Annotated in this window: 42 protein-coding genes and 3 tRNA genes; 13 read left to right on the forward strand and 32 right to left on the reverse strand. The window is 60.6% G+C overall.

Annotated features, from left to right (window positions below; all coding sequences use genetic code 11):
* The 4 genes from C0V97_RS15965 to C0V97_RS15980 all read left to right on the forward strand — a co-directional run.
* The coding region (locus tag C0V97_RS15965; RefSeq protein ID WP_148114948.1) for an HlyD family efflux transporter periplasmic adaptor subunit at positions 1–465 on the forward strand (465 nt) is incomplete at its 5' end.
* A gap of 51 nt (positions 466–516) precedes the next feature.
* The gene (locus C0V97_RS15970; RefSeq protein WP_127103537.1) at positions 517–1,092 is read left to right on the forward strand and encodes a nicotinamidase; all 576 of its coding nucleotides are present in this window, start codon (positions 517–519) and stop codon (positions 1,090–1,092) included.
* Between the two features lie 373 nt (positions 1,093–1,465).
* Positions 1,466–2,944 (forward strand): PepSY domain-containing protein, encoded by a 1,479-nt coding sequence (locus tag C0V97_RS15975; RefSeq protein ID WP_158625452.1) that lies wholly within the window; start codon positions 1,466–1,468, stop codon positions 2,942–2,944.
* Positions 2,945–2,954: 10 nt separating this feature from the next.
* Positions 2,955–3,935: a DMT family transporter gene (locus tag C0V97_RS15980; protein ID WP_127103552.1), complete on the forward strand. Its 981-nt coding sequence runs from the start codon at positions 2,955–2,957 to the stop codon at positions 3,933–3,935.
* A 26-nt stretch (positions 3,936–3,961) separates the two neighbouring features.
* Here C0V97_RS15980 and C0V97_RS15985 read toward each other — a convergent pair whose 3' ends face one another.
* The 9 genes from C0V97_RS15985 to C0V97_RS16025 form a co-directional block, all read right to left on the reverse strand.
* A complete protein-coding gene (locus tag C0V97_RS15985; protein ID WP_127103553.1) occupies positions 3,962–4,345 on the reverse strand; it encodes a response regulator in 384 nt (127 codons plus the stop codon).
* Complete coding sequence (locus C0V97_RS15990; RefSeq protein ID WP_127103554.1) at positions 4,345–6,279, reverse strand: GAF domain-containing protein; 1,935 nt, start codon at positions 6,277–6,279, stop codon at positions 4,345–4,347. Before C0V97_RS15990 ends, C0V97_RS15985 begins: the two co-directional genes overlap by 1 nt.
* 268 nt (positions 6,280–6,547) lie before the next feature.
* A complete protein-coding gene (locus tag C0V97_RS15995; protein WP_127103555.1) occupies positions 6,548–7,045 on the reverse strand; it encodes a lysozyme in 498 nt (165 codons plus the stop codon).
* The gene (locus tag C0V97_RS16000) at positions 7,042–7,347 is read right to left on the reverse strand and encodes a hypothetical protein (RefSeq protein ID WP_127103556.1); all 306 of its coding nucleotides are present in this window, start codon (positions 7,345–7,347) and stop codon (positions 7,042–7,044) included. Before C0V97_RS16000 ends, C0V97_RS15995 begins: the two co-directional genes overlap by 4 nt.
* A gap of 319 nt (positions 7,348–7,666) precedes the next feature.
* Positions 7,667–8,191, reverse strand: a complete 525-nt coding sequence (locus tag C0V97_RS16005; protein ID WP_127103557.1) for a hypothetical protein — start codon at positions 8,189–8,191, stop codon at positions 7,667–7,669.
* Positions 8,192–8,938: 747 nt separating this feature from the next.
* Positions 8,939–9,015 (reverse strand) — tRNA-Arg (locus C0V97_RS16010).
* A 21-nt stretch (positions 9,016–9,036) separates the two neighbouring features.
* Positions 9,037–9,113, reverse strand: a tRNA-Pro gene (locus C0V97_RS16015).
* Positions 9,114–9,178: 65 nt separating this feature from the next.
* Positions 9,179–9,661 (reverse strand): xanthine phosphoribosyltransferase, encoded by a 483-nt coding sequence (gpt, locus tag C0V97_RS16020; protein WP_127103558.1) that lies wholly within the window; start codon positions 9,659–9,661, stop codon positions 9,179–9,181.
* The gene (locus C0V97_RS16025) at positions 9,661–10,014 is read right to left on the reverse strand and encodes a tRNA-binding protein (RefSeq protein ID WP_127103559.1); all 354 of its coding nucleotides are present in this window, start codon (positions 10,012–10,014) and stop codon (positions 9,661–9,663) included. Before C0V97_RS16025 ends, gpt begins: the two co-directional genes overlap by 1 nt.
* Before the next feature lie 241 nt (positions 10,015–10,255).
* On the opposite strand from C0V97_RS16025, the gene C0V97_RS16030 reads away from it, so the two are divergent.
* The gene (locus tag C0V97_RS16030) at positions 10,256–11,518 is read left to right on the forward strand and encodes an MFS transporter (RefSeq protein ID WP_127103560.1); all 1,263 of its coding nucleotides are present in this window, start codon (positions 10,256–10,258) and stop codon (positions 11,516–11,518) included.
* A 19-nt stretch (positions 11,519–11,537) separates the two neighbouring features.
* Here C0V97_RS16030 and C0V97_RS16035 read toward each other — a convergent pair.
* Positions 11,538–11,613, reverse strand: a tRNA-Asn gene (locus tag C0V97_RS16035).
* A gap of 83 nt (positions 11,614–11,696) precedes the next feature.
* On the opposite strand from C0V97_RS16035, the gene C0V97_RS16040 reads away from it, so the two are divergent.
* The gene (locus C0V97_RS16040) at positions 11,697–12,704 is read left to right on the forward strand and encodes an ABC transporter substrate-binding protein (protein ID WP_127103561.1); all 1,008 of its coding nucleotides are present in this window, start codon (positions 11,697–11,699) and stop codon (positions 12,702–12,704) included.
* A gap of 44 nt (positions 12,705–12,748) precedes the next feature.
* On the opposite strand, the gene rnhA is transcribed toward C0V97_RS16040, so the two are convergent.
* From rnhA to ispH, 3 genes are read right to left on the reverse strand one after another with little or no spacing between them, the layout of a single operon-like run.
* Positions 12,749–13,225, reverse strand: a complete 477-nt coding sequence (gene rnhA, locus C0V97_RS16045; RefSeq protein WP_127103562.1) for a ribonuclease HI — start codon at positions 13,223–13,225, stop codon at positions 12,749–12,751.
* Entirely contained in the window at positions 13,218–14,180 is a 963-nt protein-coding gene (locus tag C0V97_RS16050; RefSeq protein ID WP_127103563.1) for a homoserine kinase, read from the reverse strand. Before C0V97_RS16050 ends, rnhA begins: the two co-directional genes overlap by 8 nt.
* A gap of 45 nt (positions 14,181–14,225) precedes the next feature.
* Entirely contained in the window at positions 14,226–15,239 is a 1,014-nt protein-coding gene (ispH, locus tag C0V97_RS16055) for a 4-hydroxy-3-methylbut-2-enyl diphosphate reductase (RefSeq protein WP_127103564.1), read from the reverse strand.
* A gap of 221 nt (positions 15,240–15,460) precedes the next feature.
* Between ispH and C0V97_RS16060 the strand changes: the two genes are divergently transcribed.
* The 3 genes from C0V97_RS16060 (at position 15,461) to C0V97_RS16070 (ending at position 19,824) form a co-directional block, all read left to right on the forward strand.
* Positions 15,461–16,027, forward strand: a complete 567-nt coding sequence (locus C0V97_RS16060; protein WP_127103565.1) for a hypothetical protein — start codon at positions 15,461–15,463, stop codon at positions 16,025–16,027.
* A gap of 93 nt (positions 16,028–16,120) precedes the next feature.
* Entirely contained in the window at positions 16,121–17,833 is a 1,713-nt protein-coding gene (locus C0V97_RS16065) for an alginate export family protein (protein WP_127103566.1), read from the forward strand.
* 50 nt (positions 17,834–17,883) lie between these two features.
* Positions 17,884–19,824 carry an OPT family oligopeptide transporter gene (locus C0V97_RS16070; protein ID WP_127103567.1) on the forward strand — a complete coding sequence of 647 codons (1,941 nt, stop codon included), beginning with the start codon at positions 17,884–17,886 and terminating at the stop codon, positions 19,822–19,824.
* Between the two features lie 161 nt (positions 19,825–19,985).
* Here the strand turns inward: C0V97_RS16070 and C0V97_RS16075 are convergent, their stop codons facing one another.
* The 3 genes from C0V97_RS16075 to C0V97_RS16085 form a co-directional block, all read right to left on the reverse strand.
* Positions 19,986–20,537 (reverse strand): hypothetical protein, encoded by a 552-nt coding sequence (locus C0V97_RS16075; protein ID WP_127103568.1) that lies wholly within the window; start codon positions 20,535–20,537, stop codon positions 19,986–19,988.
* Positions 20,538–21,045: 508 nt separating this feature from the next.
* The gene (locus C0V97_RS16080) at positions 21,046–21,591 is read right to left on the reverse strand and encodes a cob(I)yrinic acid a,c-diamide adenosyltransferase (RefSeq protein ID WP_127103569.1); all 546 of its coding nucleotides are present in this window, start codon (positions 21,589–21,591) and stop codon (positions 21,046–21,048) included.
* Positions 21,592–21,679: 88 nt separating this feature from the next.
* Positions 21,680–22,243 (reverse strand): DUF4142 domain-containing protein, encoded by a 564-nt coding sequence (locus C0V97_RS16085; protein WP_158625453.1) that lies wholly within the window; start codon positions 22,241–22,243, stop codon positions 21,680–21,682.
* Positions 22,244–22,336: 93 nt separating this feature from the next.
* On the opposite strand from C0V97_RS16085, the gene C0V97_RS18435 reads away from it, so the two are divergent.
* On the forward strand, positions 22,337–22,732 hold the full coding sequence (locus C0V97_RS18435) for a DUF423 domain-containing protein (RefSeq protein WP_158625454.1): 396 nt from the start codon (positions 22,337–22,339) through the stop codon (positions 22,730–22,732).
* Here C0V97_RS18435 and C0V97_RS16095 read toward each other — a convergent pair.
* Positions 22,712–23,041, reverse strand: a complete 330-nt coding sequence (locus tag C0V97_RS16095; protein ID WP_127103571.1) for a hypothetical protein — start codon at positions 23,039–23,041, stop codon at positions 22,712–22,714. The genes C0V97_RS18435 and C0V97_RS16095 overlap by 21 nt on opposite strands.
* Positions 23,042–23,187: 146 nt before the next feature.
* Here C0V97_RS16095 and C0V97_RS16100 point away from each other — a divergent pair, with 146 nt between their 5' ends.
* A complete protein-coding gene (locus tag C0V97_RS16100; protein WP_127103572.1) occupies positions 23,188–23,736 on the forward strand; it encodes a co-chaperone YbbN in 549 nt (182 codons plus the stop codon).
* A 48-nt stretch (positions 23,737–23,784) separates the two neighbouring features.
* Here C0V97_RS16100 and C0V97_RS16105 read toward each other — a convergent pair whose 3' ends face one another.
* From C0V97_RS16105 to C0V97_RS16160, 12 genes are all read right to left on the reverse strand, one after another.
* On the reverse strand, positions 23,785–25,467 hold the full coding sequence (locus C0V97_RS16105; protein ID WP_127103573.1) for a M3 family oligoendopeptidase: 1,683 nt from the start codon (positions 25,465–25,467) through the stop codon (positions 23,785–23,787).
* Positions 25,468–25,502: 35 nt separating this feature from the next.
* The gene (locus C0V97_RS16110) at positions 25,503–26,708 is read right to left on the reverse strand and encodes a pyridoxal phosphate-dependent aminotransferase (protein ID WP_127103574.1); all 1,206 of its coding nucleotides are present in this window, start codon (positions 26,706–26,708) and stop codon (positions 25,503–25,505) included.
* Between the two features lie 4 nt (positions 26,709–26,712).
* Positions 26,713–27,915 (reverse strand): pyridoxal phosphate-dependent aminotransferase, encoded by a 1,203-nt coding sequence (locus C0V97_RS16115; protein WP_127103575.1) that lies wholly within the window; start codon positions 27,913–27,915, stop codon positions 26,713–26,715.
* A 19-nt stretch (positions 27,916–27,934) separates the two neighbouring features.
* Positions 27,935–28,987, reverse strand: a complete 1,053-nt coding sequence (gene leuB, locus C0V97_RS16120) for a 3-isopropylmalate dehydrogenase (protein WP_370265847.1) — start codon at positions 28,985–28,987, stop codon at positions 27,935–27,937.
* Between the two features lie 53 nt (positions 28,988–29,040).
* The gene (gene leuD, locus C0V97_RS16125) at positions 29,041–29,673 is read right to left on the reverse strand and encodes a 3-isopropylmalate dehydratase small subunit (RefSeq protein WP_127103589.1); all 633 of its coding nucleotides are present in this window, start codon (positions 29,671–29,673) and stop codon (positions 29,041–29,043) included.
* A complete protein-coding gene (leuC, locus tag C0V97_RS16130; protein ID WP_127103577.1) occupies positions 29,673–31,091 on the reverse strand; it encodes a 3-isopropylmalate dehydratase large subunit in 1,419 nt (472 codons plus the stop codon). Before leuC ends, leuD begins: the two co-directional genes overlap by 1 nt.
* Before the next feature lie 23 nt (positions 31,092–31,114).
* Positions 31,115–31,495: a 50S ribosomal protein L19 gene (rplS, locus tag C0V97_RS16135; protein ID WP_023978624.1), complete on the reverse strand. Its 381-nt coding sequence runs from the start codon at positions 31,493–31,495 to the stop codon at positions 31,115–31,117.
* Positions 31,496–31,520: 25 nt separating this feature from the next.
* Positions 31,521–32,222: a tRNA (guanosine(37)-N1)-methyltransferase TrmD gene (gene trmD / locus C0V97_RS16140; RefSeq protein ID WP_127103578.1), complete on the reverse strand. Its 702-nt coding sequence runs from the start codon at positions 32,220–32,222 to the stop codon at positions 31,521–31,523.
* Entirely contained in the window at positions 32,219–32,803 is a 585-nt protein-coding gene (gene rimM, locus C0V97_RS16145) for a ribosome maturation factor RimM (protein ID WP_127103579.1), read from the reverse strand. Before rimM ends, trmD begins: the two co-directional genes overlap by 4 nt.
* 31 nt (positions 32,804–32,834) lie before the next feature.
* Positions 32,835–33,170, reverse strand: a complete 336-nt coding sequence (gene rpsP, locus C0V97_RS16150) for a 30S ribosomal protein S16 (protein WP_127103580.1) — start codon at positions 33,168–33,170, stop codon at positions 32,835–32,837.
* A gap of 50 nt (positions 33,171–33,220) precedes the next feature.
* On the reverse strand, positions 33,221–34,618 hold the full coding sequence (gene ffh, locus C0V97_RS16155) for a signal recognition particle protein (RefSeq protein ID WP_127103581.1): 1,398 nt from the start codon (positions 34,616–34,618) through the stop codon (positions 33,221–33,223).
* 329 nt (positions 34,619–34,947) lie between these two features.
* Positions 34,948–35,493 (reverse strand): Spy/CpxP family protein refolding chaperone, encoded by a 546-nt coding sequence (locus C0V97_RS16160; protein WP_127103582.1) that lies wholly within the window; start codon positions 35,491–35,493, stop codon positions 34,948–34,950.
* Positions 35,494–36,045: 552 nt separating this feature from the next.
* Between C0V97_RS16160 and C0V97_RS16165 the strand changes: the two genes are divergently transcribed.
* On the forward strand, positions 36,046–37,359 hold the full coding sequence (locus tag C0V97_RS16165; RefSeq protein WP_127103583.1) for a sugar ABC transporter substrate-binding protein: 1,314 nt from the start codon (positions 36,046–36,048) through the stop codon (positions 37,357–37,359).
* Between the two features lie 212 nt (positions 37,360–37,571).
* Entirely contained in the window at positions 37,572–39,233 is a 1,662-nt protein-coding gene (locus tag C0V97_RS16170) for a glycoside hydrolase family 13 protein (RefSeq protein ID WP_233582226.1), read from the forward strand.
* A gap of 159 nt (positions 39,234–39,392) precedes the next feature.
* Here C0V97_RS16170 and C0V97_RS16175 read toward each other — a convergent pair whose 3' ends face one another.
* The 3 genes from C0V97_RS16175 to C0V97_RS16185 form a co-directional block, all read right to left on the reverse strand.
* Positions 39,393–40,901: a UdgX family uracil-DNA binding protein gene (locus C0V97_RS16175; protein ID WP_127103585.1), complete on the reverse strand. Its 1,509-nt coding sequence runs from the start codon at positions 40,899–40,901 to the stop codon at positions 39,393–39,395.
* Entirely contained in the window at positions 40,898–42,130 is a 1,233-nt protein-coding gene (locus C0V97_RS16180) for a putative DNA modification/repair radical SAM protein (RefSeq protein WP_127103586.1), read from the reverse strand. The genes C0V97_RS16175 and C0V97_RS16180 overlap by 4 nt, the downstream gene beginning before the upstream one ends.
* Before the next feature lie 530 nt (positions 42,131–42,660).
* Positions 42,661–43,473, reverse strand: an 813-nt coding sequence (locus tag C0V97_RS16185) for a response regulator (RefSeq protein WP_158625455.1), incomplete at its 5' end; no start/stop codon positions are given.

Here is a 43,473-nt window from a genome sequence, read left to right on the forward strand (position 1 = left end):
GACGGCTACGTGACCAATCTCCTGATGCGCCCCGGTGATTTTGCCACGGCTGGCCATGTGAATATCCAGATCATCGATTCCGCCTCCTATTGGGTGGACGGATATTTCGAGGAAACCAAGGTCCACAACATCGAGATCGGCGATCCGGTGCGCATGGATCTCATGGGGGCGCATCATCCGGTATTCGGCCATGTGGAGAGCATCACGCGTGGTATTTCCAGCATGAACGCCAGCACGGCCACACAGGGCCTACCCTCTGTCGATCCGGTCTATACCTGGGTGCGTCTCGCCCAACGCATTCCGGTGCGCGTGCATATCGACCAGTTGCCACCCGATCTGCATCTGGCGGCTGGCATGACGGCAACCGTGACCATCGTCGCCGAGAATGGGCATAGGCGCCATATGTCGGCCAAGGACGCTCTGAATCATTTCGGCGATGACATGCGCCACGTTATCGGTCACTGATGGACGGGAATTGTCCCGGCGCCCGCGTGGTGCACCCCATGGAGCCTGTCAATGGTGCCCGCCTTGCAGAACCCGGCCAGAACGGCCCTGATCATCGTTGACGTCCAGAATGATTTCCTGCCGGGCGGCGCCTTGGCCGTACCAGAGGGGGATCTGATCCTCCCACCGATGAATCAGCTCGTGCGACAGGAGTTTGCAGCGATCATTGCGACACGGGACTGGCATCCGGCCGCACATGTCTCTTTCATTTCCGAAGGGGGACCATGGCCGGTCCATTGCGTCGCAGGCACTCCCGGGGCAGATTTTCCGAGTGGGCTCGATCAGAGCCGCATAAGTCATATCATCCATAAGGGTCTCGACCCGGCCTGTGACTCCTATTCGGGGTTTTTCGATAATGAACGACGCCACTCGACTGGCTTGGACGCGTTGCTGCATGGGCTCGATATCGAGCATGTGCTTCTGGCCGGACTGGCGCTCGATTTCTGCGTGAGGGCAACGGCGCAAGACGCGAGCCAGCTCGGTTTCAATACGACCCTGGCGCTGTCAGCCAGCCGTGGCATAGCCGCCGATCCTTGCCCCTGTCTGGAAGAATTGCGGAAGATCGGCGTGACGATCGCCACTGATTGAAACGCGCTTCGACTGTAACCGGCATTCAGAAACGTGTACGGCGCCGACTGCCGGGCGGTCAGTGCCCGATCCGCAAACCCGGCATGCGCAAGCAACGATTTCGCGTCCCGATCCCCCTCATGGTCCTTTCCAGGCCCGAAGAAGAAGAGCTTCTCACCGCCTGTCCCCGGGAGCTGTTTTTATTCCAACCCGTGATGAAAACGAGATTGAAACCGGTGCGCCACGCCTTACGCCCTGACCGTTTCAGAACCGCGCAAGGAGGACTCATGCTCGCCCATGACGCCGCCCTCGGTTTGCGCGCGCGGTGGCATCAGATCGGAGGATGGAAGCGCGACTCTCCCAGCATAGGGCGTCTGGGCCGAGCGTGTCTTTCATGAGCCAGATGCGTAAACTGGGACTGCGTTACGCGTTCCTGCTTCATCGCTGGCTGGGCATTACGCTGGGGCTGATGATGGGTCTCTGGTGCCTCTCGGGCATGGTCATGCTCTGGAAAACATGGCCAGCGCCGGAGGCCGAACGCGTTGGTCTTACCCATGAGATCCTGACTTTTAGAAATCCACCGGTAATACCCCGGCTCGAGGATCGCTATCGCAGCCTGCGCCTCACCATGGCTGGTGGGATCCCGGTTCTCGAAGCCCAGGCACTCTCGGGCGCGAGCAGACATTATGATCTGAGGAACGGCCGACCCCTCACCCTGTCTCCATTCGCCCTGCGAGCCGATGCCGAACGCTATGCAGCTTTGTCCGGCACACCGGGCGCGGCCCATTTCGAGGGACTGCGCCGAAATGATCAGTGGATACTGAACACAAAAGATCATGTGCAGGGCTTCTATCGCTACGCCATTGACGGGTCGGCGCGGCGACTGCTGTACCTTTCACCGGACAACGGCGATGTGGTGCAGGACACGACGGGCCGAACGCGCTTCTGGTCCTGGCTGGGGCCTATCCCTCACTGGCTCTACCCATCCTTACTCAAACGCCATCAGAGGCTTTGGGCCAATGTGCTCATTGACCTGTCCTGCCTTGGCGTAATCCTCACCGCGCTCGGGCTCTGGATCGGTGTACGGCGTGTGCATACTGGACATCGGGTCTCGCCCTATCGCGGACTGCATCTGTGGCATCATCTCTGCGGTCTCGTTTTCGGCGGGATGCTTCTGTCGTGGATCACGACAGGGCTGCTGACGATGAACCCCGCAGGGTTGCTCGCCCGTCAGCCTAATCCGGGCTGGGTGGATCGCTTTGAGGGAAGCGTCGACATGGCGGAGCTGCGAACGGCGATAGCGGCACTAATTGCCCACCCTGAGAGACATTTCCGCGATGTCGTCCTGACGGGGCAAGGTGGCAGCCCTGCCTTGTCTGTCATGACTGAAACAGGCGCTTCGACTCGCCTATCCCTCTCCCTCGAAGCCGCGACACCTTCGGTAATCGCTTTGAAGGAAAGAGCGCTGACCAGTGGCCTTGATGCGCGTGTCGACCAGATCACCCAGGATGACTCCTACTATTTTTCGACCCGTCATCGCCTTCGGCACTTTCCCGCCTATCGCGTTATCGGGCCCGATGAAACCCGGCTCTATCTGGATTCGAGAACCGGAAACACGGTCCTCGTTGCCGAGAGCAACGCCAAGGCCACGCGCTGGGTCGTTTACGGGCCTCATGACCTGGATTTTTTTGCCTGGCTTCGGCGCCCTTTCGCAAGGCTCTTTCTCATCACGCCCCTTCTTGTCGGGGTGAGCTCGCTCTCCCTGCTAGGTGTCGCAATCGGACTTACCCGGCTGAGTCATCGGGCGAGGCGAGGGCGCGCGCAGCGAAAATCGCGAAACGCCCCTCGAGACAGGACAAGTTCATCCCGCTAGATAGTCAGGCATGATCACACCCCCATCAGCCCCCCGCCATAATCTGCCCCTCGGTGTGCTTTGCGGCGCTGGTGCAGGCGCGCTCTGGGGGCTGGTCTTTCTAGCGCCGGAGCTTGTGCGCGATTTTCCGCCGCTTGATCTCGCAGCGGGCCGCTATCTCTTTTACGGGCTTATCGCGCTCATGCTCGTAAGCCCTCGCCTGAAGCGCCTGGGCCATACCCTGCGCCGACGAGACTGGATCGTGCTTTTTTGGCTCTCTTTTTTTGGCAACAGCTTCTACTACATCATGCTCTCGACGGCGGTGCAGCAGGGCGGTATCGCGCTGACCTCGCTCGTTATCGGCTTCATGCCGGTTGCCGTTACGATCATTGGCAGTCGCGACCGCGACTCCCCGCGTTTCGTGCATCTCGCGCCGTCGCTGTTTTTCTGCATGGTCGGTGCGTTTTGCATCGGATGGCAGGCACTTTTCCAGCCAGGCTCAGCTGCGGCGTCTGGCGGGACCGCACGATTGATCGGCCTCGGCTGTGCCTGCGCGGCGCTTGCCTCATGGACCGGCTTTGCCGTGGGGAATAGTCGCGCCCTGGATCGTTTGAACGGCGTAAGCGCACATGACTGGAACCTGCTTACCGGTCTGGTCACAGGCGCACAATCATTGCTGCTGCTTCCCATCGCCCTGATCCTCGACCCCGCCCGCCACACAAGCATGGCCTGGATGGAGTTTACCGGAGTCTCCCTTGGCGTTGCGGTCATCGCATCGCTTTGCGGCAATGCCCTGTGGAACAAGATGAGCCGTCTGCTACCGCTGACGCTCACCGGGCAGATGATCCTTTTCGAAACCCTGTTTGCTCTGCTCTACGGCTTTGTTTGGGATCAGCGTGTGCCGCACCCACTCGAAATCGCCTCGTTCGGATCGATCGTTCTCAGTGTGCTCTGCTGCCTGGCAGCGCATCGCAAACCGATGTCACGATCAATGGAGACCCAAGCCTCCTGATGCACTGCTCGCCAAAGAGGCGCTCGTCAGGTGAAGAGGTGCAGGGCGTCCCGAACACGCTCCTCATTGAGCGGTTTCGGCAAAAACATCGCCCGCGCCGGAATGGTGGTGAGTTGCGGAACACCGCGACCGCTAGTCACAATGATTTCGATGGGCGGCCAGCGATCGCGAACCAGAGCGGCAAGACGCAGCCCGTCCATACTGCCGGGCATATCAACATCGGCAAGAATGATCCGGATATCGGGTCGGCTCTCGAGGATGATCAAGGCCTGATCCGCATCGGACGCCTCGGCGACCTCGTATCCCGCCTCCTCGACCAGATCCATAAGGCTCATGCGCTGTAATGGTTCGTCCTCGACAACGAGAACGGTCGGTGCCCCTGGACGGGCAAAAGCAAGCGAATGGGCCATTACGTCCTCTTGATCTTTTCTGCGTCGGCCCGGAAGCTTGCCGACAGACCTTCTGGACCATAATGCAGAGACACGCCTCCCGTTCCAATCAGACCAAAGGATATCAGGCGCGAACCAAATCCGCCCCGCAACGGGGGGGAAGCCGGAGGGCCATTCCGCTCCCGCCAAAGCAGAACAAGCTCGTTGCCTGTCTCCGTCGTTTCGACCTCCCAGACGATTTCGACGGTCCCGTCCCCCGCCGAAAGCGCCCCATGCTTGCACGCATTGGTCGTCATCTCATGAATGAGCAGGGCCGTGGACATGGCGGCGCGTGAGCCGAGCCTGATGACCGGCCCCGAAAGACGGCATCGTTCGCCCATCCCGGCATCCCCGACGATACTCGCGATCAATTCACCCAGAATGGCCGCACGCTGATCGTCGCAATGCAGCAAATCATGGGCCCGTCCGAGAGATTGGAGCCGCGCATAGAAACGGTTTGCCTCCTCCTTGGATAGGGCATCGCGCAACGTCATGCGCGCAACCGCCTGAACCATGGCAAGCGTATTGCGCAGACGGTGGGCAATCTCGCCATTGATGACGTTCTGCAGTTCCTCGGCGCGCCGGCGTGCAATGGCAAGTTCCAGCCTGTCTGCCGCATTATGGAGCCAGTGAATCTCGTCACTGGTCCAGTCATGCGGCAGAGAGAAATGCACCAGCATGAGCGCTACGTTGCGTCCATCCTCCCTGACGGGCACATTGATGACACCGCGCGCCTTAAGCGCCAACCATCCGGCGCTCTCAGCGCGCGTGCGCGGGTCGGCCATGACATCGGCAATGACCAGCGCCCTTCCCGCCAGCAGGGTTTCGCGCAGATGGCCATAATCATCGAAGCGGTAGATACCCTTGATCGGGGGCATTCCTGCGACCGACCAGCCCTCGGCGACGTTGATCGTCTCGATATCATGGTCCAGTTCGCCATAAGTGGCGCGATCGGCGCAAAGGGCTTCACCGATCACCTCCATGGCCCGACTGGTCATGATCGCAACATCACGCTCGTCACGCAGCACATCCCCCAGACGAACGAGCCCGGTCTGACGCCGCTCAGCCGAGATCTGCCCGGTTACCTCGCGGAATGTGGCAGAGAAGAAGTCCTGCCCGACGGGATGGAAGTTGCCGCAATACCAGCGCCCTGTGACCTGTACGCGCTGCAGGAACGGCACGGCCTTGTTATCGGCCACTGCCCGTGACGCCAGGCCGAGCCAGTCGGCCTCGGTCTGGTGAAACAACTCACCATAACGCTTGCCGATCACGTCAATCGCGCGGATACCGACATGGTGTTCCCAGGCCGGATTGACCTCGTGATATTCCCAATCCCTTACCTGCCCAGCATGATCGCGCACGACGCGAGCCAGGAAAAAACCTTCCTCCATGCCCTGAAAAAGACCGCGCCATCGCGTTTGCGCAGCGAGCAGCGCCTGGGTCCTGCGTGTCTTTTCGAGCAGGTCGACCGCGAGCTTGGCCAGCTTGTCGAGCGCCGCGCGCCGCGCCTGACCCAACCCTGCTCCTCGCGGTTGGTTATCGGCGACAGCAAGCGCGCCAAGCGTGCCATAAGGTGTCCTGAGCGGCGTTCCAGCATAAAAGCGCAGGCACGGTTCGCCGGTGACAAGGGGGTTGCTGGCCGTACGCGGATCAAGCGCAAGATCGGTAATCTCAACCGCTTTGTCAGATTCGACGACAAGCCGACAAAACGCCTCCTCACGGCTCGTCCCCTCCAGCAGAATGCCGGTGCGGGCCTTGAACCACTGACGATCATGGTCCAGCAGACTTATGACTGCGATCGGGACATCGCAAAGCTGCGCCGCAAGCGAAACGAGATCATCGAACCCCCGCTCTGGCGGGGTATCGAGGATGTCATAGGCCGCCAGCCCCACTGCGCTCGTCCTCTCATCGACCATGCTTCAATCCGTACGGCACCCAGTTACTGAGACGACTGCTGAAATGTCGAAGCGCAAGCCGGAATCTGTCCTGCCTTCACCGCTTCGCGCACCCCATATAAACCGCGAGCTTACCCACATGCTGGCATAAGAAAAGGCGCTGAAGCGTTGTGCTTTGAAATAGTTTTCAATCCCCAACCATGAACCAGGCGTCACCCGAGACAAAGGCTGGCAAGGCGCCCGGCGAACTCAAGCCATCTCACCGCCGGTGAAGCCCCACTCCGGCGAATCATGTTGCAGGAGGGTCGACAAAGGCTGCCTCGACAAGTCCCCTGAAAACATCGGCTTCCACGCGCCGACGCCTGGTCAGGCCAGGCAGCGAGACGAGGTTCCCCTTGACCGTCGCCTTGTTCCAGACCGCAAATTGTGCTGCCGCTTCCTCGTATTTCCCCAGATTGAGCAGGCGGATCAGCGTGGAAGAGCGCGCAGCCTGCGTGCCTATATTGAACTGCCAGGAAAGAAGCGCGCCCAGTTGGAAGGACGTCAGAGGCACCGATACCAATGCGCGCAATTGCCCCAGCAAGGTCTCGAGATTTTGGCGGAGGATATGGCGAGCCTGAACCGCTGTGATGGGGCCCGTTCTCGCCGTCACCGGCTGACCACCAGGAAGAAACCGTGCCCCATACCCGATGGTCCAGTACCCGCCCGGGCAAAGATAGGGCTCCAGACGCAGCCCTTCGAAATCAGGACGCACAATCAACGCGACCGCAACATCGATACCGCTCATGGTGAGAGATAATGCTGGCAAAGCGAGAAGAGGCCTACTGCCACACCGCCGCCGATGCCTGATCCGCCCGCGATCAGCATGGAGCGTATGCTCCGCAGATTTCTGGTTTCCTGTGTGTTCTGGGACGCAACTTCTGCCGTTCTTTTGACCTCGGAGAGGATTTCGCTGAGCATCTGGCGCGTTTCGGAATGCTGTGCGGATAAGAGAATAAGATCGCGCTGCACGGTCTTGAGATCCGCATCCACAGTGCGCATCCTTTCACCGAATTCAGCCCGAGTGATGAAATCGAGAGGGGGGCTCATCTTGCCTCCAAAATAGAAAGCCGGGCACAGGGCCTGGGTTTTGAACTAACGTTTGCTTGTCGTTCTTGCGGGTCAGGCACGACGCTGAAGCCGGAGCGCCGCTCACTCTCGTGAGCTCAGTGCAGAAGGGTCGATGACGGCAAGCCTTGCTCCCCGGCATGGGGTTAAAGAATGCGGTCTGGCCTCTGATGGAGAGCGCGTCATGCGTCCTTCCTTCCGTCTCGCCCGGCGGACATGCCTGATAGGGTTACACCTGAAACTTGACGCAAAGTCCTTGGGCCATGGGCCTATCAACCCAGGCTTCTCACGAACCCGCCCCTCACCTACCCGCCTTATTTCCCCCGATGCGGGTCGGGATACCGGCGTTATTGTACCAGCCTCCCGACACACTGAGCGGTTCGGTCGGAAGCGTCTGCAACCAGCGATCCATGGCATCGCTCGACAGGACCAGTGTGGGGGTTTGAGGTGCCTCGGGGAGAGAGACAGGGAACAGAGATGGGCGGGCGGAAATGACGATCCCGACCTCGACCTGATGCGTATTGCCGTGGCTGGTGAGCGCGCAAATAGTCACGATACGCGTCCCGGACGCCTTCCATCGCAACCAGGCTGTGGCAATCGTCCCGAACAGGTTCGTCCAGCCCAGATCGGCTGCAGCCCCAGCATCGAACAAAAAGGAGAGTATATACTCCCCTGGCGCCAGTAACCCGTCGAAGTCGACGCTGTAATCTCCTCCCCCCTCAAGGGACGCCGGTGGCCAAAGCAGGGAGGGCCTGGCTGTCGGGCATGCGCCGCCTGACGTCCCGTAGACGGGCCGGAGGATATTGGCGCTGGGTCGCCATGTCATGGAGTGTTCTCCTTGCACCCGTGCTTTCACAGGGTGCGTGATCGCTCTGAGCCTGCGTGAATGAGACACGCCGCCATACGCCCCGGCAACGGCCTCCCCTATCCGGGGAATTTCTCTGCAGGGGGAGATCGAGGCATAAGATACGCGCGAGACAGCGGGCGACGGTTTGAGGCGCGCCACGCAGGCTTGCTGAGCAGGGAATTCGTTATGTTTGGAAAAGGGCTTTAGCCCGAAGGGCTTGCTGAAGAAACCCGCGTATCAAACGGGACATTCCCGAATAATGGCAACCATAACACAAATAATCAGTATTTGTTACCTGTATGTGCAAGAAGCACGCACCTCTGCTCCGCGGAACGGGCGACGCCACTTGGCTTACACATGAAGACAGCGCTGATCGATCGCCCTCCGTTCTGGCGTGGGTCAATCGCTACGGGGGCTTGTCTCCCGCCCTTTGAATCTCGCGCTCTCCGCTTGAGATGACGGGGCCTCGAAATCACTCCTCTGAATCGAGGCCGCAGATGCGGAAGATGCAGGAGAGAGGATGAACCCGTGGCCGATGAGCCTATCGCTCACGCGCGACCGGACAGCCCAAACCAAACGACCAGCCTGTTCACGGCATGCGAGGCCCTCCCCGCCGCCCAAGTAGATCGCGTGGGAACGCGATCTCTCGATCGCCCGGGATATCGAATCAAAAGTGCAAAAAATTACAGGGGGAAGAGAGAAAAAGCAGGTCATGATTTCCGGAAATGGCGCGCCCTGCTGGATTCGAACCAGCGACCCACAGCTTAGAAGGCTGTTGCTCTATCCAACTGAGCTAAGGGCGCGTATCGCGAGACCCCTGGTGGTGGTCGGGGCGCCCGGACTCGAACCGGGGGCCTCTTGTACCCAAAACAAGCGCGCTACCAGGCTGCGCCACGCCCCGAACGCGCGGACCCTACCGCAACTCGCGGCAGGGTGAAAGGGCAGCACCACAAAAAAAGTGAAGAATTATCCGAGGTTACGTGCAAGCGGCGGTACGAAGAGCGGGGCCGTATCCCAGGGGAACAAAACCCAGGTATCCTGCGCCACTTCCATCACATACTGGTCCGTATGCGGCTTGCCGTTAGGCTTGGCATAAAGACACGCGAAATGCGCCTTGGGGAGCACGTCGCGCACGACCTTCGCCGTTTCGCCGGAATCGACCAGATCGTCGATCACCAGAAAGCCCTCGCCATCGCCCGCAGCGATCGGCGCCTTGACCACACGAGGTTCCTTCTGATCCTGCGCGCTCTCGCCTGCGTAGGAGATAACCGAGATGGATTCGACCAGACGGCAATCGAGCTCGCGCGCGATGATGGCAGCGGGAATGAGCCCGCCACGCGTCACAGCCACAATTCCCTTGAAAGCGCCACGCGCCATCAGGGCCGATGCGAGGGTGCGTGCGTCGCGATGCAGCTGGTCCCAGGTGACGGTTGCGTAATTGGTAGCCATCAGAACAGTTTTCCTCCATCTGGCACACGATGGTCCGGACAGATCAGGACCATATCACCGGAGCGATCCGGCATACCGAGGGCCAGCACTTGATTCACGGTAGTGTTATTCAGCTGCGGATTAACCACAGCACAAACCTGCCTGCCAACCAGTTGGGGGGCATGATAGCGTTTCGCCAGGGTCATTGTTGCCCGGCGGACACCCAGATGCGCCCCAAAATCGATCCAGAGGAAGGTTTTCTCTCCCTCCTCAAGCGCTGAGGCGATCGTTCCAACGCGGATATCGGGCTGGGTCGGCTCCACCGCGCCCGGCGACACGGACGATTCGGTGGACAGGTCAGGATCTGCATTCATCCCGCGGACCCTGCCTGCGCGCCATACGAAATGCAATCATCCCACCGGCTGAAGCCTAGTCGGACCGCGAAACCTTGGTCTGGAGGTCCATTGTTTTTGCCGCGCCGAAAGGGTGACTCATCCCGCCCCATACCAGAGGCGACACGCGGGCGGGATTTCGCTCTTTGGGCGTATCGTCCTGCTCATTGTTATCCGATCAGCCCGTGGCGCAGGGGAAGGCGCTCTGCTTATAGTAGAGACGATGCCCGAGCCTTCATCTCCCCCCTCCTCTTCCGCCTCGCAACCCGATGCGCTGAATGCCATCATCGGGTTGCGTCCCTTCCTCGCCGGACGGACGCTCTCCGCACTTTCAGCTCAAGTACTGGCGGTCGCCGTAGCATGGCAGACCTACGCACTCACCCACAGCGTCACCGCACTCGGCCTGATTGGCCTCGCACAATTTCTGCCCATGTTGGCTCTGGTTTTCATCTCGGGACATGTGGCCGACCGCTATAATCGCAAGCGCATCGTGCAGATCTGCCAGGCCATCGAGATCTTCGGGGCGGTGGTCATGGCCATTGCGACAATGTTGGGCCAGCTCGCCCCCTGGGCGCTTTATGTGCTGGTCGCGTGTTTTGGTGCCCTGCGCTCGTTTGAAGGCCCCTGCCAGCAGACCTTCCTGCCCTCCATCGCCACACCCGCCCAGTTTCCACGAGCGGCGGCGCTTTCGGCATCGTTGTTTCAGACAGCCTCCATCATCGGGCCGTCTCTTGGCGGCCTGCTTTACGGCCTGGGCGCGGATTTCTGCTACCTGACCTGCGCCTGCGGCTTCAGCATCGCGCTCATTTCGACCTCACTGCTCAAGCTGAAGCCCTACGCAGGCAACCGCTCTCCCATGAGCCTCGAATCGCTTTTTGGCGGCATCGCGTTTTTGCGTCGGCGTCGTGACCTGCTGGGGGCCATCTCACTCGATCTCTTCGCGGTGCTGCTCGGAGGGGCGACGGCCATGCTTCCCGTATACGCCGGTGATATCCTGCATCTCGGCCCTGTCGGTCTGGGAATTCTCAGGGCCTCTCCTGCCGTAGGAGCGCTCCTGGGGTCCCTCGTTCTGGCACGTTATCCGCTGAAGTCGCATGCAGGCCCGATCATGTTTGCCTCGGTCGGGATTTTCGGCATTGCAACGATCGTGTTCGGCGTTTCGCACTCCCTGGCGCTGTCTGTGCTCTCCCTGGCAGTGCTGGGTGCGGCCGATGTGGTGAGCGTGGTTGTGCGCGGAGCGCTCACCCAGCTCGCCACGCCCGACGGCATGCGCGGGCGTGTTTCGGCCGTGAACATGCTGTTCATCGGGTCGAGCAATCAGCTGGGGGAATTCGAGAGCGGCATGCTTGCAACGGCCATCGGCACAGAGGCTGCGGTTGTCGCAGGCGGCATCGGCACGCTGATCGTGGCCGGGCTCTGGATCAGGATGTTCCCGCGCCTGTGGACGCTGGATCGCCTCGATACGATCAGACCGGATGAGCCATGATGTGAAGGAGAAAAATGCCTGGCTCCCGAAGTAGGACTCGAACCTACGACCCAGCGATTAACAGTCGCTTGCTCTACCAACTGAGCTATTCGGGACCGGCGAGGCACTATCTAGCGAAAGCTTTTCCTGGGGTAAACCCCCCTTTGTCATTTTTTTTGCATATGGAGTTTTTCTTCTGATGGCAGCGCCTTCCCGTCGTCTTCTCCTCATGGGTGCAGGCGGCATCATTCTCGCTACAGCCTTGCAATCGCGCCATGTTTTTCACCATCGCAAGCAGATCGCGACAGACGGAAAGAAGCGCCATATCCGGCTGGCCTGGCCTGAACCCGACTATGATCCGCTGCTCTGGCTCTGCCAGCAGGGCCTCTTCGGGCGCTATGACCTGACCGTGGATATCGTCGAGACGAGCGGAGGCAACAGCGCCATCGACGCCGTGGTAAATGGTCGGGCCGATGCCGCCCTAAGCCCCCTGCTGGACTGGCTGCCGGTTCTCTATCAGGACGATGCCGACGAACTTCCCGCCCTTCTCGCTTGTGGAATTCGGGGGGGCAGTTATCGCTTGCTGGTAAGGCGCGACCTGCATCTGCACAAGGTGGCCGATCTGGCGGGCCGGAAGATCGGTGTCGTGAGTCTCGAAGGTGCTGATCGACGCTTCGTCAGTATCCAACTCAGGCGGCGCGGCCTGCACCCGACCGACTCGGTCCACTGGGTAGCAATTCCAGCCGATGATATGGCGGACGCGCTACGTGCAGGCGATCTCGACGCTGTCGCTGTCCACGACCCGATGGGATGGCGTATCCTGCAGCAAACGCGTGGCGTCAGCTGGAACATGCTCGACAGCATGACAGGTGCGGAACGCGAACGAATCGATCTGACGCTGGGTATCGCGACCAAGGCTCTGACCCAGGATCCTGGGATCGCGGCTGCGCTGACCGCCGCACTCAGCGACGCACAGCATGACTTTCCTGCCCATAGGGACGAACTCGCACAGCTCTGGCGGAAGGATCAGGACGCCCCCGAAGACGCGAACGGCATGCTGGAGCGCGAGATTGCAAGCCATCCCGTGACGGGTCATCCGCTGCGCATCCAGGTTGAGCAATATGTGGATGAGCTCAAGCTTCTAGGCCTGATGCAGGATGCGGATAACGCCACCGATATCGCACACCGGATCTGCCTGTCCGTATGAGCTCCCCTCCCTGCGCAAGAGCATCTCGACCGCAGGGAGCAGGATCAGGTTTTTTCCCGAGCCTGGCGCGCCGCGGTCGCGAGCTGATCGACCCGTTCGTTATTCACGTCGCCACTGTGACCACGCACCCAGAGCCAGGTCACCTTGTGCTGTTTTTCCGCCGCCAGGATGCGCTGCCACAGATCGAGATTCTTTACCGGATCTCCCGCAGCGTTCCGCCAGTTGCGTCTTACCCAGCCTGTATGCCAGCGCGTGATGCCATTGCGCAGATATTCGCTGTCAGTATGCAGCGTCACTTTGCAGGGGCGCTTGAGCGCTTCCAGAGCCTCGGCGGCAGCCGTCAGTTCCATGCGATTATTGGTGGTCTCGCCCTCACCGCCCGAGAGCTCGCGCTCGTGCCCCTTTGAACACAAAAGCGCCCCCCAGCCACCTGGTCCCGGATTGGGTTTGCACCCCCCATCAGTCCAGATTTCCACGACAGGCGCGTCCTCGGGCAGTTCCACCTTTGCTTCCTCAGACATGAAGCAGCCCTCTTGCATCCGCACGCCATGCTATCAGACGATGGTAATAGGCCAGCGGATCCTTGCGCGTGACGATGGCATCGACCGGCGTGTTCACCCAGTCATAGAGGCGGGTCAGAAGAAAGCGTATGGACGCTCCTTGTACCAGCGCGGGAAGTGCAGCTTTCTCTTCCGCCGCCAGTGGGCGGATAGACTGGTATCCCCCCACCAGCCCCGCCATCAGAGCTGCATCGGGCGTGCGCTCATCAGGAAAACACCAGGCATTGAGGCAGACGGCGAGGTCATAGGCCAAGAGATCAGTACAGGCGAAGTAGAAATCGATAAGGCCTGAGACATTTCCCCGCTCGAAAAACGCATTATCGGGAAAGAGATCGGCATGAATCTGGCCAACGGGCAGGCTACCCGACGCGGGCCAGGCGGCCAGAACCTCGCTGATAGCGTTCTCGAGTTCTGTGGTCAGACCGGGCTGCACCGTGTCTGCGGCACCGTGGCAGGATTCCAGCAGAGGGCGCCAAGCATCCGGACCGAGACTGTTCGGGCGATGCGCCCTGAATCCGTCACCCAGAAGATGCATGCGCGCGAGCGACTGCCCCAGGCTGAAGCAGGCCGAAGCCGTGATTGTCTGGATTGGGCGACCGGTAAGGAACGTCGTGATCGCAGCAGGTCTGTCCATCAGCCGGCGCAAGGCGACACCGTCGCGCGCGATCACCGGTGTCGGGCATTTCAGCCCGCGGCGCGCGAGATGCTGCATGAGACCAAGGAACCAGGGAAGGTCCTCCTCACGTACCCGCTTCTCGTAAAGCGTGAGAATGGCGCGACCGGCCTCGGTCTCGATCAGATAATTGGTGTTCTCGACACCTTCGGCAATCCCGTCCACCCGCTTGAGGGGGCCAAGATCGTATTCCGCCAGAAAGGTTTCGAGCGTTTCCGGCGGGATGTTTGTATAGACCGCCATGGAATCAGGCGGCGAACGGAGCGTTCATGGAAATGCCGCCAGCCCTCAGACCGGCTCGCCGAGCGGGCTCGGCAGGCGGAAGGCCACGTTTTCCTTCTTCACGATACGCTCTTCGATAGCGAGCTTGTACCGCGTCGAAAGCGCATCGACCATTTCCTGAACCAGCGATTCCGGGGCCGAGGCACCTGCCGTGATCCCGACGGTGGAAACGCCTTCGAGCACGCTCCAGTCCAGCGCCGCAAGCTTCGGCACGAGCAGGGCCCGTTTGGCGCCAGAACGCTCGGCCACTTCACGCAGACGCTGCGAATTCGAGGAATTGGGTGACCCGATCACGATCACCAGGTCGCTCTCCGGCGCAATGGCCTTGACCGCTTCCTGACGGTTCGTGGTGGCGTAGCAGATGTCTTCCTTCTTCGGTCCCTCGATGAGCGGGAAGCGCTCACGCAGGATCGCGACGATTTCGGAGGTATCATCCACAGAAAGGGTCGTCTGGGTGATGAAGGCAAGACGCGAAGGGTCTTCCGGCTGGACCGTACGGGCCTCTTCCGCATCGTTGATGAGCGTCACGGCCCCATTGGGCAGTTGCCCCATCGTGCCGACCACTTCCGGATGGCCCGCATGGCCGATCATGAGGATATGGCGCGCGTCGGGCCCGCCTCCGGCGAAATGACGTTCGGCCTCGCGATGCACCTTCGATACCAGCGGGCAGGTTGCATCCAGGTAAAGCAGATTGCGACGCTGCGCCTCGGCCGGAACCGATTTGGGCACACCATGCGCCGAGAACACGACATGGCCATCGGCAGGAACCTCATCGAGTTCCTCGACGAAGATCGCGCCCTGTTCTTCCAGGTTCTCGACAACGGTGCGGTTGTGCACGATCTCGTGGCGCACATAGACGGGCGCGCCATAGCGTCGGATGGCTTCTTCCACCACGCGAATGGCCCGGTCCACGCCAGCACAGAAGCCACGGGGCCCGGCCAGAAGAACGCGAAGCGTTTGTGCCCCGGACGCCTGCTCCGAGGTCTCTTGCGGGCGTGAAGTGGTCAAGGTGTCGGGCATGGTGTTCCCCAATCTCACGGCAGGCGGTATATGCGAACAAGCCCCAAGGCAGCACGCATGACGAATGATGCAACGTGTCGCGATATGGGCTCGCATATGGGAGCTACGCAACCCCTTGCCAGTATGCAAGCCCGCGATTGCATGTTCATTCTGCGTCGTGTCACCTTCTTACCATACCGTGCCTGGTTTGCGCACCGGTGAATAGACAAAGAGCCTTGTTGATGACCAGATCCGCCCGCCAGTTCCTTCCCCTCCTTGCCCTCATGGGCACGGGCATCGGCCTGACAGCCTGTAATCAGGATGACGAGAGCGCCTTTGCGCCCATTTGCCCGCCTGTTGAGATCCTCAGCCAGGCCGCGGACTTCTATCAATACGATGGCAAGGGCCTGGATGCTGGCAGCCTCGTGACCCATGCCGGCATGAGCGGGCTCACGGGCAATTGCGAGGCGGGACCCAAGAAGATAGTCCGCACCAAACTCAGCCTCGGGATTACGGTCGAACGTGGCCCGGCTTCGAGCGGCCAGGATATCGTGCTGCCCTATTTCGTCGCGGTGCTTCGTGACGGGAAGATCATCGACAAGAAGGAGTTCGAAGTGCCGGTATCCTTCGCGGGAAACCAGTCCACCGTATCGCTCCGTACCCCGGTGCGCCTGATCGATGTCCCTGCATCGCCTGACCTGCAGCAGACGAATTACGCGCTCAAGGTCGGCTTCCAGCTGAGCCATGAGCAGCTCGATTACAACCAGACCCATTTGCGCCCGGCCAAGTTCACGCTACACACGAACTAAATCACTATATATGAACGTGTTTATATAGAAACACGTTGTCATATTGTTTTATTCTGCTAGTCTGGGGAACCTTTCGTCTCCGGAACACTCCACATGCGCTCATCCCACGTCCTGCCCGCCTTCATTCTGCTCGCAGGCGTGGCCCCTTGTGCAGCGCAAGGCGCGACAGATACCGCGCAGGGCGTCTCGACCGACACCCCCGGGATCGTACGGCCAACAACCGGCAAACCCGGCCTGATCGACCCGACCGCAGCGGAAGAGCATGTGACCGTGAACGGTACGGCACGTCCGGAAATCCAGAACTTTCCTCATGCCGGACCGGTCGGACAGCCCCGGCGCGTCACCCCTCTCCAGAACAAGCCTCCCCATGGCACCCAGGGCGATTGGGGGGTCTTCACCCGGGGAAACGGTGAATCGGCCGGCTTCGGCCCGATCGGGCGCTATGGCGTGGCGCCCTGGGCCGAAGACTGGTCGTTCCTCCGCGACAAACGCCGTCATGACGATCTGTTCGACCCTTTGAAATTCATCCCGCTCACGCGCGATGGCCACTGGTGGCTCACCCTCTCCGGCGAAACCCGGCTGCGTAACTGGTCGGAAGAAGCTCCTTTTCTGGGGACGCGTGGCCCCGCCGGCTCCGGCCGCTTCGCCGTACGCAATCTCTATGGTGCTGATCTTCATCTGGGCGAGCATGTGCGGTTTTTCGGCCAGTTGGTGAATGGCGATGCCGCGGGCTGGGGCGGGTTTGGCTATAACGGGACGTTCCGCAAGCGACTCGATCTGCAGCAGGGTTTTGTCGAGCTCCGGTCGAAGCTGGCCGGGGCCAAAACAGGGGTGATGATCGGCAGGCAGCAATTCCTCGATGCGCCTTCCTATATTCTGTACAATCGCGAGACGCCGAATATCCCCCTCGCCTGGAACGGCGTGCGCGGCTACGCGGTCTGGCCGCGACTACGCGCCGATGTCTATGACTTCGTCGGGACGAATATCAATTTCAACAAGATGTTTCATGACCGTGTGGACTGGAGCACGCGTCTGCATGGGCTGGATCTGACCTGGGCGCCGCCCTCCTTCTCGCTGGGGGCAGAGCGCGTCTCGTCCTTCCTTGACGTATTCCTGATCGCTTTTCGCGTAGCGGGCAGCTCGGCCGCCCTCCCCTATAACCGCACCACACTGGCCGGAACGACGGCGCGTCAGAACTACGGCTTTCGCTGGTATGGCGGGGCGCCCTCTTTCGAGTTCTCAGTGGGTGGCCTGTATCAAGGGGGGAGTTTCGAGCTGAACCGTACCGGTCAGAACCGCGACGTCTCGGCTTATGCTTTCAACGCGATTGCGGGCTATCGTCATACGCCCTCCCCTCTCCATCCGTTTCTCGGCGTTCAGGCAGATCTGTATTCGGGTGGCTCCTCGCGCCGGAACAGCGGATCGGTTGGCACCTATATTGCCCCGTTCAACCCACAGACGAATTATCTGGATACCACAACCTATATCGCCCCCAGTAATCTGGTCAGTCTCTCGCCAGTCATCCGCCTCACTCCCCGCAACTGGCTCAGCCTCCAGTTCAAGGCACCGTTTTTCTGGCGAGAGTCGACGAATGACGCGATCTATGGCCCATCAGGTGCCTATAGTTTCACGAACTTGCATGGTGGCTTTGTCGGGGTCGTGCCCCAGGCGTCACTGACGCTGCAGCTCAATCGCCATCTGACATGGACGCAATATGGGGCGCGTTTCATCGGCTCGGACGGGCTGCGTGCGGCAGGGGGCAAGAGCGGGAGCTATTACCAGTCCAACTTCGTCTTTCGTTTCTGACCGCTTCGTCGTAGGACCTGTTCCTTACGCTATCGAGACAGAGAAACGGCATGAATCAGGCGACGCGTGAATTAACCATTCGGGGGCTCATTCTCGGCGCCCTGATTACCGTCATCTTCACTGCCTCCAATGTCTATCTGGGCCTCAAGATCGGCCTCACCTTCGCGTCCTCCATTCCGGCAACCGTCATTTCGATGGCGGTACTGCGTGCGCTGGGGGGCAGCACCATTCTGGAAAACAATCTGGTGCAGACGCAGGCCTCGGCGGCAGGCACGCTGAGTTGCGTGTTCGCCACCATACCGGGGCTGGTCATGATCGGATTCTGGAGCGGCTTTCCGTTCTGGCAGAGTTTTTTCATCACCCTGCTTGGCGGGGCAACGGGCGTTCTCTTTACCATCCCGCTCAGACGCGCGCTGGTTACGCATAGCGCTCTGCCCTATCCCGAGGGGGTCGCCTGCGCCGAGATCCTGCGCGTCGCCTCCCCCGAAGGTAACCAACAGGCGCTCAATGCCCTGATACGCGGCAGTGCCATTGCTGCTGCCCTGACGTTTCTGAGCACCGGATTGCGCGTCATCCGCGAGGGTTGGAGCGCGAGTTTTGCGCTCGGCCCTTCCATTTTTCGCCTGCAGGGGGCCTATTCCCTCGCGCTGGTCGGGACGGGCTATCTCGTCGGGCTGACCGGAGGGCTTGCCATGCTGGGGGGCGTCATTCTCGGGTGGGGCATCGCCGTACCCTGGCTGAGTGCAACCATACCGCATCCCGCAGGGCTGGATGACGCAAGCTTCGCCACGGGTCTCTGGGTACATAAGGTCCGATTCATGGGCGCTGGCACGATCGCGGTCGCCGCATGCTGGACGGTATTCTCACTGCTGGGCCCTGTAACACGCGGCTTGCGTGAGGCCTTTTCCCAGACCCATCGGGAAGCGTTGGAGGAGACCGATCGCGATCTGCCCCCACGCGTCATGAACGGCCTGCTTTGCGCAATCATCCTGGGGCTCGGCCTCCTCTTCTCGCTGTTCCTCTGGCCCGTAACCGGCCACGACACGCTGTTTATGGTCATGGTAGCGCTTGGTCTCGCCGCCTGTCTCTTCATCGGATTCCTGGTTGCGAGTGCCTGTGGCTATATGGCGGGGATCATCGGGTCTTCCTCCTCGCCGATCTCCGGTATCTCGATCATCAGCGTAGTGGCGCTATGCATGGCCCTGCTGGGTCTGGAAGCACTCCACCTGGTTCCAAATGCGATGACCGCCCATGAGCAGCATATTGCCATTGCGTATGTGCTTTTTGTTCTGACCGCGCTGACAGGTTCCGCTGCCATCTCGAACGACAATCTTCAGGACCTCAAGACAGGTCAGTTGGTCGGGGCCTCACCCTGGAAACAGGAAATCGTCCTGCTCATTGGGTGCGTCGTCGGAGCCCTCGTGATCCCGCCTGTTCTGAATGTACTCTACCAGGCTTATGGCTTTGTCGGGACACTGCCACGCCCTGATATGGACCCGTTACGGGCGCTGGCTGCCCCTCAGCCCGCGTTGATGGTCGACATCGCTCATGGCATTTTGCTGCATAATCTCGACTGGACCATGATCCTGACAGGAGCCGCGATTGGCGTCGCCCTCATCGCTATTGATCGACTCCTCAAAATGAGAAATCTCGCACTGCCCCCACTGGCCGTCGGCATGGGAATCTATCTGCCGGCGGACGTCTCGGTGACCATCGCCATCGGCGCGATAATCGGGCGCCTCTTCGACCGTGTGGCGCATCCGCAATCCCATGGCGATGACAGCACCGGAACCATGATCGCATCGGGATTCATTGTCGGCGAGAGCCTGGTAGGTGTGGTGATTGCCGTGCTCAGCGGGATGACCGGCCATGGCGATATTCTGGCACTGCCTGTGAGCAGCGCCTTGGCGGGCAGCCTGGGTGCCTGTGCTTTCGCGCTGTGTCTGGTGTGGTTTGTTCGGGAATTGCGCAGAGCGAGCCGGCCGATCTGAGAACAGGGCGTCTGCTTGCCGCTCACATGACCGGGATGAAAAGCGATCGCCCAGAGATCTTGGCGCACCGTAAACGCGTGCCAGAAGTCTGATTCAACAGTGCTCCGCGGCGACCGGGCGGACGGTCCATACCGCCCCTGCCCGATACCGGCGCACCAAGGTCAGTCTTTCCACCACCGGACGGGTTCCTGGTCATCTGTCCGCGTTTCCGGCTTGCGTGCCAGAGGGGGGCGTCCTGGCCCTCTCTTTTTTACCACCGGCGCCTCGGCAGCGATCACTTCACGCTCCACCGTACGCTTCTGCGATGCTGCTTCCTCACGCAGGCGAGACAGTTGGACCTGAGCCTCGAGGAGAGCCTGCTCGATTTCCGCACATTTCGTCTTGAGTTCTGTCACATGCAGTTTCTCGTGCACGAGATGGGTCTCAAGTGTGCGCATCTGAACATTCGCATCGCTCAATTCGCGTTGCGTGTCTTCCGCACGTCGCTGCTCGATCTTGAGCAGATTGCGCAAACGGCTGATCTCTTCACCCTGCTCATCCGATTGCGGAGAGGTCAGGCGCTGGGCCGTACGGGAGGACTGGTGATGCTCGACGACAACCTGCCCTTCCTGAACGAAACGCCGACGTCTCTGGTCAGGGGGAGATTTCTTGTGCGTTACGGGAGCCTGACGCCTGTTGCCTTTCGCGCCTAGCCGCTCCAGAGCCAGACGCAACGAATCTTCATTAATCTCTGTATCGGGACTTTGATCTTTATTCAAAAAATCGGAGTCTATACTCACTTCATTTCGCCCAAATTTGTCTGATGATATTTGTTGCCAACTGATGCTCTGGTCTATTTCGCCAGAAACGCTCTTATCTTACTCTGTCGAGGATGGGCGCCTTGAGCAGCGTTCGTATACCAGATCGTTCCCTTTGTCACGAGGAACGATCGTCACGACTACAATATCCATCCGCCATATTTACTTTATGTCACCTACGTTTCAGGACGTAAAAATAGGATCAATCCCTGAGGGTGACTTCTCATATTATGAAAGTACTACACTGCCTGAAATCTCCGACAGACCAGAAATGACGAGCGACAGAAGCCATTTTGGGAATAGCGGCAGACGATGCAGCGAGTTGCCGTCTTATCACAAATATTTGTGATGTCACCCCTGAGAGTACCGGTAAGGTCTTATCTTACGGCTTGGCTCTCCCAGCAGATATCCTCCCCCACCAGGCTTATCCGAGAGTTTGGGTCGGCTCCCAGAGAATATCCGTCTCACCGCGATCGTTCTCATGGCGCGCGAGTACAAAGAAATAATCGCTCAGACGGTTCATATAACGCAGCATCCCACCCAGCCGCGCCTCGTCGAGCGCAACCAGATCACGCTCGACGCGCCTTGCCACAACGCGGGCCATATGCGCCCAGGTCGCTCCCACCGAACCACCAGGCAGGATAAAGCTGCGCAAGGGCGCCTGATCGCGACGCAGCATCTCGACAGCCTCCTCGAGTACCACGCATTCACTTTGCAGAAATGCCTCGCCGCCATCGCGCTCCGGCATGCATAGAACAGCGCCCAAATCGAACAGCGTGTTCTGTATGGCCGCAAGCGTGGCGTGATGCGAACAATGCAGGCGCAAGAGGCCCAGTACTGCATTGAGCTCATCCACCGATCCCATTGCCTGGATCAGAGGATCGTCCTTGCGCACCCGGCGCCCGTCTCCCAGTGAGGTCTTGCCCGCATCGCCCCCTCGGGTGACGATGCGGTCGAGGCGTACACTCACGGGCGCAAACGCCGGACATGATCTGATATCACGCTGAAGCGACGCGCGCTCAAGTCATCTGGAACGGGGCGCCTGCGAAAGAGCGTCTTCACTGTTGGGCGGTCTTCTTGTGTTTGCGGGTAGCGAGTTGTGGCAGCCAGCTATAAGCAGACGAGATGTAACGCTGATCGAGCTTCTGCATTTCTGTTGCCGAAGCCTTCACATCGCTGTCCTTGGTCGTGGTGAAGACCGAGGCGATGGCCGTTCCCGAAGATTGGGACTCATCGCGAACGGCACTCATATAGGCGCGGTCGAATGCCCTGCCGTGTAATTTGGACAAATGATCCAGTTTCGCCTGATCATCCGCTACCAGAGTAGATGTCAGGGTTAGATCGTGTTTACTCGCCAGGGTCGAGAGCGCTGTGCGATGGGCATCGTAATCCTTCACAAGGGCCTGACCGTTCTCCTTGATCTCGGATGAGCGCGCATGATCGATCGTGAGCTTGCCCAACGCGATCTGGGCCAGATCGTGCTCATTCGCCTGCTGAAGAAACGCGGCATCAGCCGTCGTGAAAGGGGAAGCCTTGTCAGGCAAGGGCGGCAAACGCGGATAGGCCGGGGTACAGGCGCAAAGGGAGAGCATTGCTGCCATTGTCCACAAACCATGTCTCATCGTTCCAACCTCATTTTTCTTTGCATCGACGGGGTACGGAGTAAGGTGCCGAAACAGATTCCGGCCCCTGACAAGAAAGAGAGTGTCCCGCCCATGTCCAGTTGGCAACGTCTGATTTTGGGTTTCTGCGGCCTGTGCGGCTGTGGTGCTGTCATGCTCGCCGCACTCGGCGCCCATCTCCCCGACAGCAGGTTTATCCCCGGGGGCAGAGCCATGCTTGCCCATGGCGTCGAGATGCTCATGTGGCATGGTCTCGCTCTTCTGGCGCTCTGCGCCACCGGACGCGCCATGTTCCGGTTCGTTGCCTGGCCAATGGCCATTGGAACGCTACTCTTCGTCGTTCCTGTCGCCCTCAAGGCACTCGAAGGGCCGGATGTCGGTTTTCTGGCTCCTTACGGCGGCACGGTTGTCATGCTCTCATGGCTTGGCCTGACCGGACTTGCCGTGCTCATGCCACGTCTGGATCGTTCAACGCCCCGCGCGCCGTGACGAGCGGAGCCTCTCCGAAACGAACACGATCAGGGCCTGCACCCCGAGCGCAACAACGAAGCAGCTGAGCATGATGCCGACAAGAATGAGCTGCTCGCGCCCGAGGCTGCTATCGATGCCAAACAGCGCATAGAGCGCTTGCCATGCATCGGTACCCGCCACCCACTGCACTGCATGGCTCAGGAACGGCACGAAGCGAATCATGCAGGCCAGCACGAGCGTCAGCCCCACCAGGCCGATGGTGCGCAGCAGGGTTGAGGTGATCGACACCTCTCCCACGTTTCTTTCGCCCGCCTCACGCTGTGTCATCGCGTTTTTCCTGCTCTCTTGTATTTAAACGTCCGACAGAACATTTCATACTCTGTCATAATTTCAACTCCCCGGGATTTCGGGGGCGTCTCGTCTTCCAGCGCTCATCCCGACCCGGACAATCCCGACCAGAAAGGCCCGCACACGTGCTGACTCGCAAACTCGGCGTCCTGACATCTCTTGTTCTGGGCCTATCCGCTCTGACTCCTGTCGCCATCGGTCTCTCCAGCACCAGTGCTCTGGCCGAACAGGGTCCGCCTGCGCCGCCGGTCCTTGATAAGGGGGTCCAGATCACTCCCGCCAAGGATGTCTACCCTGATATCGCCCTTGCAAAGACACAAGTGGAGGAGGCGTTCGCCACGGCTGCGCGCACCAAGCGCAAGGTACTGATCGATTTCGGCGGAAACTGGTGCCCTGACTGCCGGATGCTTGCCGGTGTCTTCGAGCAGCCGGAAGTCGCTCAATGGCTTGAATCCCAGTTCGTAGTCGTGCCGGTCAATGTCGGCCGCATCGACAAGAATCTGGATATCGCCGAGCAATATGGCGTCACTATCCACGAGGTCCCAACCGTGCTGATCGTGACGCCGGGTCGCACATTGCTCAATGCCGACGGCGCCAACACGCTGGGCAACGCGCGCGCCATGTCGCCCCAGGCCGTTCTCGACCTGCTGGACAAATGGAACCGCCGCGGCTGACGCCCCCTGCTCCCCTCTGTCCAGAGGGGAGCGCCTGTTCCATACCCGTTACATCATGAGCATCTGTTCGGCTTCGTGCACGATCTCCGCCAGTGCGTCTTCCTCGAAGGGGACGATCAACCCGGCCGAGCGCACCAGCGAACAGAATGCCTGGCTCCCCCCCGCCTCGCAGAGGCCACGATAGAGATCCATAGCGCGTGACGGATCCACCTGCGCGATCAGCCAGAGCTGTAGCGCGACGCAGAGCGCCAGCGTGTAATCGATATAGTAGAACGGCGAGCCATAGATATGGCGCTGCGCCTGCCAGCGTCCACCCTTGGCCGGATAAGCCAGATCACCCCAGTCCCGCCATGGCATGTAAAGCTTCTCAAGACGCAGCCATGTCGCGTGACGTTCCTCGGCGCTCATGCCTGGCCTGGCATAGATTTCGTGCTGGAAGTGATCCACACAGGCGCCGTAGGGCAGGAAGCACAGGCTCTCGATCAGATGCAGGCGGCGATATCGCTCCCCTGCCCCTTCCTCCACCAGCAGATCGATTTTCGGCCAGGTCAGGAACTCAAGACCCATGGAATGGATCTCGGCCCCCTCCATGGTGGGCCAGAGCATATCGATGACGGGTTGATTGCGGCTCTTCCAGTTCTGAAAAGCATGACCCATCTCATGGGTGAATACGCCGATATCGCCATGGGTCCCGTTGAAATTGGCGAAGATGAAGGGCGTTCCTTCGGAGGAGAAAGAGGTACAGAACCCACCGCCAGCCTTGCCGGCGCGATTTTTCAGATCGACATAATGTTGATCGACCATAGCCGAGAAGAAAGCTGCCATCTCCCCGGTTTCATCGAGATTGGCAAACATCTCACGCGCTCGGGCGATCATGAGGTCGTAATCGCCTGCCGTTCCCGGGTTACCCTTGGGGTCTACAAGGGCTTCATCCCACGCCTTCAGGCTGTCCCAACCCATTTCGAGCTGGCGACGCTGCAGGAGTGCCTGAACCAGCGGCGTGACATGAGTGACAATACGCTCTCGATAGCGCGCGACATCCTGCGCGGTGTAGTCGGTGCGCCGCATACGGCGATATCCGAGTTCGATATAGGTATCGAATCCGAGCGCCTTCGCCATTTCGGTACGCAGGCGCACAAGATCATCGAAAATCCGATCAAGCGCCTCGCCATTTTCAGCATAAAATGCCCAGCGCGCTGCCTCGGCCTCATGGCGCGTGGTGCGATCCGCATCCTGCTGGAACGGCTCCAGCCCGGAAAGATTATGACGCTCGCCCCGGAACGGAATTTCCGCCGCTGCCAGAAGGGTCGTGTATTCGGCACTCAGCCGTGCCTCTTCCGCCAGCATGGGTTCGATGCGCTCATCGAAGGTGGTGATATCCGCTTCCCAGAGGGCGAGCACATGGGCGTCGAGATGCTGGGCGGCCTGCTCACGCAGCGAGAGGACACGCTTCTTGATGTCGGTCTCGAGCCCTGTGGCGAAGGGCGTGAGCGTGTCAGCATAGTCGCGGGCAGCCACGAAGGCGGCATTGCGCGTATCCTGGGCAAAACGCAGCTCCACAAGGGCCGACCAGGATTCGTAGGCGCGTCTTTGGGCATCAAACAGGTTCAGCGCGCAGGGCAGGTCACCCTCATCCAGTGCGGCGCCGACAGCATCATAGGCCTGGCCGAGCGTCTCGCGTGAGGGTGTCGGGAAATCAAGTGACTCGAATAAGGGGAAAGCTGTGATCATGGCACATGGTCGCACCCCGCCCCCTTTTCGTCCAGTCAGGCAAGGGTGAGGATGAACTGTCCGAGGCGTGCGCAGGCTTGCTGCAGGAGTGCATCCGAAGCGGCCACAGACAGACGGATATACCCGGCCTGACCGAAGGCGCTCCCCGGCACCACACTCACATGGGCCTCCTCCAGCAGAGCCTCGGCGAAATCGATATCTGTCATGATCGCCCTTCCCCCCGCGCTGGTCTTCCCAAGCAGGGCTCCGACTCCCGGAAAAGCATAGAATGCGCCGTCAGGCATGGCGCAGGTCACGCCCGGCATGTCTCGCAATGCCGCCACCACCAAATCACGTCGCTGCTGGTACACGTCGCGCATGGCATCGCGTCGATCCGCTGGCGTGGCAAGAGCAGCAACGGCCCCTGCCTGTGCCAGCGTGCAGATGCCTGAAGTGGCATTGCTCTGTATGCTTGTCATGGCCCTGATCAAGGGCTGAGGGCCACCGCAGAATCCGACACGCCAGCCCGTCATGGCATAAGCCTTCGCCATGCCATTGATCGTCAGGATCCGGTCTTTCAGATCCGGCGCGACAGAAGCGAGAGACACATGACGGCGTCCGTCGAAAGTCAGATGCTCATAAATCTCATCGGCCATGACCAGTACATGCGGCGCATCACGCAGCACGGCAGCGATCGCCTCCAGATCATCGCGTTCGAGAATGGCCCCGCTGGGATTGTTCGGGAAATTCAGGACCAGCCAGCGCGTGCGCGGCGTGATGGCTTCACGCAGCGCCTCGGCAGTGAGCCGGAAGCGGTCGCTCTCGAGGCAGGGCACCGGTACCGCAACACCCCCCATCATTTGCGCGATGATGGGGTAGCTCACCCAATAGGGCACAGGCACGATCACCTCGTCGCCCGGATCGATGGTCGCAGCGAAGGCGTTATAGATGAGCTGCTTGCCGCCATTGCCGATCAGGATTTCTTCCGGCGCGTAGCTCAGCCCGTTCTCGTCCTGAAATTTTCTGGCGACTGCTGCCTTGAGCGCAGGCTGGCCGCCGACGGGCGGATATTTCGTATCGCCACGCAGCCCCGCCTGATAGGCCGCCTCCACTGCCTCGGGCGGAGACGGAAAATCAGGTTCGCCCAGTGCCAGGGAGATCACATCGACCCCGGCAGCACGCAGGGCGCGCGCCTTGGCCGACATGGCAATGGTCGCGGGCTGCGGCAGACCGTACAGGCGTTGGGCAAGGCGGAAGCTCATGACCTCAGCTCAACGAGGCACAGAAGCGCTGGATCCGTGTGCAGGCTTCACGCAGGCTTTCGGTGTCGGTGGCATAGGAGATGCGGAAATAGCCCGGCGTCAGGAAGGCGCTGCCATGCACAGCGGCCACACCCGTCTCTTCGAGAAGTTCCGTGACGAAAATTTCGTCAGTCTCGATCACCTTGCCAGATGGGGTCTTTTTGCCGATCAGCCCCGCGATGGAGGGAAACACATAAAACGCTCCTTCCGGTCGCGTGCAGCTCAGACCCGGGGACTGGGCGAGCATGGACAGGACGAGATCACGTCGGCCCTGATAGACCGACACCATCTCACCGATGAATTCCTGCTGTCCGGTCACGGCTTCAAGTGCGGCGGCCTGGGCGATGGAGCAGGGATTACTCGTGCTCTGCCCCTGCAGCTTGATGAGTGCCTTGGTCAGTTCGACCGGTGCAGCCGAAAAGCCGATGCGCCACCCCGTCATCGCATAGGCCTTGGAGACACCATTCATGGTCACCACGCGGTCGCGCAGCTTCGGCTCGACCTGAACGAGAGTCTTGCTGACCAGGCCGTCATAGACCAGCTTGGCGTAGATATCGTCGGTGAGTACCCAGACACGCGGATGATCGAGCAGCACGTCGCACAGCGCGCGCAGATCGGCCTCGGAATAGACAGCGCCCGTCGGATTGCAGGGCGAATTCAGCACCAGCCACTTTGTCTTGGGTGTGATCGCTGCACGAAGGGCTTCAGCCTCGAGGCGAAAACCGTTTTCCGGTTTCGTCTGGACGATCACGGGCGTGCCGTCGGCCAGCGCCACGATGTCAGGATAGGAGACCCAGGCCGGAGCCGGAATGATCACCTCATCCCCGGCATCGAGCGTGGCCGTGAACACGTCATAAATGACCTGCTTGCCCCCCGTAGAGACCACGATCTCTTCGGCGCTGTAATCAAGCCCGAAATCGCGGTTCAACCAGCCCGCCACCGCCTTGCGCAGGGCGGGCGTTCCCGCGACGTCTGTGTAACGCGTCTCGCCGCGGGCGATGGCATCGCAGGCGGCGCGCTTCACGTTTTCAGGCGTGTCGAAATCGGGCTCCCCTGCAGAGAGGCTGATGATGTCCCGCCCCGCTTCTTTCAGGGCCCGCGCTTTCTGCGAAATGGCGATCGTCTGGCTGGGAGAGATCCGGTTGAGCCGGGCAGCGATCAGGGACATATCTTCCTCCGGCTGGCGCTCAGGCCAGCTTCTGCATTTCCTGAAGAACCGCGGCACCCATTGCCTCGGTGCCGACGCGGTTCATACCTTCGGACATGATATCGGCAGTCCGCAAGCCGCTGGCGAGCACATTCGAGACAGCCAGCTCGATCAGTGCCGCCTCTGCCTCGCGCTGGAGCGAGTAGCGCAGCAGCATGGCGAAGGAGAGGATCTGCGCGAGCGGGTTCGCGATGCCCTGCCCGGCGATGTCGGGCGCTGAGCCGTGGATCGGCTCATAAAGCGCATGACGCTTGCCACTTTCCTGTGCCGGACCAAGCGTGGCCGAAGGCAGCATGCCCAGAGAGCCAGTCAGCATGGAGGCCAGATCCGAGAGAAGGTCACCGAAAAGATTGCCGGTCACGATCACGTCGAACTGCTTGGGATTGCGGACGAGCTGCATGGCGCAATTATCGGCCAGCATATGCGTGAGCGTGACATCGCTATATTCACGCGCATGCAGTGCGGTCACGACCTGCTTCCAGAGCAGGCCACTTTCCATCACATTGCATTTCTCGACCGAGCAAACGCGATTATCGCGCAGACGTGCCAGTTCGAATGCGACGCGGGCCACGCGCTCGATTTCCGACGTCGTATAGACCTCGGTATTGATCCCGCGCTGCGAGCCGTCGGCAAGGGTCTCGATGCCGCGCGGTTCACCGAAATAGATGCCACCCACCGTCTCGCGAACGATCATGATATCGAGCCCGGCCACGAGTTCCGGCTTCAGTGATGACGCGTTGACCAGAGGCGGGAAGACCTGAGCCGGGCGCAGATTGGCGAAAAGCTCGAGTTCCTGACGCAGGCCCAGAATGGCGGCTTCGGGACGCTTGTCGAAGGAAATCTCGCTCCATTTCGGATCGCCCACCGAACCGAACAGTACCGCATCGGCCTCCTTGGCCATGGCGACGACTTCGGGGCGCAACGGTACGCCATGCACAGCCAGTGAGGCCCCTCCCACCAGTTCTTCGGTTATGTCGAAGCGAAGGCCACGGGCCTCACCCAGCCAGCGCGCAATCTTGACGACTTCGCGCATGACTTCGGGACCAATCCCGTCGCCGGGAAGAACAAGTAGCTTATGGGCCTGGCTCACGAAATCGTCTCCATCACGATGGTGGGGCGCCAGGATTCGTCTTTCTGACGCTTTTGCTCAAAGGACGCGATCGCACGGTCATGCTGCAGGGTCTGCCCGATATCATCGAGCCCCTCGATCAGCATGTGCTTGCGGAACGCATCGACTTCGAACGCAATGGTGCTGCCATCCGGGCGCTGCACGACCTGTTTTTCCAGATCGATGGTGATGCGGGCATTGGCCCCCATCTGCGCGTCTTCCATGAGGCTTTCACAGATTTCACGCGGCAGGCGGATCGGCAGGATGCCGTTCTTGAAGCAGTTATTGAAAAAGATATCGGCAAAGCTCGGCGCGATCACGCAGCGGATACCGAAATCCAGCAGCGCCCAGGGCGCATGTTCACGGGAGGAGCCGCAGCCGAAATTATCCAGCGTGACCAGAATCTCGGCCTGTCGGTAAGGCTCACGGTTCAGCACGAATTCCGGCTTTTCCGATCCGTCCTCATGATAGCGTTGAGCCGCAAAGGCATTCTTGCCCAGACCGCTGCGCTGAATGGTCTTGAGAAAACGCGCCGGGATGATCTGATCCGTGTCGATATTCTCGACCGGCATGGGGGCCGCGATGGCGGTGAGCGTTGTGAACTTGTCCATCATGCCATCTCCCGCACATCGATAAAGCAGCCCGTGACCGCCGCCGCTGCCGCCATCGCGGGCGAACAGAGATGGGTACGTCCACCCGGGCCCTGACGCCCCTCGAAATTACGGTTCGAGGTCGAGGCGCAACGCTGGCCGGAGGTCAGCTTGTCCGGGTTCATGCCCAGACACATCGAGCATCCGGCCTCCCGCCATTCGAACCCGGCCTCGCGGAAGATCTGGTCCAGCCCCTCGGCTTCGGCGGCGGCTTTCACATGGCCCGAACCTGGCACAACCATGGCGCGCACGCCCGGTGCCACGTGGCGCCCCTTGGCAATGGCGGCAGCCGAGCGCAGATCCTCGATACGGCTATTCGTGCAGGAGCCGATGAACGCCACGTCGATTTTGGTCCCGGCGATCTTCTGGCCGGCTTCGAGACCCATATAGTCGAGCATACGCTGCACCTGATGGGCACGCGCCGGATCGTTGAACTGCGCCGGATCGGGCACGATACCATCGATCGCGATCACGTCCTCAGGGCTGGTGCCCCAGGTCAGATTGGGCTGGATGGCGGCGGCGTCGAGCGTGACCTCGGTGTCGAATACGGCGCCGTCATCGGTGGCCAGCGTGCGCCAGTAGGCACAGGCCTTCTCGAAATCCTCACCCTTGGGGGCAAAGCGGCGCCCTTCGACATAGGCAAAGGTCGTCTCATCGGGCGCGACCAGACCGGCGCGGGCGCCCGCTTCGATCGACATATTACAGAGCGTCATGCGTCCGGCCATGTCGAGCGCGCGGATGGCGTCGCCTGCGAACTCCATCACATGACCCGTTCCGCCAGCGGTCCCGATCTTGCCGATGATGGCGAGCATGATGTCCTTGGCCGTCACGCCGGGGCCAACCTGGCCAGCCACCGTGATGCGCATGTTCTTGGCCGGCTTCTGCAGCAGGGTCTGCGTGGCCATGACATGCTCGACCTCGGAAGTGCCGATACCGAAGGCCAGAGCCCCCATCGCCCCATGGGTCGAGGTATGGCTGTCACCGCAGACGATGGTCATGCCAGGCAGGGAGATGCCCTGTTCGGGTCCCACCACATGCACGATCCCCTGGTCTTTCGAGCGCAGCTTGAAATAGGGAACGCCGAATTCGGCCACGTTCTTTTCGAGCGTTTCAATCTGGAGCCGGGATTCCGGCTCCTCGATCGGCAGCGAGCGGTCCGAGGTCGGCACGTTGTGATCGACCACGGCTACCGTCGCATCCGGACGACGCAGGCGCCGCCCGGACATCCGCAGGCCTTCGAAGGCCTGCGGGCTTGTCACCTCATGGAGAAGGTGCCGGTCTATGTAGAGAATGCAGGTGCCGTCCGGGAGGCGTTCGACCACATGGTCATCCCAGATCTTATCGAACAATGTTCGCGCCACCGTACTCTCCTTTGTCATGAACCGGTTTCGACTATCCTGATTTAGGAAGCCGTCTTGGCAACGTCACGGGGACGCTCGGCAATACGAGCCGACTTGCCGCTACGCTCACGCAGATAATACAGCTTTGCACGACGCACCTTGCCGCGACGGACAACAGCGATCTCGGCGATGGAGGGGGAGTAGAGCGGGAAGATACGCTCAACGCCTTCACCGTTCGAGATCTTGCGAACCGTGAAGTTGCTGTTCAGGCCCTTGTTGGAACGGGCAATCACAACGCCTTCATAGGCCTGGACGCGCTCACGCGTGCCTTCGACAACGCGCACGCCAACGCGCACGGTGTCACCGGCCTGGAATTCGGGAACCGGACGGGCGGCGGTCAGACGCTCGATTTCGCGCGCCTCATACTGCTGGACAATGTTCATGGTACTTCTCCGAGAAAACGAAAATTTATCTGTTGGTCTTGGCTTCAGCATAGGCCGCCCAGAGGTCGGGGCGTCTGGCCTGTGTCACAAGGCGGGCCTGCTCGTGACGCCAGGCCGCAATCGCAGCATGATGTCCTGAAAGCAGGATGTCCGGCACGTCCATGCCCTCCCACGAGGCGGGCTTGGTGTAGTGCGGGTATTCAAGCAGACCGTCACCGAAGCTCTCTTCGGCATCGCTCAGCTCGGACCCCATCACACCGGGCAGGAGGCGCACGCAGGAATCGAGCAGCGCATAGGCAGGGATCTCCCCGCCCGAGAGCACGAAATCGCCAAGCGAAACCTGCACGACATTGCGTCGCTCCAGAACCCGCTCATCGACGCCCTCGAAGCGCCCGCACAGCACCACAACCCCGTCACCCGACGCAAACTCGCGCGACTGCGCCTGCGTCAGGCGCGCGCCACGCGGCGTCGGGTAGATGACCGGACGGCCATCGGCCTCGATCGAGTCCAGCGCTTCGGCAACCACATCGGCCCGAAGCACCATGCCCGCACCACCGCCGAATGGCGTGTCATCCACGGCGCGATGACGCCCACGCCCGAAGTCACGCAGATCATGCACACCCAAGGACCAGACGCCTTCCTCAAGCGCCCGCCCCGCCAGGGAGAACCCCAGTGGCCCCGGAAACATGTCCGGGAACAGGGTGAGAATATCCGCGCGCCAGGTCATGAGCGCACCGCCACATCGTCCTTGCCCGACAGATCACCCTCGACTTCCACCTCATGCGGCGGCTCAACGATGATCCGACCCTGATCAAACAGGATTTCCGGCACGCAGGCATGGGTGAAGGGCACGATCAGATCCTGCCCCTTGCCGCCCTGCTCTGCGGCCGTGATTTCCAGGCTGACACCCGCGCCATAATCATGGATGACCGCAACCGTGCCGAGAACCTTACCCTCGCGGGTTTCGGCGCGCAGCCCGATCAGATCGGCATGATAAAACTCGTCCTCATCCGTATCGGGCAGGCAGTCCCGACCGACATAGAGCTTGAGGTTTACGAGGCGCGAAGCTTCATCCCGGTCGGTGACGGGGCGGCCGGACGCATCAAACAGACGTGCAATGCCGTGACCCTGCCATTCCACCCGCCAGACTGTCCCGCGCTCGTCATGCAACGTCCCGATTTCCTCGACAGAGGCCGGATCATCGGTTGCCGCAAAGAGATGCACGAGCCCCTTCACGCCGTGGGGCCTGCCCACGGTCGCGACCAGAATATCTTTCGATACGTCGAATGGGGCGCTGCCGGTCGTCATGGAATGCTGAAGCCTATCCCTGGTCTATGGCTCAGGCTGCGGCCTTGGCGGCTGCACGCTCCTGGGCGCGCTTCTTCGGCGCGGACTGCTTGGGCTGCTCGTTGTAAACGGGCTTCTCCATCAGGCCGGCATTGCCAAGGAAGCGGGCAACGCGATCGGTCGCCTGCGCGCCGTTCGACAGCCAGTGCTTGATACGCTCGTCGTTCAGACGGATGCGGTCGGCATGGTCGGAAGGCAGCATCGGGTTGTACGCGCCAACCTTTTCGATGAAACGGCCGTCGCGGGGGCTGCGGCTGTCAGCAATCACGATGTGGTAGTACGGACGCTTCTTGGCACCAGCGCGCGAAAGGCGAATCTTGAGGCTCATTGATTAACTCCAAAGTGTCGAAAACGGTGTAAAAATCATGCCGGTTGGGGTTAGCGACGCGGGCCGCCAAAGCCACCGCCGGGCCGCCCGCCGGGAGCACCGCCCGACATGAGACCGGAAAGCATCTGCTTCATGCCACCGAGGCCCATCTTGCTGATGCGCTTCATGATGGTGGACATGTCGTCAAACTGCTTGAGCAACTTGTTGACCTCCTGAACCGTCGTGCCGGAACCGGCAGCGATACGCTTCTTGCGAGAGGCCTTGATGATCGAGGGCGTCTTGCGTTCGTCCTTGGTCATCGAGGAAATGATGGCCTGATGGCGCTTGAAGATCGAGGTATCGAGATCCTGATCGCCCAGCTTGTCCTTGAGCTTGCCCATGCCGGGCAGCATGCCGAGGATGCCGGAGATGGAGCCCATCTTGCCGATCTGACGCAGCTGCGAGGCATAATCGTCGAGATCGAACTTGCCCGCCATCATCTTCTTGGCGACGCGTTCGCTCTCTTCGTGATCGAGCGTCTCGCTGGCCTTCTCGACCAGCCCGGCAATATCGCCTAGGCCGAGAATACGACCGGCCACACGCTCGGGATAGAAATCGTCCAGCGCCTCGAGCTTTTCGCCCAGACCCACCAGCTTGATAGGGGCGCCGGTGATGGCACGCATCGAGAGCGCCGCACCACCGCGCGCATCGCCATCCATACGGGTCATGACGACACCGGTAATGCCGACTGCCTCGTTGAAGCGCTGGGCGGTATTTACCGCGTCCTGACCCGTCATGGCATCGACGACGAGCAGCGTCTCGACCGGGCTGGTCGCGTCGCGCACGTCACGCACTTCCTGCATGAGGGCTTCGTCGATCGACAGACGGCCTGCCGTATCGAGAATAACCACATCATAGCCTTCGCGACGCCCCGTCTCGAGAGCGCGCTTGGCGATCTCGACGGGCTGCTGACCGGCAATAATCGGCAGCGAGCCCACGCCGACGCGCTCGGCAAGCTGCTGAAGCTGAAGCTGCGCGGCAGGGCGCTGCACGTCGAGCGAGGCGAGAAGAACCCGCTTGCGCTCGCGCGTCAGGAGACGCAGGGCGATCTTGCCGGAGGTCGTGGTCTTGCCCGAACCCTGCAAACCGACCATCAGCACCGGCACAGGCGCTGCGGCCGCAAGGTTCAGCGGCACGTTGCCCGCACCGCCAAGCGCCTCGATCAAGGCGTCATTGACGATCTTGGCAACGGCCTGGCCGGGAGAAATGCTTTCCAGCACCTCAGTCCCGACGGAGTTTTCCTTCACCTTGTTGACGAAGTCACGCACGACGGGCAGGGCCACGTCGGCATCCAGCATGGCCAGACGCACTTCGCGCATCGCTTCGGCAACATCCGCCTCGGACAGCCTGCCGCGCTTGGACAGACCCTCAAATACACCGGAAAGTTTGCCAGAAAGCGTGTCGAACACGTGGAACCCTTATAAGCAACAGAAAGACGCCACTGCGCGAGTCTTCGCGAGGTGGCGTTTCAAATCTGGACAGGGAGCTAAAGGGGCGAGACGGCAAAGTCAAGGCAAAACCGGACCGCTCCTCTGACCGCCTCACGGAACATGAGCGAACTGTCCCCCTCAAGCGGCGGGAGCGAAGCCCGTACGCGTCACCCATCCATCTCATGGGCAGGTGAAGAGGTCTGCACCGGGACCTACGGAGAGACAGGCCGCAAATGATGCCACCTGCCCTCGGCAACGATCAGCAAGCCCCGGGAATACCCCCGGGCTCATCATGAAATGGAAGCCGCTCAGGGAGCGTCGTCGTCATCCTTGTCTGCCACATTCTTGGCATGGGGGGGACGCAGCAGATCGCGGATCTGGCTCTCAAGCGCATCCAGCTTGGCCTGTGTCGTTCGGGCCTTGTCGAGTTGCTCCGGGGTCAGCACATCGTGAATCGCGACAGCATCGGCGGCCATGGCCTCCTCATCCTTGGCGTTCAGCGCCTCCTTCTGCTTGATCAGGCCGTCGAGCTTGGCCTTATCGACCGGCCCTTTGGCCAGAAGCAGGGCGCCAATCTGTCCATCAAGATCCCGACGCTGATGCATTGCCTCGCGTCGCTCCTGACGATGCGCATGCATCATCGTGTGGATCTTGTCGCGCTGCTCCTTGGTCAGATCGACCCCGCGCAGTAGTCCCATGAGCGGTGGCGGCGGCATCATGCCCATATGACCAGGCGGTGGCGGAACGGGACCGACCGGTCCCGGGGCGGGGGCCGGACCATGGGCATGAGCCAGCGCCATGAAAGAAGGTGCCGCAGCAAGAGCCAGCAGGCAGAAAGTCTTTTTCGAGATCATGCTCGTCTTCTTCCTATATTTGCAAAGACACCCAACTCGATGCCTATGACCGATCTCTAGCAAGAAGAATGCGGAGAACTAGGGCCAAAGCACTACAGAGTGTATGTATTGTTACAGAAACTCTACCATCTTTGCCGCTCCAGGGGCCCGCCGGCGAAAGCGTACGTGTCATGCTTAACACATTCATGTTACGGCATTGTCATCTTCTTGTTATTTACCGGAAAGGGTGACAGCGTGAGGGAACGCATTCCGCAAGGAGTGCCGTATGAAGAACCGGACAGACGGACCCCCATGCGCCCCATCTCAAGGCTCAGGCCTGAAATGCCCCTTCTCGATGTTGCATCTCCCATCGGCCGAAGGCGGCTCGGACAACGCCCTGCCTGTTACATTTCTTCCGGTTGCTGAGCCGCTGGAACGTGGCGGTGCCTCCCATGGGGCATCACGCCCTGCCCGACTGCACCCGTCACTGTCCCCATTCCGGCTGTTTTGGGCGCACGCTCTCATTCTTCGCCATCGCGCCAAATCGCACATGATTTTCCAAGGACTGCCTCAATGAAGAAATCCCTGCTTCTGGCCAGTGTCGCCCTCGGGCTCGGTCTCGCTGCCCAGGCCAAGGCTGATACGACGCTCACCATTGCCACCGTGAACAACGTGCAGATGATCGAGATGCGCAAGCTTTCCTCGGTATTCGAAAAGGCCCATCCCGACATTCATCTCAACTGGGTCACGCTTGAGGAGAACGTCCTGCGTCAGCGTGTCACAACCGATATCGCCACCCATGCAGGGCAGTTCGACATCCTGACAATCGGCAATTATGAAGTACCGCTCTGGGCCAAGCAGGGGTGGCTCTACAAGTTCGATAATCTGCCCGCCGCCTATGACCTCAACGACGTCATCGCGCCGGTGCGCGAGAGCGTAAGCTATGAAGGCAAGGTCTATGCCCTGCCTTTCTACGCCGAGAGCGTGATGACGCTTTACCGCAAGGACCTCTTCGCCAAGGCCGGCATCACCATGCCGGAGGCGCCGAGCTGGGACCAGATACGCGATTTCGCAACGAAGACGACTGACAAAGCGACCGATACCTATGGGATCTGCCTGCGCGGCAAGCCGGGCTGGGGTGAGAACATGACCATCGTTACCACCATGGTGACCAGTTTTGGCGGCCAATGGTTTGACATGGCCTGGAAACCCACGCTCAACACCCCCGCCTGGCATAATGCCATCAGCTATTACAGCTCGCTGCTCAAGCAGTTCGGCCCCCCTGGCGCGAGCGCAAATGGCTTCAATGAAAATCTGTCGCTTTTCGCAACCGGTCATTGCGCCATATGGGTCGACGCCACCAGCGCCGCTGGCACGGTCTATGACCCCAAGCAGAGCAGCGTGGCGGACAAGGTCGGCTTTGCGCCCCTGCCGACGGGCAGCTTCAAGGGCGGGCCGACCTGGCTCTGGTCATGGAACCTCGCGATTCCGGCATCCTCGACCCATGCCGAGGCCGCAAGCACGTTCATCCAGTGGGCGACCTCCAAGGAGTATATCCAGCTCGTCGCGAAGACCGATGGCTGGGTCAATATTCCGCCCGGCACGCGCAGCTCCTCGTACCAGTCAGCTGAGTATCAGAAGGTCGCGCCTTTCTCCTCCTTCGTGCTGAAGGCCATCGAAAGCTCAAACCCCTCGGGGCAGACGGCTCAGCCGCGGCCCTATGTCGGCGCCCAGTTTGTTGACATCACCCCCTTCCAGGGGATCGGCACCCAGGTGGGCCAGACCATCGCCTCCATCCTGGCAGGATCGACCAGCGTGGATGCCGGTCTCTCGGCCGCCAATGCTGCTACCAACCGCGTGATCCGTCAGGCCGGGTACCAGAAGTAAGACCATTCGCTGCCGGGTCGTTGCCCGGCAGCGACCGGGTATGCGTGGCAGCGAACAGGCTGGAGAGCTTCAACGCCGCCCCCTCTTCCTGGGGGCGGCAGTGCTTCCCGCTTTCGCGCCCGCCCCGCTCCCGGGCTGCAATTTAGTGTGACTGCACCAACCCGGCGTCTGCAGCGGTGTTCCTTGAGACATACCTCATGGAAAGCAGGGCTATGACACAGAACGGTTCCCATCCTCTCTGGTGGAAAGACGCGGTCATCTACCAGGTCTATCCACGCTCTTTCGCTGACTCCGATGGCGATGGTATTGGCGACCTGCCGGGTATCATCGATCACATGCCCTATCTCGAGAAACTCGGGATCGATGCGTTGTGGATCTCCCCCTGCTTTCAGTCGCCCCAGGGCGATGCGGGATATGACATTTCCGATTACCGCAAGATCGACCCACTTTTTGGCACGGTCGAAGATTACGAGGCGCTGATCAAGGAAGCGCACGACCATGGATTGCGTGTGATCGCAGACATGGTCCCGAACCATACATCCGATCAGCATGCCTGGTTCAAGGAGGCCATGGTATCGGAACCCGGCAGCGCCGCACGCGAGCGCTATCTGTTTCGCGACGGCAAGGGAAAGAGCGGCGACGAGCCCCCGAATAACTGGCAGAGCGTTTTTGGCGGCATTGCCTGGACACGCGAGCCCGAGCGCAAGGATGGCAAGCTACGCCAATGGTATCTTCACCTCTTCGATAGCTGTCAGCCTGATCTGAACTGGGACAATCCAGAGGTCCGTAGCGAATTCGAGTCCGTGCTACGCTTCTGGCTCGATCGCGGGGTGGATGGTTTTCGCATCGACGTTGCCCATGGCCTCATCAAGGAAAAAGGCCTGCCCCCCTATACCGAGCGTGCCACGATGGTGGGCGAGGATGACGACAAGACCCCCAGTGACGCGCCGATGTGGGATCGAGACGGGGTGCACGACATCTATCGCAGTTGGCACAAGCTTCTGGCCAGCTATCCCGGCGACCGGATGCTCGTGGCCGAAGCCTGGGTCAAGCCGCTCTCCCGTCTCGCGCGCTATGTGCGCCCGGATGAAATGCAGCAGACGTTCAATTTCGATTATCTGCTCTGCCGCTGGAATGCCGCGAAATATCGCGAGATCATCACCGACTCACTCGAGGCGATGCACGAGGTCGGCGCCATCACGGCCTGGGTCATGTCCAACCATGATACGGTGCGCCATGCCTCACGTCTGGGCCTCAAGGATGCGGGTGCCCGCCCCCAGGGTATTGATGCAGCCCATGAGCAGCCGAATGAAGCGCTCGGGCTGCGTCGTGCGCGGGCTGTCATTTTCATGACGCTCGGCTTGCCCGGATCGGCGACGCTGTATCAGGGTGAGGAACTTGGCTTGCCCGACCATACGACCCTAGACCGGAAATACCGGCAGGATCCGGCCTTCTTCCGTACCGAAGGGAAGGAAATCGGCCGCGATGGCTGTCGTATTCCCATGCCATGGAAAGCAGACGGCCCCTCACTCGGCTTCAATGAAAGCGGTGAATTATGGCTGCCCCAGCCGGAGCATTACAAGGATTATGCCGTCACGGTCGAGGAGAAGGACCCCCATTCCACCCTCGCCCTCTATCGCGCGCTTCTCACCCAGCGCAAGAAATTCCACCTCGGGAGGGGCGTCCTGAAATGGGCCGCGCCACGCGAGAATGTTGTCGAGTTCACGAATGGTGACGTTCGGGTGGTCCTGAACTGTGGGAATGAGCCGGTCGCTCTCCCCCCCGGTGACATTCTGGTGGCGAGTCATAAAATCGGGGAAGATAAGATGCTGCCCGCCAATGCGGCCGTTTGGATCAGCGTGAGCAAGGCCTGAACCCCTCTCCGCGCGCCTGCCCTGACAAGGCAGGCTCGACGGAGCCACCCACAGGCTATCTCCCTTGTACGGCTCAAATACTGCGCTCGACAGTCGTTAAATGAGAGTCAGTCCGATCGGCAAGCCCTCGGATGATGACCCGGTTGACATTGAATTGGCCTATGCCGTTCTAAGCCAGTCTTTTGCCATCGTGAGCTCTTGGACGAAACGACGCTCCTCCTCCTGCGCCCGCTGCGGATCAGGCAGTCGGAGTAGATAGGAGGGATGAATGGTGGCCAATGTCGCAGGGCGTCCAGGATCCTGCCGCACCCGACCTCGTGTGGCGCCCAGTCGCGCTATCCGCCCTTCAAACGCCTGGAGAGCGGTCGCTCCGAGCGTCACCACGAGACGGGGCTTCACGAGGGCCATTTCCTGCTCGAGCCAGGAGGAACAGGCAACGATCTCGTTCCGATCCGGGGTCTGATGGATACGCCGCCTCCCCTTGGATACGAACTTGAAATGCTTCACCGCATTGGTGAGATACACCTCACTGCGCATAATCCCGACTTCCCCAAGAATACGATCAAGCACCTGCCCTGCCGGTCCGACAAACGGCTTGCCCTGCAAATCCTCCTGGTCTCCAGGTTGCTCGCCAATAAGCATAAGGGGCGCGTGCTCTGGCCCCTCACCGGTCACGACCTGAGTCGCGTAGCAGCAGAGCGAGCAGCGCTGACATGACGAGAGGGCATGCGCCAGCGCAGGCAGACCGTCGAGCGCCGCCTTTTCCGCGCGCACCGCTTCTTCTCGTCTTGCCCACTCGGCCTGATGACGCTCGTGAAAGCCCGGTGCAGAGCCGTCATTCTGGAGCGCCACCATGGCGGCTACACGCTTTTCCGCTCCGGCCAGCATCTGCGGGATAAGCCGTGTCTCAGGCAGGTTCTTCCAGTATTTCGTGGGCATCTCCGAGCGCATCGCTTTGGTCTTGATACGCGCCGGATTGAAGATGGACTGATAGTAGCGATGCCACAGCGCCTCGACATCATCCTGCATGGAGGGTGGGGTACAGGGTTCTATATTGAAGGTGACCTTGCCCTTCTCATGCAGGACCGAGCCGATGGGAGTGAGAATAAGCCAGTCCATGTCCGAGAACCGCTCAGCGAAGAATGGCGCAACGCTTTCAAGGATATAGTTTTCCGGTTCGAACCAAGCGACGAAATGCCGGCGCCCGACCACCTCTTCGCCGCCCTCGGGAAGCGCCTCCCGAAAACGCAGGAATGCCTTCATCTTGTGCATGTCGCGCCGTATCTGATGCTCCATGCGCGCTGCCTCGCGGATGTCGGGATCAGTTGCAATCGCCAGAAGCGCGGGTTCGCTTTGCAAACGCCAGAGCAGGCGATAGGCGAGCGCGAAGCGCGCCGGGTCATGATGACGCAGGATCGAACGCAGCATCAAGAGGGCCGCTTTCGTCACATGGCCGACCGGGTGACCCGCGCGCTCGGTCGGCCGCGCCACAGACTCCTCCTCACCTTGTCTGACCGATGAGGCGTCTGCGGAGAAGAGCTCCGGCTGTGCAGGATCTGGGCTTACCCACTCCACGTCATCGGGTGCCAAGCCCTCCGCCAGGGCGGCACGCGCCTGAACACGCCATGCCTCGAAGCGCGCATCAGGAGGAAGCGTGATATGTCTCATAAGAGGCTCAATTGACGCGGTTGAGGCCGAAAAGCTGCCGCCAGATTATCTCGGTCTATCAGACGGCCCGGTGACCAGTCCGCCGTCACGACGAAAGGCTTGATCTTGCGCAGGGACACATGCAACCGCTCCACATCTTCGAGCCTGATCACCTTGTGTCGACGCGCTAAAAGCAGGGCGGTCACGCTGCGCGGCCCAAGTCCAGGCACACGCAACAACATTTCTCGGCTGGCGCGGTTCAGATCGAGCGGGAATTGCGCGCGGTTCTGGAGCGCCCAGGCCAGCTTGGGGTCGAGTTCGAGATCGAGCATGCCGTCCTGACGCTCGGCCACGATCTCTTCGAAAGAGAAGCCGTAGAAGCGCACCATCCAGTCAGCCTGATAGAGCCGATGCTCGCGTAGAAGCGGAGGCGCCTGCGAGGGGAGCGCGACCGACGCGTCGGGAATGGGGCTGAACGCCGAATAATAGACACGCCGCAAGGCATACCCAGAATAAAGAGCGGCGCTGCTGCGCAGAATATCCCGGTCAGTCGAGCGGTCCGCCCCAATGATCATCTGCGTGCTCTGACCACCCGGGGCGAAGCGCCGTGCCTTGCGCCCGCTCAGGGTACGGTCCCCCGCCTCCTGAATACGCAGGCGCAGCGCCCCCATGCTCTGCCTGATATGTCCGGCATCTTTCTCTGGCGCATAGGCCGCCAGTCCGGCCTCGGTGGGCATTTCCACATTGATCGACAGACGGTCGGCGTAGAGCCCGGCCTCCTCGATCAGATGGGGCGCCGCGTCAGGAATGGTCTTGAGATGAATATAGCCATGAAAATGGTGGGTCAGGCGCAGCTCACGCGCGACGCGCACCATCTCTTCCATGGTGTAATCGGAGGAACGGATGACACCGGAAGAGAGAAACAACCCTTCGATATAATTGCGCCGATAGAATTCCAGGGTAATCCATATGATCTCCTCGACCGTGAACCGTGTGCGCTCGATCTTGGAGGATGATCGGTTGATGCAATAGGCGCAGTCATAAATACAGAAATTGGTCATCAGGATCTTGAGCAGCGAGATACACCGCCCATCGGGGGTATAGGCGTGACAGATCCCGTTCGGCGCTTTAGAGCCCAATCCTTCCTCACCCGGTTTCTTCTTCGAGCGCGCGCCGCTCGACGCACAGGACGCGTCGTATTTGGCGGCATCCGAGAGAATTTCCAGACGTGCGGCGAGGGTCTTTTTCATCCTTTGGAGATGGGAAACGCCTCGGAACAAGTCAAGAACAACGCGCCTTGAAATGCAGGGTTTGTCTGGGTTTCCTACACACCGCGCCGCTGTCCGGAACCGGACCCGGATGTCGCCTCTTGCGCCCCTTCAAAGCTGGCCGTGAGCGTGAGGAGCGTGTTCCCGGGACCATACTCTAACAGTCGCGAGACCTCTGTGGGATTTACAGGGTGAGTACCGCGCGCGAAGAGCGATCCAGCAGCCTCGTTAGGCGCTGTCAGCGCAGTTTGCTCCCCCGCACACAGGATTTCGGCGCATGCAAGATCGTTACGTATCGGATACCGACGGAACCGCGCTCACGGAGCGACAGGAAAAGATCCCAGATCACTCAGGAGACTCATGAGCTCCGGAGGAGACAAGGAGAGAGGCTAGCGACGGCGCCCCTTATCTGGAACGGACAAGCGGCGCCAGTATGTGCCCGCCCGTCACTCGGAATGCCGAGATGGCCAATCTGCAGTTAAACTATGAGAAATCAGCCGATGTGGGACCGCTTAGGCGGGAAGCACCTTGAGCAACTCCTGCACCGCATTCTTGATCGAATAGGGTTTGCGCAGCACGGGCACATCCTGGAATTCGCGCGGGATCATCGTGCGATCGGCGTAGCCCGTCGCGAACAGGAACGGGATACGCTTCTTGCGCAGGAGAGTCGCGACCTCATGCGAACTCTCCTTACCCAGATTGAAGTCGAGCAAAGCCACATCGGGGGCGCGCTCGCGTATTGCCTGGAGTGCCTCGTATACCGAAGAGACCGTACGGATATTCCGCACGCCATAAGCACCCAGCGCCTGCTCGGTCTCCATCGCGATAAGCAATTGGTCTTCCACGAGCAGGACATAGGCTGAATGCAGCAATTCCGATTGTGCTGCGGTGGCGATCGGAAGGTCCTCAACCACAGGCTCGATAGCCGTCTCGGACACGAGGACCGCATGACGCACCGGGAAACTCAGACGGATGAACAAGCCTTCGGGCCGGAATTCGCGCACCGAGGTACCCCCCAGTTCGTGGGGGATCGCGCGTTCGAGCAGGATCGAGCCAAAACCATTCCCCTTGGGAGGCGTAACCGGAGGACCTCCCGTCTCGGTCCATTCCAGCACCCAGTTTCCAGGCTCCTCGTCGAGGAACCATGAGATCCGGAGGTTACCGGAGGGCTTGGACAACGCCCCGTATTTGGCGGCATTGGTCGCGAGTTCGTGCAGCGTCAGCGCCGCAACAGACAGGGCGGGTCCTGAGAGCCAGAGATTCGGCCCTTCCAGCGTCACAGCAGAGGGCTGGTGACGATACGGCTCAAGCTCGGCCTCCAGCAA

This window comes from Asaia sp. W19, from assembly GCF_003994335.1.
In the GTDB taxonomy this organism is placed as follows: Bacteria; Pseudomonadota; Alphaproteobacteria; order Acetobacterales; family Acetobacteraceae; genus Asaia.

Bases quoted from the DNA above. Each gene is read 5' to 3' on its own strand.
- C0V97_RS15970 (WP_127103537.1), top strand. From the start codon at position 517: ATGGTGCCCGCCTTGCAGAACCCGGCCAGAACGGCCCTGATCATCGTT.
- C0V97_RS15975 (WP_158625452.1), top strand. From the start codon at position 1,466: ATGAGCCAGATGCGTAAACTGGGACTGCGTTACGCGTTCCTGCTTCAT.
- C0V97_RS15980 (WP_127103552.1), top strand. From the start codon at position 2,955: ATGATCACACCCCCATCAGCCCCCCGCCATAATCTGCCCCTCGGTGTG.
- C0V97_RS15985 (WP_127103553.1), bottom strand. From the start codon at position 4,345: ATGGCCCATTCGCTTGCTTTTGCCCGTCCAGGGGCACCGACCGTTCTC.
- C0V97_RS15990 (WP_127103554.1), bottom strand. From the start codon at position 6,279: ATGGTCGATGAGAGGACGAGCGCAGTGGGGCTGGCGGCCTATGACATC.
- C0V97_RS15995 (WP_127103555.1), bottom strand. From the start codon at position 7,045: ATGAGCGGTATCGATGTTGCGGTCGCGTTGATTGTGCGTCCTGATTTC.
- C0V97_RS16000 (WP_127103556.1), bottom strand. From the start codon at position 7,347: ATGAGCCCCCCTCTCGATTTCATCACTCGGGCTGAATTCGGTGAAAGG.
- C0V97_RS16005 (WP_127103557.1), bottom strand. From the start codon at position 8,191: ATGACATGGCGACCCAGCGCCAATATCCTCCGGCCCGTCTACGGGACG.
- gpt (WP_127103558.1), bottom strand. From the start codon at position 9,661: ATGGCTACCAATTACGCAACCGTCACCTGGGACCAGCTGCATCGCGAC.
- C0V97_RS16025 (WP_127103559.1), bottom strand. From the start codon at position 10,014: ATGAATGCAGATCCTGACCTGTCCACCGAATCGTCCGTGTCGCCGGGC.
- C0V97_RS16030 (WP_127103560.1), top strand. From the start codon at position 10,256: ATGCCCGAGCCTTCATCTCCCCCCTCCTCTTCCGCCTCGCAACCCGAT.
- C0V97_RS16040 (WP_127103561.1), top strand. From the start codon at position 11,697: ATGGCAGCGCCTTCCCGTCGTCTTCTCCTCATGGGTGCAGGCGGCATC.
- rnhA (WP_127103562.1), bottom strand. From the start codon at position 13,225: ATGTCTGAGGAAGCAAAGGTGGAACTGCCCGAGGACGCGCCTGTCGTG.
- C0V97_RS16050 (WP_127103563.1), bottom strand. From the start codon at position 14,180: ATGGCGGTCTATACAAACATCCCGCCGGAAACGCTCGAAACCTTTCTG.
- ispH (WP_127103564.1), bottom strand. From the start codon at position 15,239: ATGCCCGACACCTTGACCACTTCACGCCCGCAAGAGACCTCGGAGCAG.
- C0V97_RS16060 (WP_127103565.1), top strand. From the start codon at position 15,461: ATGACCAGATCCGCCCGCCAGTTCCTTCCCCTCCTTGCCCTCATGGGC.
- C0V97_RS16065 (WP_127103566.1), top strand. From the start codon at position 16,121: ATGCGCTCATCCCACGTCCTGCCCGCCTTCATTCTGCTCGCAGGCGTG.
- C0V97_RS16070 (WP_127103567.1), top strand. From the start codon at position 17,884: ATGAATCAGGCGACGCGTGAATTAACCATTCGGGGGCTCATTCTCGGC.
- C0V97_RS16085 (WP_158625453.1), bottom strand. From the start codon at position 22,243: ATGAGACATGGTTTGTGGACAATGGCAGCAATGCTCTCCCTTTGCGCC.
- C0V97_RS18435 (WP_158625454.1), top strand. From the start codon at position 22,337: ATGTCCAGTTGGCAACGTCTGATTTTGGGTTTCTGCGGCCTGTGCGGC.
- C0V97_RS16095 (WP_127103571.1), bottom strand. From the start codon at position 23,041: ATGACACAGCGTGAGGCGGGCGAAAGAAACGTGGGAGAGGTGTCGATC.
- C0V97_RS16105 (WP_127103573.1), bottom strand. From the start codon at position 25,467: ATGATCACAGCTTTCCCCTTATTCGAGTCACTTGATTTCCCGACACCC.
- C0V97_RS16110 (WP_127103574.1), bottom strand. From the start codon at position 26,708: ATGAGCTTCCGCCTTGCCCAACGCCTGTACGGTCTGCCGCAGCCCGCG.
- C0V97_RS16115 (WP_127103575.1), bottom strand. From the start codon at position 27,915: ATGTCCCTGATCGCTGCCCGGCTCAACCGGATCTCTCCCAGCCAGACG.
- leuB (WP_370265847.1), bottom strand. From the start codon at position 28,987: ATGCGCGAAGTCGTCAAGATTGCGCGCTGGCTGGGTGAGGCCCGTGGC.
- leuD (WP_127103589.1), bottom strand. From the start codon at position 29,673: ATGGACAAGTTCACAACGCTCACCGCCATCGCGGCCCCCATGCCGGTC.
- leuC (WP_127103577.1), bottom strand. From the start codon at position 31,091: ATGACAAAGGAGAGTACGGTGGCGCGAACATTGTTCGATAAGATCTGG.
- rplS (WP_023978624.1), bottom strand. From the start codon at position 31,495: ATGAACATTGTCCAGCAGTATGAGGCGCGCGAAATCGAGCGTCTGACC.
- trmD (WP_127103578.1), bottom strand. From the start codon at position 32,222: ATGACCTGGCGCGCGGATATTCTCACCCTGTTCCCGGACATGTTTCCG.
- rimM (WP_127103579.1), bottom strand. From the start codon at position 32,803: ATGACGACCGGCAGCGCCCCATTCGACGTATCGAAAGATATTCTGGTC.
- rpsP (WP_127103580.1), bottom strand. From the start codon at position 33,170: ATGAGCCTCAAGATTCGCCTTTCGCGCGCTGGTGCCAAGAAGCGTCCG.
- C0V97_RS16160 (WP_127103582.1), bottom strand. From the start codon at position 35,493: ATGATCTCGAAAAAGACTTTCTGCCTGCTGGCTCTTGCTGCGGCACCT.
- C0V97_RS16165 (WP_127103583.1), top strand. From the start codon at position 36,046: ATGAAGAAATCCCTGCTTCTGGCCAGTGTCGCCCTCGGGCTCGGTCTC.
- C0V97_RS16170 (WP_233582226.1), top strand. From the start codon at position 37,572: ATGACACAGAACGGTTCCCATCCTCTCTGGTGGAAAGACGCGGTCATC.
- C0V97_RS16175 (WP_127103585.1), bottom strand. From the start codon at position 40,901: ATGAGACATATCACGCTTCCTCCTGATGCGCGCTTCGAGGCATGGCGT.
- C0V97_RS16180 (WP_127103586.1), bottom strand. From the start codon at position 42,130: ATGAAAAAGACCCTCGCCGCACGTCTGGAAATTCTCTCGGATGCCGCC.